The organism is Pseudarthrobacter sp. NCCP-2145, from assembly GCF_023708005.1.
Lineage (GTDB): Bacteria > Actinomycetota > Actinomycetes > Actinomycetales > Micrococcaceae > Arthrobacter > Arthrobacter oxydans.
On record NZ_BRCG01000001.1, the window covers coordinates 115,344 to 170,815 of the forward strand.

Below are 55,472 nucleotides of genomic sequence, written 5' to 3' on the forward strand. Positions count from 1 at the left end.
AAGAACGCCCCCAGCTGACCACCTTGCGGAAAAGGTAGCGGGCCACTTCCTCGGGGGCGAGGGGCCTCGAGTCCGGGCTCGAGTATGAAATCCCGAATTCGGTTTCGATGCCGAAGATTCTCTTGTCCATCGGTCCTGTCCTCCTAGGCCAGCAGTGCAGTGATGTCCGCGTCGTTGAGCCGGCGGAAGGCGCGCCTGGACCCGCGCGTGGCTTCTGACTGCCGGTCCAGGACCGCCACCTCCAGCGCGCCTGCCGGAAGTGCTTTTGCCTGTTCTTCCGCTTCTCCCCGGGGAACGAGGCCGGTGATGGCAAGTCGCACTGCGTCCGCGAAGTCCAGGGAGCTGCGCCAGCCCTGTCCAATGACAGAGGAGACTTTGTCCGCCTGGCCGCCCATGACAACAAAGGAATGTTCGTCGGCGATGGACCCGTCAAAGGTCAGCCGGTAGAGGTGGTCTTCTGCCTGGGTGGCCCCGACCTCGGCCACGGCCAGCTCCACCTCGAAGGGCTTTTGTTCTGCAGTGAACACCGCCCCAAGGCTCTGCGCGTAGACGCTTGCCAGCCCCCTGGCGGTGACGTCCTCCCGGTCGTAGGAGTACCCGCGCACATCGGCGTAGCGGACACCCGCCTGGCGGAGGCTCTCGAACTCGTTGTATTTTCCGACGGCGGCGAAGGCGATTTTGTCGTAGATCTCGCCGATCTTATGCAGGGACGGTGAAGGGTTTTCGGCGACGAGGGCGATTCCGTCCTCGCAGCTGATGACCACGACGGACCTGCCGCGGGCAATGCCTTTGCGGGCAAAATCCGCGCGGTCCTTCATCAGCTGTTCGGGTGAAACATAGAACTGCTGTGTCATCTCAGGCCTCCCGTCCGGCGATGGTCCGCGCCTCGATCACGTTACGCGAGGCTGCAGCCAGTTCGCCCTCGGGCACCCGCCGCGCGCCCGAACTGTCCACGGTGTAGATGACAGGCCATAGCTGCCGCACCGTGTCGGGACCGCCGGTGGCGGAGTCGTCGTCGGCCGCGTCATAGAGGGATTCAACCGCGACGGCGACGGCTTCGGCTGCCGTGAGGTTGGGACGCCAGAGCTTCTTCAGGGCACCGCGGGCAAAAACCGAACCGGATCCCACCGTGTGGTGTTCACGTTCCTCATACCGGCCGCCAGTGACGTCGTAGGAGAAGAGCCTGCCAACACCGGCGCTGGTGTCGAACCCTGCAAAGAGGGGCACAACGGCGAGTCCCTGCATGGCAAGGGGAAGATTGCCGCGGATCATGGCACCCAGCCTGTTGGCCTTGCCTTCGAGGCTGAGGAGCGTGCCCTCGATTTTCTCGTAGTGCTCGAGTTCCACCTGGAACAACCTGGTCAGGTCGATGGCAATTCCGGCAGTCCCGGCGATCCCCAGGACGGAGTAGCGGTCGGCGGGGAAGACTTTTTCGATGTGCCTGCTGGCTATGACGTTGCCCATGGTGGCGCGCCTGTCGCCCGCCATCAGCACACCGCCGTCGTAACTCATGGCAACGATGGTGGTGGCATGCGGAACCTGCAAGGGGGCAGCCGCCGGCGCACCTGCCTGGAGGGACCGGTTATACGGAAGGAGTTCCGGCCGGTCCCGTTGCAGGTGCTCGGTAAATGAAGAGGTGGCGTTGGCGGCTACCTGGTTGGCGGTTGATTCCTGCACTCATGCACTCCTTGAACGTGGTCCTTCAACGTCGGTACAGATTCGGGCCTTCCGCGGCTTCCGCCAGCCTCCGAATCCGGGTTACTGACCGCCCTTTTGGACGAACGCCCGGACGAACTCTTCAGCATTGGATTCGAGGACGCCGTCGATCTCGTCGAGGAGGTCGTCGACGCCCTCCGTCGATGCTGATGCCTGTGCCTCGGGCGGCGCGGGCGGTGCCTCGGGAATGTCCTCTTCGACCTGGCTGTCGCGCGATTGCGGCTGCTGCTGCTCCTGGCCTGCCATTGTTACCCCTCCTTATATCCGTCATCGGATCCGGCGGATCCTCCGATATGCCCATCCTGCCACGGTGCGGGCCTCCGGTGGCGGTTTACGCCGCAGGCGGAGCGTTATGTCCCAGAAGCTCTGCCAGGAACGGTCCCGCCTCCCGGTAGCGTTCGAATAACGCGCCGGTCAGGGCTTTGGTTCCCCGGAGGGGCTCCCTGGTGGGTACGCGCTGGAGCCGCCCGTATCCCGGGACGTCGAAGATGACGGAGTCCCAGCTGGCGCCCACCACATCCTTGCCGAAGCTGCTGATGCACCGGCCCCGGAAGAATGCCCGGGTGTCGGCCGGCGGCTCGGAAACTCCCGCCGCAATGTCCGCGTCCTCGAGGATTCGCTGCATCCTGTTCCTGGCAAGGAACCGGTAATAGAGTCCCTTTTCGGGCCTGATGTCTGCCCACTGTAGGTCGACGAGCCCCAGCCGGGCATCGTTCCATTCCAGCCCGTCACGTTCGCGGTAACCGTCGAGCAGGGAAAGCTTGGCCAGCCATTCCACTGAGGAGGCGGCGGCGGCCCGGTCGTTGTCGAGTTGGGTCAGGACGGCGGCCCAGCGTTCCAGGACATCGTGCGTATGCCCGTCGCCGTCCACTTTGTCTCCGACGCCGGTGTCCTGGGCAAGCTTGGCAGCGGCCTCGTGGTACATCCATTGCAGGTCAAGGGCGGTGACCCTCCTGCCGTCGAGCAGCCTGAGCTTGGCAGTGAGCGTGGTGTCATGGCTCACCCTCTGGAGGGCGGCGACCGGCTCGAAGACTTCGACCTTGGGTGCCAGTCCTGCCTCGATGAGGCTGAGCACCATCGCCGTAGTTCCGAACTTCAAATAGTTGGAGACCTGGCTCAGGTTGGCGTCGCCAATGATGACGTGGAGGCGCCGGTACTTGTCGGCGGTGGCATGCGGCTCATCCCGGGTGTTGATGATGGGCCGGCGGATGGTGGTTTCCAGGCCCACTTCCGCTTCGAAGAAATCAGCGCGCTGGCTGATCTGGAATCCCGGCGTTGAGCTGTCCTGGCCGATGCCCACCCGGCCGGACCCGCACATGATTTGCCGGCTGACGAAGAAAGGCGTCAGCCCGCGCACAATATCGCCGAAGGGTACGGAGCGTGGCATGAGGTAGTTCTCGTGGGAGCCGTAGGACACGGATTTGTTGTCCGTATTGTTCTTGTAGAGGTTGACCGGCGGCAGGTCCGGATCTGCCGCAAGGCGGCGGACGGCGGCCAGGGCCACGAGGTCACCGGCCGCATCCCATTTCACGGCGTCCCGGGGGTTGGTCACCTCCGGGCTGGAGTACTCGGGATGCGCATGGTCCACATACAGCCGTGCACCGTTGCCCAGGACCATGTTCATCAGGAGCGTCCCGGACTCGTCCTGGCCGTCAAGCTCAAGTTCCTCGCGGCCGTAGGCTAGCGCCACCGCTTCCGCATCCAGGACCGGCGGCTGGTCCGTCAGCTGGCTCGGGTGGGCGGAACTGCGGTCCACCGTCCAGCCGCGGGCGTCGTGCAGCGGCTCCTCGTCCGTGTAGTCCCAGCGGGTCTCCGCGCCGCCGGCGGCGCGCTGGCGGGTTACCTGCGCATAGGCCTGGACCACCCTGGCACTCATCATGGTGGCGTTGGCAGAGGGGGCGGACGGGGCGTGGATGCCATATTCGGTTTCCGCGCCCATGACCCGCATGGCCCCGCCGGCCGGTAAGGTTCCCCCGGCGGCGGGCTCCGGTGCAGCGGTCATAGATATTGGCCTGTTGTCGGCATGGTCTCGATGGACTTGCCGGGTTCCTGGCCCGCCTTGCCCTGGACAATAGTGCGGATGTAGGTGATCCGTTCGCCCTTCTTGCCGGAGATCCGCGCCCAGTCATCAGGGTTGGTGGTGTTGGGCATGTCCTCGTGCTCGCGGAACTCGTCGACGACGGCGCGCAGCAGGTGCTCGATCCGCAGCCCCTTCTGGTGGGTGGTCAGCAGATCCTTGATGGCGTACTTCTTGGCCCGGTCCACCACGTTCTGAACCACCGCGCCGGAGTTGAAGTCCTTGAAGTAGAGCATCTCCGTGTCCCCGTTGGCGTAGGTGACCTCCAGGAACTCGTTGGACTTGTCCGTGGAGTACATGGCTTCCACCGTCCGCTGGACCATGGCGTCCACCGTGGACTGCACATCGCCGTCGTGCTCTGCCAGGTCCGATTCATGGAACGGCAGGTCGGGGGTGATGTACTTGTTGAAGATATCGGCGGCGGCCTCGGCATCCGGACGGTGGATCTTGACCTTGACGTCCAGCCGGCCCGGCCGCAGGATGGCCGGATCGATCATGTCCTCACGGTTTGACGCGCCGATGACGATCACGTTGTCCAGCCGCTCAACGCCGTCGATTTCACTGAGCAACTGCGGAACGATGGTCGTTTCGACGTCGGACGAGATTCCGGTGCCGCGGGTGCGGAAGAGGGAATCCATCTCATCGAAAAACACCACCACAGGGCTGCCGTCCGAGGCCTTTTCGCGTGCCCGGGAGAAGATCAGCCGGATGTGCCGCTCGGTTTCGCCGACGTACTTGTCGAGGAGTTCGGGCCCCTTGATGTTCAGGAAGTAGCTCTTGAGGTCCACGTTGCCGGAACGCTCCGCGGCCCGGGCAGCCAGTGAGTTGGCGACGGCCTTGGCAATGAGGGTCTTTCCGCAGCCGGGTGGGCCGTAGAGAAGGATGCCCTTGGGCGCCTTGAGTCCGTGCTCGCGGTACAGGTCCGGGTGGAGGAAGGGCAGTTCGACGGCGTCACGGATCTGCTCAATCTGGGGCCCCAGGCCGCCAATATCCTCATAAGTGATGTCCGGGACTTCCTCCAGGACCAGGTTCTCCACCTCGGAGCGCGGCACTTTTTCGAGGGCGTAGCCGGTCCTTGAATCAATCGAAAGGGCATCGCCCACCCGGAGCTTTTCGGCCAGGAGCGCACCGGAAAGCCGGACGACCCGTTCTTCATCGGCGCGCCCCACCACGAGGGCGCGGTCCGCACCCAGCATCTCCTTGAGCGTGGCCAGCTCGCCCGCGCGCTCGTAGCCGAGTCCGGCGACAATGAGGAGCGCCTCGTTCAGGAGGACCTCCTGCCCCACGGCCAACTGGTTCATGTTCACAAGAGGGCTGATGCCAACGCGCATCTTCCGGCCGGCATTGAAGATGTCCACCGATTCCTCGGTGGCCGCCTGCCCGCTGCTGCCGGGGGACGCCTGCCGCCTTGGATTCAGCTGCAGTATGGTTCCGAAGCTGTAGGGCGGCTGCCCTTCCTGGTCCAGGGCGTTCTTCAGCCGAAGGATTTCAGCCTTTGCCGTTTCAAGCATGCTGACCAGCTTGGTGTTGTTTTGCGTTGCCGCGGCCAGCTGGCGGTCTATGTGCCTGAGCTTGTCCCGGAGGATGTTGACCTGGCGGTCTGCAACCGAGAGGTCGTTGGCGGCAGACTGCTCTGCCGGTGTACGTCCGGAGTCCTGGTTTGGTGTCTCCATGATGTATCAGCCCCTTCCTGCGCTTCTATTAAGACATTAGCCCCAAGAAGGCAGGTAGGGATGGAGACTCCCGAAATGTGGACTAGTTCGTGACCTCGGGATCGTCCTTGACGTTTGTGCCTGCGATGGCGTCCCGGGCTGCGCGCCGGAGCTTTTTGTCGGAGACCTGCCGCTCCCCCACAGCACCGGGCGTCCACGCGTTGACGTCCTCTTCGTTGAAGTCGGTCTTGGAGGGGCGCCGCTTGACGGAGATACCGGTGACGCCGTCGGCCAGCCGGCGGGTGACCAGCAGGAAGCCGGTATGGGCCACCATCCGGTGGTCCGGCCTGACGGCGAGCCCTTCCAGGTGCCAGCCGCGCACCAGCGACTCCCAGGCATCGGGTTCGGTGAAACGGCCGTCCGCCCGGATGGCCTCGGCAGTGCGCGAAAGCTGGGTCACGGTGGCGACGTAGTTGATCCAGACACCGCCTGGGGCAAGCACCGTGGCCACGGCATCCAGGCATTCCCAGGGCGCCAGCATGTCCAGCACCACGCGGTCCACGGAACCCGGCGCCTCGCTCCGGACAACCTCTTCCTGGAAGTCGCCCAGGGAGACCTGCCAGGCGGGGTGCGGGCCGCCAAAGATCGTCTCGACGTTTCCGCGGGCGATGTCAGCGAACTCTTCCCGCCGTTCGAAGGAGTGCAGGTAACCGTTGTCCCCAACGGCCCGGAGCAGCGAGATGGACAGGGCGCCGGAGCCAACACCAGCCTCCACGACGCGCGCGCCGGGGAAGATGTCCGCCATGGTGACGATCTGCCCGGCGTCCTTGGGGTAGACGACGGCGGCGCCGCGCGGCATGGACAGGACAAAGTCGGACAGCAGGGGGCGCAGGGTCTGGTACTGCTGCCCAACGTTGTTCACGACGACTGAGCCGTCCACCTTGCCGATGATGTCGTCGTGGTTCAGGAAGCCGCGGTGGGTGTGGAACGCCCCGCCGCTTTCGAGGGTGATGGTGTTCATGCGGCCGCGTTCGTCCGTCAGTTGGACGCGCTCACCTTCGCGGAAGGGGCCCCGGCGCCGGGCGGCGCCCACCGGCTGCGAGCCGCCGGTTGCAGCCCCGGCCGGGACCGCTGCTCCTGTGGCTTCGTTGACGGCGGTTTCGCTGCTCATGACTTTCCTCGCTCCTGTAAAACTGTGGCGCCTGCATGTTGTGGGGAAACATTCCGGCGTGTGCGGCGGCAATGCACCGGCCGGCAGGTAACTCTACCGGTTCTGGTCCTGGCGGCGCGTATCGGGCCGCCGCGGTTTGCCGGTGATGGCGGCCAGGACAGCGTCCTGGGAAAGCAGCCCGGTCACCTTGCCGTTGTGGTCTACGACGGCGTAGTGCCGTCCTTCCAGCTGGGACAGGAACTGGAACAGTTCCTGTCCCTTGGACCACTCGGGGACGTATGCGCCGGGAGCCAGTGCATAGGAGACTGCGGTGATGGGGGTCGACGCCGCGGCGTGGACAGGAACGGTGGACAGTGCGGCCGGATCCACAACTGCCTCCGGCCGGCCGCCCGGTCCGCAGACCACCAGCGACGTCGCTCCACCGCTACCGTACCGGAGGGCATCCTCCACTGTGGCCGTTGAAGGCAGGCCGGCTGCGGGGGTGGACAGCCCTGCAGCGCTGACCAGGTGGAGCCGGCCCCGGAGGGTTCCCTGCTGGATGGATGCCGAGGCGCCCATCCAGAGGAAACCACCCACCAGCACGGTGATCATCAGCAGGCTGAAATCAGGAGCATCCCCGGCAAGCAGCGGCCTGGCAACGAACCAGTAACCGATGGCGACGACGATGATGCGGCCTCCCCACCCGGCCGCCACCGTGCCCTTGGCCTGGCTGCCCGTGGCCTTCCACACTGCAGATTCGACCAGCCTTCCGCCGTCCAGAGGAAGGCCCGGGAGCACGTTGAAGACGGCGATCAGGAAGTTGGCCCACATAAAGATGTTGGTGAGGATCTCGGCAACACTGCCCATGCTTGCCGTGCTGAGCAGCAGCCAGGCTCCTCCGGCCAGGATGAAGTTCGCAGCCGGCCCGGCGAGGGCCACCAGAACGGAGCGCCCCGGCGAAGCGGTAAAGCTCTCAAACTGGGTGTGCCCGCCCCACAGATTGAGCACGATCTTCTGCGTGGGCCAGCCGTAGATTTTTGCCGTCAGGGCGTGGGCGAGTTCGTGGACCAGGACCGAGACGAGGAGCAGGACGGCGTAGGCGAACGCCACGATGTAGGCACTGACGCCGAGGGCCGGGTTCTGGCGGGCCAGGACGGGTCCATACACAATGACGGTGAAGGCGGCGATGATGAACCAGGAATAGGCCAGCACCACCGGGACGCCGGCAATCCTGCCCAGCGGAATGCCTTCGCGCCTGGCCGGGACAGTGGTTTCGGTCACCTGCGGTCTCCAAGCGGCGTGGCCGGTCCACCCGATCCGCGAACCGGAGCACCGGGGAGAAGCGATTCGAGGTCGGTCACGGTGCGGCCTGCCAGGGAATCCCAGAGGGTGTAGCGCTCATCCTCGGGCAGCGGAACAATGTGGGGAATTGCCACGGTTGCCACGCCGGACGCCACAGCCGCGGAAACCCCGGGCACCGAGTCCTCCAAAGCGACGCAGTGGTGCAGGCCCAGGTCCGGGTCCGCGTCCTGCAGCCATTCGACGGCGGTCAGGTACGCCTCGGGGTGCGGTTTGCCCTGCGTCACGGTGTCCCCTGTTACCAGGACCTCGAAGTATTGCCGTGGAAGGCTGGCCACCACCTCCCTGGCCAGCGGGCCCTCGGACATGGTGACCAGGGCGCACCGGACACCGGCGAGGTGGAGTTCCTCAAGGAGCTCGCGTGCACCCGGCCGCCACGGCACCTGGCGCCGGACGCTGCTGACCACCGCGCCGGTGAGGGTGTCGATGATGTCCCGGATTTCCAGCTCCACGCCGGCATCCTGGAGGAGCCCGGCCGAAAATGTCAGCGACTGCCCAACCAGCTGCATGGCCTGTTCATGGGACCACGTCCCGCCATGGGCCTCCACCAGCGCGTGTTCGGCTGCGATCCAGTAGGGCTCCGTATCGACGATCGTCCCGTCCATGTCCCACAGGACGGCTTTGAGCGGGGAACTGTCGGCTGGCAATCGCATGCCCCCAGTCTACGGGGACTGGCTGGGCGCAGGCTGATGGCTACGCCCTTGGCGAATATGGCGCTCCCCGGCACCGGCGGTAATGCTTTTGCGTGATGTTTCGGCGCTTCATTCACTGCACAGCCAAGGTCCTTGGACGTAGGGTGAAGAAATGAATAGCTTCGAGGGAGACACCACAGAACCGGGTGCCGGGCCCGAACAGGAGCGGTTCCTGCAGCCGGTAGCTGACGGACAGCGCGTGACAGTGATGCTTGCCGCCTTTGAAGGCTGGAATGACGCGGGGGAAGCGGCCAGCGACTCCCTGCGCTACCTGAACAAGTTGTGGGGCGGTAAAAAAGTCGCCTCCATCGACGCCGACGAGTATTACGACTTCCAGTTCACGCGCCCCACCGTGCGCCGGAACGCAGCCGGGGAACGCAAAATCAAATGGCCGTCCACACGGATCTATAAAGCAAGCGCTCCGGACTCCAACGTGGACGTCATCTTTGTCCAGGGCACGGAGCCGTCCTATAAATGGCGCGCCTACACCGCGGAACTCCTGGTCCATGCCGAGGCGCTGAACGTTGACTATGTTGTCCTGGTCGGGGCCCTCCTGGCCGATGTTCCGCACAGCAGGCCTATTCCGGTCAGCACCTCGTCGGACGACGCCCCGCTGCGTGAACGGATGAACCTCGAAGCCTCGCAGTATGAAGGCCCGGTGGGGATCGTCGGCGTGCTGTCGGAGGTGGCGCTGCTGGCAGGCATCCCCACTGTTTCGCTGTGGGCCGCCGTCCCCCACTATGTTGCCCAGGCGCCGTCGCCGAAAGCCCAGCTGGCACTCCTGCACCGCATCGAGGAGCTGCTCCAGGTTCCGTTGGACACGCACGAACTGGCTGAGGAAGCGGACGCGTGGGAACGGGGAGTGGACGAACTGGCTACGGAGGATCCCGAGATCGCGGCGTACGTCCGGCAGCTCGAGGAAGCAAAGGACACGGCCGATCTCCCGGAAGCCACCGGTGAGTCGATAGCGCGCGAATTCGAGCGGTACCTCAAGCGTCGGGGCCAGGACCGGCCGTAACCGGCGGCGCCCTGAAAACCGGGCACCGCCTCACGCTGTGGGCGCCGTTTAGAGAAGCACGCCCAGCAGGGCGTCCACCGCATCCTTGACCAGGGCCTGGTCGGCAGGGCTTGCAGGTCCGCCGTCGGCGTTTGCCTGCTCCGCCCAGCGGGAGACCGCCGCGACGGCGGCAGGAGCGTTGAGGTCGGCGGCAAGCGCTGCGCGCATCTCGGCCACCAGGGGGGCGGCGGATCCTTCGGGGGCATGGCCCAGGGCCCGGCGCCAGGCAGCAAGTGTGGCCTTGGCCTCCTCGAACCCTTCGTTGGTCCAGGCCCAGTCGGAGCGGTAGTGGTGGGCCAGGATGCCAAGACGGATCGCCGCGGGGTCCTCCCCCGCCGCCCGAAGTTTCGACACGAGCACCAGGTTTCCCTTTGACTTGCTCATCTTCTCGCCATCGAGGCCCACCATGCCGGCGTGGGCGTAGTGCTTGGCCAGCGGAACGCCTGCAAGCGAGTATGCGTGCCCGGCGCCCATTTCGTGGTGCGGGAAGATGAGGTCCGAACCGCCGCCCTGGACGGTAAAGGGGGAAGGCAGGTACTTCTGTGCGATGACTGTGCATTCAATATGCCAGCCGGGCCGTCCTGCTCCCAGGCTGCCGCCGGGCCAGCTCGGTTCGCCTTTGCGCGCCACACGCCACAGCAGCGGGTCCAGTGCCTGCCGTTTGCCGGCCCGTCCGGGATCGCCGCCGCGTTCCGCGAACAGCTCAAGCATCTCGCTCTCTGCCAGCCCGGAGATACACCCCAAGGTCCACGCATCAGGTGCGACGGACTGCTTGCCCGCCGCTTCGACGTCGTAATAGACGTCCCCGTCAGGCTCGCCATTGGTGCCTTTGACGGTGTAGGCCAGCCCCAGGCTCACAAGCCGTTCCACCTCCGGGACGATCAGCCCAATGGACTCCACGGCGCCCACATAGTGGTCGGGCGGCAGGACGTTGAGCGCTTCCATGTCTGTCTGGAAAAGCTCGATCTGGCCGGCAGCCAGGTCCCGCCAGTCAACACCCGTCGCCTCGGCACGTTCCAGGAGTGGATCATCCACATCCGTGACATTCTGCACATACGCAACGTCCCGGCCGGAGTCCCGCCAGGCCCGGTTCAGCAGGTCGAAAGCCACGTAGCTGGATGCGTGCCCCATGTGGGTGGCGTCGTACGGCGTAATGCCGCAGACGTACATGGACGGCCGGCCCTCGTCCTCCAGTACCACCTCGCGGCGCACCGCTGTGTCGAACAGCCGGATGGCGGGCATGCTTCCGGGCACGTCAGGAACGGGGCGGGATATCCAAGATTTCACACACCAAGCCTAGTGCTAGGCGCTGATGACATTGAAACCGAGCAGGAGGTACAGGGCGAGTCCCAGGAAGATCCGGTACCAGACGAACAACCGGTAGCTGCGGGTGGACACGAACTTCAGGAACCAGCCGATGATGACGTATCCCACAACGAAGGCGATCATCGTGGCCAGGGCGGTTTCCGGCAATCCGTACGGTCCGGCGATGCCCTCATTGGTGACGGTCTTGTAGAGCTGGTAGAACCCGCTGCCGAACACCGCGGGGATGGCAAGAAGGAACGAATAGCGGGCGGCGGCCTCGCGGGTGTAACCCATCAGGAGGCCGGCGGTGATGGTTCCTCCGGACCTGGAAACACCGGGAATCAGGGCCAGGGCCTGCGCGAAGCCGTAGAGGATGCCGTGCTTGTAGGTCAGCCGGCTGAGGTCCCGTTCCTGCCTGCCGATGGCGTCCGCAACGGCAAGGAAAAGCCCGAAGACGATCAGCATGGTTGCCACGATCCACATGCTGCGGAGCACAGACTCGATCTGGTCCTGGAACAGGAGACCAAGAACGATGATGGGCAGGCTTCCCAGGATGACCAGCCAGCCCATCCGGGCGTCCGGGTCCTGCCGCGATACCTTCCCGGTAAGCGAACCTGTCCAGCCTTTGACGATTCTGACAATGTCCCGCCAGAAATAGACCAGGACCGCGGTCTCCGTGCCCAACTGGGTGATGGCTGTGAACGCTGCCCCCGGGTCAGCCGCATTGGGCAGGAATTGCCCCACAATCCGAAGATGCGCACTTGATGAAATCGGTAGAAATTCGGTCAGTCCCTGCACTAGGCCCAGCAGGGCCGCCTCAAACCAGTTCACGCTAAGACCCTACGTCATAGGCAGTGCCGGTTCTGCCCGTAAGCTTGCTGCTATGCAGCAGCGTTACGTCGGCAACAGTGGATTGCGTGTGTCCGCCCTATCCCTCGGCACCATGGGCTGGGCCGGCGAAACCGACGAACAGGACGCCTCGGAACTCCTGCGCACCTTCCTTAACGCGGGCGGCCGGCACGTTGATACGGCCGCGTCCTACGGCGACGGCAGGTCGGAGGCAATGATTGGCTCCCTGCTGGGCGACGTGGTGGCGCGGACGGAGATTTCCATCTCCAGCAAAGCAGGGTTGACGACGCCGGACGGCCGGCGCGGGGTGGACACCTCGCGCAACGCCATGCTCACCGGGCTCGACGCGAGTTTGGCACGGTTGGGCACCGACTACGTGGATATCTGGTTTGCCCAGGCCTGGGACGCCAACGTTCCGCTGGACGAAACGCTGTCCGCGTTGGAATTCGCGGTCCGTACCGGCCGCGCGCGGTATGCGGGCGTTTCCAACTTCAACGGATGGCAGACAGCCAAGGCGGCTGCGGTTGCCGGGTTCCCGCTGGTTGCGGTCCAGTCCGAGTACTCGTTCCTGCAGCGCCGGCCCGAAGCTGAGCTCATTCCCGCGGTGGAAGATGCAGGCCTGGGGCTTATGGCCTGGGCGCCGCTGGGCCGCGGTGTGCTGACAGGCAAGTACCGCGGCAGCATCCCCTCCGGATCGCGGGCCGCTTCAGCGGCCGAAGCCGGGTATGTAGAGCCTTACCTGGAGGAGAAGCCGTCCCGGACCGTGGAGGCCGTATGCATGGCGGCCAAGGGCCTGGGGCGGACTCCGCAGGACGTCTCCCTCAGCTGGCTACTGTCCCAGCACGGCGTGGCCACCGCCATTGTGGGTCCGCGCACGCCCGCCCAGCTGAAAGAACTGCTGGACGCGCAGCTCACACCGCTGCCGCCCGAAATTGCCCGGGCCCTTGAGGATGTTTCAGCGCCGCTGTAAGCCCGCGGCCCTACTCCTGGACGATCTCCAGGTCCTCGTCGTCATCCACGTCGCTTTCTTCGTCCTCGTCGTCCTCGTCATCAAAGACCTGGAGCGGGGTTACCTCGTTGTAGGCCTCATAGAGCGCATCTTCATAAACTTCGAAGGCGTCTGCGACCGCAAAGAACGCCGCCTCGACGGAGGGGTCACCATCTCCGCGGCGGTTGGATGCTGCTATAAGGTGTTCTTCCATAGCGGTGGTCAAGGACTGAAGCGCGACACGCGGATCGATGCTCATGACTTCACGTTAGCCGGAAAAGGACGAAAATGGAGAGCAATGAAGGAACAATTTCTCACCAGCTCGGTCCAGCGGGAACGGGACTATTTGAGGCAGTACGAGTACCTCGTACTGACGGTCAGTCCTGATGATTCACTCCCTGAGGCACGCCGCCGCCTGGTGGAACATTCCGAGTACGGCAAGTGGGAGCTGGAGCGCAGCAAGCTGTACGTGGGCGGGGGCCGACGCTTCTGGCTGCGCCGGCGGGTGTTGCAGGTCCAACGGACGGTCTAGCCTTCCAGCGGTCCCAGCCAGGCGTTGGCAACGGTGTTGTGGGCGGACTCATCATCGGACGGATGGAACATGCCTGCCAGGACGTCGCGGTAAAGCCGCTCCAGTTCTGAACCCCGGAAATAACTCGATCCCCCGCTGACGCGGATGGCCAGGTCCACAACCCGCCGCGCAGTCTCCGTGGCGTTCACCTTCAGTCCCACCAGCTTTGGGAACCACTGCGGTCCGTGGTCCACCAGGGCGTCCACGTCCGCGGCCACTGAGGCCAGCTGAGGGTACAGGGTGTCCATGGCCATGGCCGCCTCTGCAACCTTCCAGCGGATGTCCGGATCCTGCGCGTAGCTCCGTCCGTTGTTCTTGAAGGAGGTGCGCCGTTTCACGCTCGCCACGCCCACGGCGAGGGCCCGCTCCCCCAGGCCCGTGTAGACGGCTGCGAGCAGCGTCTCGAAACAGGCGAAGACAGCGAAGATCAGCGGGTCCCTTCCGGGACCGACGGGAATCCTGCGGAAGATCCGTTCAGGCGGAACTGTGGCCCCGTCCAGGATGGTGGTGTTGGACTGGCTCGCCCGCATGCCCAAGGTGTCCCAGTCGTCCACGATGCGGTATCCGGGCGTTTCGCGCGTGATGAAGCCGTGGACCAGCTCGCCTTCCCCATCCCGCCCGCCAGGGTCCTTGCCGAAAATTCCCAGCCGGGTCCACGCCGGCGAGAGGCTGGTGAAGATTTTGGTCCCCGTGAAGGAGTATCCGCCGCCGGGCAAGGGCGTGGCCGTGGTCCGCGAATCGAAGAGGACCGCATCGTTGCCGGCCTCGGAGTTGCCGAATGCGAAGATCTCGCCCTCCGCCGCCTCCTTGAGGACGAAGCCAAGGGAGCTGTCGCCGCGGGCTTGGAGGACATGCGCGACGCCGGTCCACACCAGGTGCATGTTCACGGCCAGTGCCGTGGCTGGCGCAGCCGTTGCCAGCCTGCGCTGGCACTGCGCCGCCGCTTCGAGGCCAAAGCCCAGGCCGCCGTCGTCCGTTGGTACGAACAACTTCAGGTAGCCGGCCCCGACAAGTTCCGCAAGGTCCTCATGGAAGAACGCGTTCTCCCGGTCGTAGCCGGGGGCACGGCCCCGGATCCGCTCCAGGAGGGCGTCGGGCAGGACTTCCTCGGGGGTCATGGCGGCCCGCTCAGTAGTTGGTGAGGAGGGTGTTGAGGACCCGTGCACCGAATTTCAGGGAATCAGCGGGAACCCGCTCATCCACCCCGTGGAACATGCCGGTGAAGTCCAGCTCATCCGGCAGCATCAGGGGCGCAAAGCCATAGCCCGTGATGCCGAGCCTGCTCAGGGATTTGTTGTCCGTGCCGCCGGAGAGGGTGTACGGCAGGACCTTGGCGCCGGGGTCCTCGGAGTGCAGGGCGTCGATCATGGAGTCCACCAGGTTGCCTGCGAAAGGCACCTCCAGGGAGACATCCTGGTGCACGTAGCTGACGTCGACGCCGGTGCCGGCCAGGTCGCGGACGATCTCCAGGACGTGCTCCTGCTGGCCGGGCAGGGTGCGGCAGTCGATCAGCGCCTCCGCGGACTCCGGGATGACGTTGTGCTTGTAACCGCCTTTGAGCAGCGTGGGGTTGGTGGTGTTCTGGAGTGTTGCGCCCACGAACCGGGCCACGGTCCCCAGCTGGCTGAGCAGGACGTCCGGGTTGTCGGCGTCGAACTCCACGCCCGTGAGTTCCGTCACGCCGTCCAGGAACTGGCGGGTGGTGGGGGTCAGCTCAATGGGCCACTTGTACTCGCCGATGCGCGTCACGGCTCCGGCCAGGCGCGTCACGGCGTTGTCCGTGTTGATCTGCGAGCCGTGTCCGGCCCTGCCGTGGGCCACGAGCCGCAGCCACGAGATGCCCTTTTCCGCTGTCTGGAGGAGGTACGTCCGCTGGCCACCGATGGTGGCCGAGAATCCGCCCACCTCGGAGATCGCCTCGGTGGCGCCCTCGAACAGCTCCGGGCGCTTGTCCACGGCGTAGCGGGCACCGTAGGCGCCGCCCGCCTCCTCGTCCGCGAAGAAGGCGAAGATGATATCCCGCTTGGGCTTCCGGCCGGTGCGGGCGAAACCCCGCAGCACGGCAAGGATCATGGCATCCATGTCTTTCATGTCGACGGCGCCGCGTCCCCAGATCAGCCCGTCCTTCAGTTCCGCGCCGAACGGGTCCACAGACCACTGGTCCCGAAGCGCCGGCACCACATCCAGGTGGCCGTGCACCACGAGGGCGCTGGCGGATGGGTCCTCACCTGCCATGCGGGTGACTACGTTGGCCCGCCCGGGGGCAGACTCGAAAATTTCGGCTTCCATGCCGACTTCCTCGATAAGCCCGGCGGCATACTCTGCCGCGGCACGCTCCCCCGGCCCCGACCCGTCGCCGAAGTTGGAGGTGTCTATCCGGATGAGTTCCTGGCAGATCCGGACAACTTCATCCTCGGGCAGGACGTCAGGCATGGAGGGCTCCTCACTGGGAAATGACTGGCTGGTGCAGCGCTGATGCACTGCCCTCAGCCTACCCACTTGGCCCGATTCGATGTTTCAGGAAAAGTCGTGTTAGAGTTTTTCTCGCTGCTTCGGAGAAACGCGAAACGCTGAAAAGCGGAAACGGTTTCCGAATCACCACCTGCGCGGGTGGCGGAATGGCAGACGCGCTAGCTTGAGGTGCTAGTCCTCGAAAGGGGGTGGGGGTTCAAGTCCCCCTCCGCGCACAAACGGAAGCCCCGGAAAATCAGTGATTTTCCGGGGCTTCTTTGTCTGTGCCTGAGGTTCCGGTTGCCGGTATACCTGGACGCGTAACGGGTTCTTCCAAAGCAGGTACTAACTACTCGTGTGCCCGCCCCACGCAGATCCTAGTGTTGTTCACGGAGCCGGCGACGAGAGCACACGCCTGAGACCACGTGTGCTCGCCCCCCAGCCGTCGCCGGCTCCACTCACCGCCCGGACTTAGTTCCCGGCCCTGCTCTTTGTGGCGAACCCCGCGTCCGTGGTCACTTCCGGATGCTGAAGGAATCAGAGAAGGTGTAGCCGTCCGCGGGGACAAGTTTCACGTCCATGCGGCTGCTGGTTGCGGTCACATCCAACGTCCCCAGGGTCGAATTGTGGTTGCCGGCTGACCAGGAGGCGAAGTAGTGCGACTCGGGATCGTCGCGATTGATTTCGCGGGGGGTCCGCCCGCCAATGCCCACGGTGATGAAGACCGTTCCCCTGCCTTGGGTCATGGAGTCACCGGTGTCCACCACGCATCTCTTCTCAACGGTTTTGACTGCCATATACTCACACCGGTCGCTGAAGCCGAGCTGGTGCGTCCGCTGGTACAGGTGCTCATGGCCGTTGAGGACAACGTCCACCTTCTTGCTGATCAGCATGTTGGTGAGAGACTCCCCCGCTGCGCAGGCATACCGTCCCATCGTGAAACAGGGAGTATGCATGGCCACCACTGTCCAGGGGATGCTCTCCGCCCGCGCTCCGTCAATCGCCTTTTCCGTCCAGTTCCACCGATCGCTGCCCTTTGAATAGTCGAGCTTGCCGGCCGAAAATTCGATGCCAGGTGAAACCACGATGATCCGCACCAGGGGTTCTTCCTGCGGCACGTCCACGAACCACTGCTCCGCGTAGTCGCCTTGCAGGCCGGGAAGCCTGTTAGGCAGGCAGGCTGCCAACTTCTTGATGTCCCCGTCAGAGCCGTCACTCTCATGGTTTCCGGGAAGCAGCTGGTACGGGAAGTCCGCTCCCAGCTTTCCGGTAACCATGTCGCAGAATTCCTGGTCGGCACCGGGTTCGTACGGGAAATCACCGAGCGCGATGTTGAAGTCCGGTTTCAGTCCGGCCACCGTGTCCAGCACCGCCAGTGCGCCCTCGCCCAGGCCGATGTCCCCGGCAGCGGTGAAATGTACGGACTTTTCCTCGGGGGACCCGCAAGCGGCCAGGACTACCAGGCCCAGGGCTGCCATTCCGGCGGCCAGCAGCTGCCTCACCGACCTCGTGCTCCGAAACATGGATGAACCAACCCCCGGGATGCGTAGTGGGTTTGTAACTTGAGGCGATCCTACCGGTGTGGTCGAGGAGGACAATGGGCGGGGGGTGCCGCCCCACGGCTGCCCTCCGGAGGCCAGGTTCCCGCCAGGTGCCGGGCCGTACCCGTCTCCCTGCTGGTCAGCGCCTGTGTGCACGGCCGTCAGGGCATTCCTGCAGTAGACGGACCAGGCGCACTGAAGGCAGCGCGGCGGATGTCAACGATTTGGTAACGGGGCTGTGTGGGCCGTCGAGGCTCCCCTTGGCCATCTGCTGGTGCCGGGACCTGCCTGTGCCGGCAGGGCCAGGCGCAGCGGGCAGCGTCACTGCGGATGTAGTGGCCGTGGGGGCGTGGTGCCTTCCGCGAGCCGCGAACCCTTGACTGCCGGCCTGTACAGGACGCGGCGCTTACCGGCCCGGCTGGCCCTGCGCTCCCGGCGCCGGGCCTTCCTCTCCGAACGGTCGATGGCGGAGAGTATTGCGAATGTGCCCGTGACCCAAAGGAACGCCGTGGACAATACCAAGGCAATTTCCAGCTCAGTGCCCATAGCTACATTTTAGGCCGTGCAGAAGGGCAAAGAGAGATGAGTCCACGCTCGATTTCGCCGCGTGCAGGGAGCTCTACAGGACGCCCAGTTCTCCCACCGCAGCCAGGACATCCTGCACGGTGACTGCCAGCAGGGCAGGGTCCGGCCGGTAGGCAAACGTGTCACCCCGTCGCAGCTCAGCCCGGGTCAGGACTATGTGCGGACCCGGGGGCGGGCCCCAGATTTCGGGCGGAGCAGGCCCAAACAGTACTACCGAAGGCGTCCCGTAGGCGGACGCCAGGTGCGCGGCCCCGGTATCAGCGGAGATCACCAGCCGGGCTGCTGCGATGGTTGCAGCGAACTCGCCCAAGCCCAGCCGTCCGGCCAGCACGGCGTGTTCGGACTGCCCGGACAGCCGGCATACCTCCAGTGCACGTTCCCTCTCCCCGCTTCCGCCTGTAAAGACGACATTGTGCCCGGCCACGGCGAGCGCGGATGCAACGGCGGCGAACCGCTCGGCAGGCCAGAGGCGGCTGCCATAGGCTGCCCCGACATGCAGAACGGTGGCTGCAGGAACGGGGCTGGGCTGACGGGGAGCATTCAGCCGGATGTCCAGCGGATCAGCTTCGATGCCGTGCCACTCCAGGAGTGCGGCCCAGCGCTCCCTCTCATGCAGCCTGTCGCGCCACGGCGGCCCGTCCCGGTGGCGGCTCCGGTGCCCGATGGTGCGCCGCGCCTGCAGGGCCTCAATCCGTCCCTGGCTCTCGGGACCACTGCCGTGCAGGTTTACTGCAACATCCACCACGCCGGGTTCCACAGCCAGCGGCTCGTCCAGGCCGTGGGTGGGCAGGAGCTCGTAGCCTCCTACCAGTCCCAATGCCTCGGACAGCCATCCCTGCGCCGCATACCGCAGCCGATGCCCGGGATAGGCGCGGCGGAGAGCCTTAAGGGCAGGCACGGCCACCAGCAGGTCCCCCAGCTTCAGTGCCCGAAGCACCAGGAGCTCCGGTCTTCCATCGCCGTGATTCCCCGGTGCGGCCTGAGCGAGGACCTCCCCGCCGCTCATGCGTCCTCCGCCGGCAGCTCGGTGGCGGCCAGGCTCCGCACGTCCTCGTAAACATCACGCACCGCAACATCGGCCACCAGGGAATCGTCGTGCGGGCACCTGGGCGCCGTCCAGCCAACCTGGGTGACGTCTATCCCGCAGGAAGGGCAGGCCGTCACCCAGGATGCATGGATGCGGTGCAGGCTCCTGCCCAGCGCCGCGGCGTTGATGACGTTCCCTGCCCAAAAGATCCCTACAGTGGGGACTCCCAGTGCCTGGGCGAGGTGTCGGGGGCCGCTGTCGTTGGCTACTACTGCGGCCGCACCGGCCAGGATCGCCACAAGCCCGCCCATGTCCAGGGTCCCCGCCAGGGAACGGACGTGCGTGGAGGCTGCCTGCTCCCCGATCTGCGCGGCCAGTTCCTGTTCGCTCCCGTCCCCGACAACAACAACCCTGAACCCGTCCGCGGCGCACGCCGACGCAAGTTCAGCAAACCGCCCAACCGGCCACCGGCGGCGGGGATCCGTAGCGCCCGGATGCATCACCACCAAAGGTGCGGCGCCGTCGTCGTCCATGGCGACGGCAGGACGGGCCAGTCCCGGCGCCGGCGCCAGGCGGGCCTCCAAGTCGACGGGAAAAGCGCCGGCCAGGCCGGCCACTTCCAATGCCCTGAGCGGTTCGTGCTGGTAATAGAGGTAGGGAACCGTACGCTCCAGGCTGGCGGCGTCCGCCGTCCGTGTGCCCACCGTGTGCCGGGCGCCGAGGCGAAGGAGGAACGGGTTTGAATATCGCCCTCCGCCGTGGAGCTGGACGGCCAGGTCGAACTGCCGTCCGCGCATCTCGCGAAAAAATGTTTCCAGCTCCTCCGCGTTCTCCCCTCCGGGGCGGACGCCTTCAGCAAACGGCAGGATGCACACCTCGTCCACGGGACTTATGGTGGCGGCAAGCAGTGCCTGGTGCACGGGCGTGCCCAGCAAGGTGATTGATGCCTCGGGGTAGGCCGCCTTGAGGGCGGATATGGCGGGGATGGCAAAGACGAGGTCGCCCAGGCCTCCCCCACGAAGTACAGCGATCCTCGTCACGTCCTGGAACTTTTCCAGGACAGGGCCGACACCGGTTCCTGCCCGCCGGGAACCACCGAACTCTGCAGTGAGCTGCTCCAACGTATACCCCTTACTTATAGTGCGGAGAACGCCGCGGTACGTTGCGTCCTCCTCCGCCCTGCACCCGTGCTGCTGTGAATAAGCGCGGGCTGCTGTCCGTTCAACCCTTACCCCGCGGACGGTCAACATACTCCGGCTATTGGGGAATAGCCTCTTGATGCTGTACGTTTCATACGCGACAGGCGAACCAAAGAAAAGAGAAGCACCTAAAGTGGCAACCGATTACGATGAACTGCGCTCCGACGTCAAGGAATCGCAGGACAACTCACTCGAGCAGCTCCAGTCAGCAAATGCTCCCGACGCGCGCAGCGTTGTACTTGAGCTGGATGAGGCTGACGGGCTCGACGGCGCAGGCGTGCCCGGAGGCGAGTTCGTGGCCGAAGAGCTCGTGGTACAGGTCATCCCGCAGGCTGAGGATGAATTCACCTGCTACTCCTGCTTCCTGGTCCGTCACCGGTCCCAGATTGCTCGCCAGAAGGATGGCCACAGCTACTGCACCGAGTGCGAAGGCTAGTTAACACAGTCGACGTGGGGCTTCGGGAACGTCCGTGGCCCCACCGATCCTAAGGCACGCCCTCACATTGGCGTGCCTTTCGGTTTTTAAGCCGGCACCCAGGAGGCCCCGGTACTGTGGCGCGTATGGCACACGATGACCCGGCCGGCACCTGGCCCTGATGAACATATCCGGCGACCCCTGGAACAGACTGCTGGACGCCTTCAGCCGCGCAGACGCCCCGAGGGTGACTCTTACCGAGCTCGTACTGGCCCTGGTGGTAGCTGCAGCCCTGTCAGTCCCGCGCCGGTCGTGGAGGTATTTCGGCCTGCTGGCCACGGCAACACACGAGATCGGGCACGCGGTCGCTGCACTAATCAGCGGCCAGCGGCTGTCAGGCATCCGGCTCCGCCTCGACCATTCAGGCACCACCACAACCTATAGCCGCAGCAGGCTCGCCAGTGCATGGTCCTGCTTTTGGGGGTATCCGGTCCCGGCAATCGTGGGTGCTGCCTTCGTCTGGTGCGGGTTCAACGGCTGGGGTCCGGCCGCCATCATGGCCGGCGGCCTGGCCCTGGCTGCCTCGCTGCTGTTCCTGCGCAATCTTGCGGGCATCCTCATAACCGTCACCGCGATGTCAGCGTCGGTGCTCCTGATCCTTCTGGTACCGGAGGCATTCGTAGGGCATGTGGCCGTCATCCTGGGGGTGGCACTGCTGGTGGCCGCCGTGCGCGACCTGATCAAGCTGGCACACCTTCACCTGCGCCGGCGGGAACGGCTGGCCAGCTCTGACGCCTACCTGCTGTGGCGCGCTACCTCAGTCCCCTCAGGCGTCTGGATCATCCTTTTCGCGGCCTTGGTGGCGGGCTCCTGGCTGTGGGCCTGGCAGCCCATCTCCACAGTCCTGTATGCGGGAGCATAGGCTGGTCCCATGAGCCAGGAAACGGACACCACCCAGCAGGCCACCGTGGTGGGCGGCGCAGAGCACAGTACCCGCGGCGCCTATGTCACCGGTGGAGCGGAATTCAACCGTGATACCAACTACATCGAGGACCGCATCACCAAAGATGGCTCCCCGGGCAGCAATGGCGAGCCCGGCTGGCCCGTGGAGGCGGGCCGCTACCGGCTGATCGCCGCACGGGCCTGCCCCTGGGCCAACAGGACTGTCATCGTCCGGCGCCTGCTTGGACTGGAGGACGCCATTTCCCTGGGACAGCCCGGCCCCACCCATGATGCGCGGTCGTGGACCTTTGACCTCGATCCGGGGGGCGTGGACCCGGTCCTGGGTATCGAAAGGCTCCAGGATGCCTACTTCACACGTTTCCCTGGCTACCCGCGGGGCATTACCGTCCCGGCAATCGTGGACGTGGCCAGCGGCGCCGTGGTGACCAACGATTTCCCCCAAATCACCCTGGACTTCGCGACTGAGTGGACGGAGTTCCACCGGCCGGGGGCGCCGGACCTGTACCCGGAGACTCTGCGGGAGGAGATCGACCAGGTCAACAAGCGTGTGTTCACCGAGGTCAACAACGGGGTATACCGCTGCGGCTTTGCTGGCTCCCAGGAAGCCTACGACGCCGCCTACGCCCGGCTGTGGTCGGCACTTGACTGGCTGGAAGACCGGCTCTCGGGGCAGCGCTACCTTGTGGGCGACACCATCACGGAAGCGGATGTCCGGCTGTTCACCACGCTGGCACGCTTCGACGCCGTTTACCACGGCCACTTCAAGTGCAACCGCCAGAAACTCAACGAACTGCCCGCCCTCTGGGGCTACGCCCGGGATCTCTTCCAGACCCCGGGCTTTGGGGACACCATCGACTTCGTGCAGATCAAGCAGCACTATTACATCGTCCATGAGGACATCAACCCCACAGGCATCGTTCCTGCGGGCCCGGACCTGAGTGGCTGGCTGGAAGCCCACGGCCGGGAAGCACTTGGCGGCCGTCCCTTTGGAGACGGCACGCCGCCCGGACCAGTCAGGAAGGGCGAGGATGTGGCGCCCGGCCACGGGGCTGCTCCGGAATCGTAGGGGCAGCATGCGGTAAGCGCTTTCCGGCTAGACTTGCGCCATGCAGACATCACACGGCTTTGTGGCGCCCGGATATGGCGGTGTCCTTGAACTGTTCGACTCATTCCTTCGCGATGACCCGAAGTACAGCGCGCAGCTGGCCGCGTACAGGGACGGTGTCCAGGTGGTTGGGCTGTCCGGGGGGCCGGAGATGGCTCCGGACTCCGTGACAGGGGCGTACTCCTGCTCCAAGGGGGTGGCCGCCATGGTGATCGGACTGCTGGTGCAGGACGGACTGCTGCACCTGGACCAAACCGTGGCCCACTACTGGCCGGAGTTCGGCGTACATGGAAAGGACCGGCTCCTGGTCCGGCAGGCCTTGTCCCACCAGGCCGGGCTTATGGGGGTTGAAGGCGGCTTCCCCCTGGAAGAGTTCACCACTCCGGCCGCCGCCGCCCGGCTCGCCGCAGCGGCCCCGGCCTGGGAGCCCGGCAGGCAGTTCGGCTACCACGCGCTCACCATCGGGATCATCATGGAGGAACTGTGCCGCCGCACTGCCGGAGAAACGCTGCAGGAGGTGTACGAGCGGCGGATCCGGCGTCCGTTCGGCGTCGACTTTTTCCTCGGACTCCCGGCCGAACAGGAATCCCGCTACCGGAACGTCCTCTACTCGGCCGGCCCGGAACAGCCCTGGCTGGATCCGCTCAGCCTTGAAGGCCTGAACAGCAACGCCCCCGTAAGCACCATCATGGAACTCCCCAACATCCGCGCTGTCCGGGCCGCAGGAATGTCCGCGGCCGGAGGGGTGGGAACCGCTGAAGGCCTGGCCCGCCTCTACGCCGCGGCCACCACGGGCACCAACGGAGGGACACCGTTCCTCAACGCAGCGACAGTCGACCTCATGTCCCGGGAACAGGCGTGGGGGCTTGACCGCTCCTCCGGGCTGGACAACGCGTTCGCCGTTGTGTTCATGAAACCGCACCCGTCGCGCAACTTCGGCAGCCACCGTGCGTTCGGGCATGAGGGGGCCAACGCCGCCCTCGGGTTCGCGGACCCGGTCTATGGCCTGGGCTTCGGTTACATCCCGCAGCGGCAGGAGGACGGCCGGACACCTGGCCGTGCACACCGTCTGGCCGCTGAAGTACGCCGATCGGCGGCGGATTTGTCCTGAACCGTCCTGCGCCCGTGCCGCCGCGGACGCCTGACCAGCAGCTTTGTCCACAGCCGTAGGTCGCCCGTAACGTTGTGCGGATGACCAAGCCTAAAATACGCCCGGACGCCCGCTGGGCCAGGGGGACCGTTTTCCTCAAACAGGCGGTATCGGGCTTGTCTGCGGCCTTTGCAACACAGCGGCTCCAGCTGGCGGCAAAAGCGGCAGTTGCCGCCGGTGTGGCGTTCCTGATCGCACCCCTGATGCCGGGCGCGGCTGCCAACTATCCCTACTACGCACCACTCGGCGCGCTGGTGGCCATGTACCACAATGTTGCCGGTTCGGTTAAGCAGGGCATGCAGGCCCTCGCCGGACTCGCCATGGGCATCGGCCTTGCGTTCGTGCTGGTCAACGTGACCGATCCGTCGCCCCTTGCCGTGGCACTGATCATGGGCATTGGCGTGCTGCTGGGCGGCCTTCCGGGAATTGGCAAGGGCAGTGACTGGATTCCGACGGCGGCGCTGCTGGTCCTGCTGGTCGGCGGCAGCAACCCGGACGATTTTTCGTTCGGCTACCTCCTGCAGATGGGTGTGGGAGTGGCGGTGGGAATCGGCGTCAATTTCCTGATCTTTCCACCGCTGCACTTCAATGCCGCGGCAGCCAGCCTGGACGATTTGCGCATCGCCCTCGGCAAACAGCTCACGGACATGGGCAAGGCGCTCCTGGAAGAGTGGCCGCCCAAGCACGAGGACTGGTCGCGCCGTTCGGACGAGCTCTCGGCCGCTGCCCGCTCCGTCCGGCACCTTGTCAAGGAGGCCGACGCCAGCCGCCGGGCAAACCCGCGGCGCAAGCTCCACCCGCGTGACGTTGACCTCGATTACCGCAACCTGCGCGAACTGGAGCGGGTGACCTTCCACATCCAGGACATTACGGACGTCTTGTCGGATGTCATTTACGAGAGCGACGTGCCGTATGGGGTGCCGCTGCAGGACAACGCCCCGCTGGCTGACGCCCTGAAGTCAGCCGGGGATCTTCTGCGCTCGTTCAGCGAAGATGACCCGGCCACACAGGAAGAGAAGCTCAAGGAGGCCAGGACGGCGGTGGAAGCCTGCCTCGCTGCCACCGCCGGGAGGCAGCCGGACCAGGGGATGGTTCCGGCGTCCGAATCGGTCCTCCTGAGCCTCCACCGGATCCTGCGGGCTGTCCGGACAGCTGCCTAGAGGGCGCGCACTGAACCGTGGAAATGGCGCCGGCCTGAACGGGGATTCCAGGCCACGAAGTCGGACCGGCCCCACGCCCCGGCAGAACCCTCCACTGTTGTAATCTCCAACGCGACCCTGCAGGGAAGGAACACCGGGGCGTCAAAGTCCACGTCCCAGGCGAAGGAATCACCACGGGACGGGCCTACGTCAGCGAGCGCCCTCGAGGCAAGGTACATGCCGTGCGCGATGGACCGCCGCATTCCCAGTGCCTTGGCGGAGAGCACGCTCAAGTGAATGGGATTGAAGTCGCCGGATACTGCGGCGTAGGCACGGCCGGTATCAACACCGAGGTGCCAGAGGGCCGTGGGATCCGGCGCCTTGAAGTCGGCCCGGTCGGGAGCCGGGGACGGCTTGTCGATGCCCGGGAGGAAGACTCCCTTGGCAAGGTAGGTGGAGATTCCCAGCCAGCAGACCTCGGCTGTTCCTGCCCGGCGCACCTCGGCGATCACGTCCACCTGTGTGCCTGAACGATGCCCACGAAGGTTCTCCACCCTGGCGGTGATATCCAGGGCGTCCGTGAAAAGTACGGGAATCCGCTGCTCCACACTGTTCCGAAGGTGGATCATACCGAGCAACGGCAAGGGAAAATCGTCCCTGTTCATCACGCTCATGGCCAAAGGAAAGGCGAGGGCGTGGATAAACCCGGCGGGCAGCACGTCGCTGGCTGTTTCCCCGATCAGGTGCTGGTACGCGGTCAGGGTGGCAACGTCGACGGCGACGCCCCGCACTTCATGGCTTTCAGCCGGCAGGGCGGTTCCGTCATGGGCGCCCAAAAGCCTGCGGCGGGCGGCCTGCGCTGCGGCATTGACGTACAGTTTGGACAGCGACGGCATCTCCCCCAGAATGACCGGCTGGGCGGAAGTCATGCCCCCACCATGTTCTGCCCGCATACCCGCAGGACCTCCCCGTTGATTCCCGCGGCGGCGTCGCTTGCCAGGAACGCGATGGTTTCCGCAACGTCCGTTGGCCTGCCGCCCTGCTGCAGCGAATTCAGCCGCCGCCCGATCTCCCTGACGGCGAAGGGGATCCGTGCCGTCATCTCGGTTTCGATGAAGCCTGGGGCCACCGCATTGATGCTTCCCCCGTGCGCTGCCAGGAGCGGAGCACTGGCCCTGACCATTCCCATTACCCCTGCCTTGGACGCCGCGTAGTTGGTCTGCCCCCTGTTGCCGGCGATGCCGCTGGTGGAAGCAACAGACACAATACGTGGTGATTCCCGGAAGTGTTCGGATGCAAGCAGCGCTTCGTTGATCCTGAGCTGCGCGGTGATGTTGATGCCGATCACCGAGCTCCACTTCGAGTGGTCCATGTTGGCGAGCAGCTTGTCCCGGGTGATGCCTGCATTGTGGACCATGATGTCCAGACGACCGTGGCGCTGTGCCGCGTGCCCGATGATCCGCTGCCCGGCGTCGTCCCTGCTGATGTCCAGCTGCAGGGCTGTCCCCCGGACCTCGTTCGCCACGGCTGCCAGCTGGTCACCGGCTGCCGGAACGTCGACAAGGATGAGCGTTGCGCCGTCACGGTGCAGGGTGCGTGCAATGGCTGCGCCGATGCCGCGGGCTGCTCCGGTCACAACGGCAATCTTGCCTGCCAGTGGCTGGTCAACGTCGCGGGCGGGCTCACCGGAGGCGCTGGACACGGTGATGAACTGCCCGTCCACGAAGGCGGAACGGCCCGAAAGGAAGAACCGGAGGGCGGCCAGGGAACTTGCGCTTGTTGCCTGGACTCCTTGCCGGAGAACTATGCCGTTGCCGGTGGCGCCCCCGCGCAGTTCCTTCGCCAGCGAGCGCAGGAACCCGTCGATCCCCTGGCGGGCAGCCGCAGCGGCGGGGGAATCTGCCTCTGACGCCGGCCGGGACACCGTGACCACCCGGCCGCCCGGGGCGAGGTCCCGCAGCGAGGCAGCTGCCGTGAGGATGGGCTTTTCCAGATCGCCGGGGCTGGCCACTTCGTCCAGTGCCAGGATGATGGCACCCAGTTTTTCGCGGGGTACCGCGTGCCGCCTGACATCGAGGTCCCAGGAGAGCAGTTCGGCAGCCAGGTTGTCGGCGTCGGCGCTATTTCCCTGCACCAGGACGGGGCCTGTGATCAAGGGCTGCCCGGGCTGGTACCTGCGGAGAGCCGCGGGCTGGGGCAGTCCGAGCTTTTTGGCAACGTTCCTGCCCACGCCGTGGTGTACCAGTTGTGCGTACTTGTCTGTCATCTGTGTCCCCTACAGCGATTCGAGAATGGCGACGACGCCCTGGCCGCCGGCGGCGCAGACGGAGACCAGGCCCCGTGCGGGCCGTCCGTCCGTCCTGCCTTTGGCGTGGAGCTGCTTGGCCAGCGAAGCCACAATCCGGCCGCCGGTGGCGGCGAAAGGATGGCCGGCGGCCAGGGACGAGCCGTTGACGTTCAGGCGCGAACGGTCGACGCTGCCCAAGGCGCCGTCCAGGCCAAGACGGGTCCGGCCGAATTCCTCGTCCTCCCAGGCCGCCAGAGTGCTGAGGACCGTGGCGGCAAAGGCTTCGTGGATCTCGAAGTAATCGATGTCAGCAAGCGTGAGGCCTTGCCGGGCCAGCAGCTTGGGCACGGCGAACACGGGAGCCATGAGCAGGCCGTCTTTGCCGTGGACAAAGTCGACGGCGGCAGCCTCGGCATCTACCACTGCCGCGAGCTTGGGCAGGTCATGGGCGTCTGCCCAGGACTCGGAAGCCAGCAGGACCGTTGAGGCCCCGTCCGTCAGCGGCGTGGAGTTGCCGGCCGTCATGGTGGCGTCGGCACCGAGGTTCTTGCCGAAGACCGGCTTGAGGGTAGCGAGCTTTTCGAGCGACGTATCGGCGCGGAGGTTGCCGTCGCGCGCCAGGCCCCGGTACGGCGTAATGAGGTCATCGAAGAACCCGGCCTGGTAGGCGGCCGCGAGGTTCCGGTGGCTGTTGTAGGCCAGCTCGTCCTGGGCCTCACGCGAAATCTTCCACTGTGCCGTGGTGAGGGCCTGGTGCTCCCCCATGGACAGGCCGGTTCGGGGCTCGGCCGTCCCGGGAGCCAGCGGGGCCAGGTCCTTGGGCCGCAGCCGGCCGAGGATCTGCAGCCGCTGCGGCAGCGTCTTTGCCCGGCTGAGGTCCAGGATCACTTCGCGAAGGCCCTCGCTGACCACCACGGGAGCATCCGAAGCGGAATCCACGCCGCCGGCCACTGCTGAGTCGATCTGTCCCAGCTTGATCTTGTTCGCCAGGCCCACCACGGTCTCCAGGCCGGTGGCACAGGCCTGCTGCAGGTCGTAGGCCGGGGTCTCGGCGGAGAGCGCGGAGCCCAGCACGGCTTCACGGGTGAGATTGAAGTCCCTGGAGTGCTTGAGGACCGCACCGGCGGCCACTTCCCCGATGCGCTCATCCTGCAGTCCGAACCGGGCGATGAGCCCGTCCAGTGCCGCGGTCAGCATGTCCAGGTTGGAGGACTTTGCGTAGGCACTGCCGGCGCGGGCAAACGGAATCCGGTTTCCTCCGACGATCACTGCCTTGCGGAGGCCAGGGGTTCCTGCAGTCGGGCTGCCTGCTTCTTCGGGTCCAGCGGTGGACTGTCCGTCAATGGACATGGATATCTCCTCGGGTCACGTGCGGTTACCGATACCCAGCGTACCTGATACGCTGGGTATCGTGAACAACCACGACAACGGCCCGGCTGTGCCGCCTGCACCCGGCAGCCCTGACGGGCGCTCTTCGCGCTGGCAGAGCCACCGGGAGGAACGCCGCAGGGAGCTGATCAAGTCTGCACGGCGAGCAGTGCACGTGCTGGGCAGCGACGCCTCCATGGAAGAGATCGCTGCCGCAGCCGGCACCTCGAAGTCCGTTTTCTACCGCTATTTCGGTGACAAGGCCGGGCTTCAGCAGGCCGTAGGCGAAGTTGTCCTGAGCCAGATGCAGCGCCGGATCCAGGAAGCCGCCCAGAACGCGGACACTCCGCGCGAAGGCCTCCTGGCCATGGTCTCCGCCTACCTCCAGATGGCGGACACCAGCCCGAACGTCTACACGTTCGTCACGCGGTACGGCAGCGGCGACCCGGAGGTTTCCTCGGGCGCAGTGTCCGGGGCGCTCGGACATTTCTTTGACGCCGTGGCCGACATGATCGCCACCCCCATGAGATCGCACCTGGGCGACGGCAAGCAGGCAGTGATCGGCTACTGGCCCAAGGCGGCTATCGGAATGGTGCGTAACGCCGGGGAACAATGGCTGAGCACTCCGGACTCCCCTGCCAAGCCCGGCCAGGAGGCGATGGCACGGCAGATCACAGCCTGGCTGTGCGTAGGCATCGCCCCCGAACTCTCAACCTCGGCACGCGGATGACCCCGCACTGCCCGCCAGGCAAGACACGACCCGCAGCCAATGTAAGCAACTACCCGTAACCACAAGCACTGTCAGCACCAACGAAGGACATTGACATGACTGAAGTAGTGGACCGTCCAGCCGGCAAGGGGCAGCGCCCCGTCGCCGCCAAACCGGCGCCTGGCCCGTCCCGGGCCCAGCCCGCCGTCGACGTGGAAGCACTGGGCCGGCAACTGCTGGGCAAATGGGCCGATGTCCGGCTCCAGGCCCGGGAGCTTGCAGCCCGCCCCGAGCTCCACAAGATCGAGGGCCTGACGCACACCGAGCACCGGAAACGGGTGTTCGGACAGTTGCGGTACCTGGTGGAGAATGAAGCCGTCCACCGCGCCTTCCCGGAAGCGCTGGGCGGTTCCGACGACCACGGCGGCAACATCGCCGGCTTCGAGGAGCTGGTGGTGGCCGATCCCTCACTCCAGATCAAGGCCGGGGTACAGTGGGGACTTTTCGGCTCTGCCGTCATGCACCTCGGTACTGCCGGACACCACGCCAGGTGGCTTCCGGGCATCATGAACCTGGACATTCCCGGCTGCTTCGCCATGACCGAAACGGGACACGGCTCGGACGTGGCCAGCATTGCGACCACCGCCACCTATGACCCGTCCACGGAGGAATTCGTGGTGCACACCCCCTTCCGCGCCGCCTGGAAGGATTACATCGGCAATGCAGCCACCGACGGACTGGGCGCCGTGGTGTTCGCACAGCTGGTCACCCGCGGAGTAAACCATGGCGTCCATGCCTTCTACGTGGACCTCAGGGATCCGCAGACCAAGAAGTTCCTGCCGGGAATCGGAGGCGAGGACGACGGCATCAAGGGCGGGCTCAACGGCATTGACAACGGCCGGCTGCACTTCACCAACGTCCGGATCCCCCGGACAAACCTCCTCAACCGCTACGGCGACGTTGCTCCTGACGGAACCTATTCGTCGCCCATTGCCAGCCCCGGCCGCCGGTTCTTCACCATGCTCGGCACCCTGGTCCAGGGACGGGTATCGCTGGACGGCGCTGCGGTGGCGGCATCCAAAGTGGCTCTGAAGGCGGCCATCGGCTACGCCACGGAACGCCGCCAGTTCAATGCCTCCTCCCACACCGACGAGGAAGTCCTTCTCGACTACCAGCGGCACCAGCGGCGCCTGTTCACGCGGCTTGCAACCACCTATGCCGCCGGGTTCGCCCACGAACAGCTGCTGGAGAAATTCGACGACGTCTTCTCCGGCGCCCACGACACGGACGAGGACCGCCAGGACCTGGAAACCCTGGCTGCCGCCCTGAAGGCCCTGAGCACCTGGCACGCGCTGGACACGCTGCAGGAATGCCGGGAAGCCTGCGGCGGCGCCGGCTTCCTGATCGAAAACCGCTTCGCGTCATTGCGGGCAGACCTGGACGTCTACGCCACGTTCGAGGGTGACAACACGGTACTGCTGCAGCTGGTGGCCAAGCGCCTCCTGGCTGATTACGCCAAGGAGTTCCGGAACGTGGACTTCGGAGTCCTGGCCCGCTACGTGGTGGGCCAGGCCACGGGCGCCGCGATCCACCGGACGGGCCTGCGCCAGGTTGCCCAGTTCATGGCCGACACCGGTTCGGTGCAGCGGGCTGCCATCGCCCTCCGCGACGAGGAGGGCCAGCGTGCGCTGCTCACTGACCGGGTGCAGACCATGGTGGCGGAGGCGGCGGGCTCGCTCCGGGGCAGCAACCGGCTCTCCCAGGAGAAGGGCGCCGCGCTCTTCAACCGGCACCAGAACGAGCTCATCGACGCCGCGCAGGCGCACGCCGAGCTCCTGCAGTGGGAGGCCTTCACGGACGCGCTCCGCGAGGTTGAGGATCCCGGGACCAGGCTGGTCCTGACCTGGCTGCGGGACCTTTTCGGCCTGTCGCTGATCGAGAAGAACCTGTCCTGGTACCTCATGAACGGGCGTCTCTCCATGCAGCGGGGCCGCACGGTGGGCGAGTACATCAACAGGCTGCTGGTGAAGATCCGGCCGCACGCCCTGGACCTCGTGGAAGCGTTCGGTTACGGCGATGACCATGTGCGCGCAGCCGTGGCCACGGGCGCCGAGAAGGAACGGCAGGACGAGGCGCGGGCCTACTTCCGCAGCCAGCGGGCCAGCGGCCAGGCACCGGTGGACGAGAAGGTGCTGCTCACCAGGACCGCCGCGGCCAAGCGGAACTGACCGTCCCCTGGCGCCATGAACGACGACGGCGCCGCTCCCCTCGAGGGGGAAGCGGCGCCGTCGTCGTCATGAAGCGTCCTTCACATAGCTTCGCTAGCTCCGGGCCGGAAGCACGGAGCGGTACACCTCGAGCGTTGTTTCCGTGATGGATTCCCAGGAGAAGTGCTTCTCGGCACGCAGCCGGCCCGCCTTGCCCATGGCGCGGGCGCGCTCCGGGTCGGAGACCACCTCGGTGAGGGCTGCCGCGAACTCGATCACGAATTTTTCAGGATCGAGGGGCGTTCCGGTGCCGTCGGTGACCTGCTCGAGGTCAACCAGGAGGCCGGTCTGGCCGTGCTCCACAACCTCCGGAATTCCGCCGGTGGCGCTGGCAACCACCGCTGCGCCGCAGGCCATGGCCTCCAGGTTGACGATGCCGAGCGGCTCGTAGATGGAGGGGCAGGCGAAGGCAGTCGCGTGGCTGAGCACCTGGATGAGCTCGTGGCGCGGCAGCATCCTCTCGATGAGCACCACGCCGGTCCGCTGGCTTTGCAGTTCCTCGATAAGCCGTGCCGTTTCGGCAGCAAGTTCGGGAGTGTCAGCGGCGCCCAGGCACAGGACCAGCTGAACATCGGCCGGCAGCTTGGCCGCTGCGCGGAGGAGGTAGGGGACGCCCTTCTGGCGCGTGTTCCTGCCCACAAAGACCACGCTGGGCTTCGCGGGGTCAATGCCCAGGGCGCGGACGGCGTCGTCATTTTCGTCACGTTGCCACATGTCGACATCGATGCCGTTGTGGACCACCCGGACCTTTGCGGGATCGACGTCCGGGTAGCTGCGCAGGATGTCCTGGCGCATGCCCTCCGACACCGCGATGATGGCTGCCGCCGCCTCGTACGCCGTCTTCTCCACCCAGGACGAGAGCGCGTACCCGCCACCGAGCTGCTCCGCCTTCCAGGGCCGCAGCGGCTCCAGGCTGTGGGCGCTCAGGACATGCGGGATACCGTGCAGCAGGGATGCCAGGTGCCCTGCCATGTTGGCGTACCAGGTGTGCGAATGGACCAGGTCCGCGCCTTCCACGTCCGGCACAATCCGCAGGTCCACACCGAGGGTCTGGACCGCGGCGTTGGCTCCGCCAAGGTCCTCCGGCACCTGGTAGGACGTTACGGTGGCGCCATGATAGTCGGTATCGCGGGGAGCCCCAAAAGCACGAACCTGCAGGTCAACATGCTTACTAAGCACCCTGCTCAATTCGGCCACGTGGACTCCGGCGCCACCGTAGATCTCCGGCGGGAACTCTTTGGTCACAATGTCTATTCGCACAAGACCCAAGGTAGTCCTTCCCGCTTAACTGTTCTAGTGTGAAGGGGTCCGGGCGTACCGGACTGTCTTGGGGAGTTACGAAGGCGTACAGGAGCGACCATCATGCCGTTGAACAAAAAAGTCCTGGCCATTGTCCTCGCGGGTGGCGAGGGAAACAGACTGATGCCACTGACGGCAGACCGGGCCAAACCTGCTGTACCCTTCGCCGGGAGCTACCGCCTGATCGACTTTGCGCTGTCCAACCTGGTGAATTCCCGCTACCTGCAGATTGTTGTACTGACGCAGTACAAGTCGCACAGCCTTGACCGCCACATCTCGGAGACCTGGCGCATGTCCACCCAGCTGGGCAACTACGTCGCCTCGGTGCCGGCGCAGCAGCGTGTGGGCAAGAGCTGGTTCCTGGGCAGCGCCAACGCCATCTACCAGTCCCTGAACCTCATTCATGACGCCAACCCGGACATCGTGGTGGTGGTCGGAGCCGACCACGTCTACCGCATGGACTTCGCCCAGATGGTGGAGCAGCACGTCAACAGCGGCGCCAAGGCAACGGTCGCCGCCGTCCGGCAGCCGCTGCACATGGCGGACCAGTTCGGCGTGATCGAGGTGGACCAGGACAACCCGCAGAAGATTTCAGCGTTCGTGGAGAAGCCCTCCAGCACTCCGGGCCTCGCCGCCGATCCCTCGCAGTTCCTGGCCTCCATGGGCAACTACGTCTTTGACGCCGACGCTTTGGTGGCCGCGCTCCACGTCGACGCCGAGCGGCTGGACACCAAGCACGACATGGGCGGGGACATCATCCCCTACTTCGTCAACCAGGGCGAGGCCGACGTGTACGACTTCACCCTCAACGACATCCCCGGCTCCACCGAGCGTGACCGCACCTACTGGCGGGATGTGGGCACCATCGACTCCTTCTACGACGCGCACATGGACCTCATTTCCCCGCTGCCGGTGTTCAACCTCTACAACTCCGAGTGGCCCATCTACACGAGGCAGAGCATCTCCCCGCCGGCAAAGTTCGTGCGCGGCCAGAACAACACGGTGGGCACCGCGCTGGATTCGATCGTTTCCAGCGGCGTGGTGATTTCCGGCGGCATCGTGGAGGGCTCTGTCCTGTCCAACGACGTCTACGTGGCCACCAGCAGCCGGGTTATCGACTCCGTCCTGATGGACAAGGTTCAGATCGGCGAGGGCGCCGTTGTTAACCGGGCCATCATCGACAAGAACGTCAAGGTGCCCGCGGGAGCGGCGATCGGACTGGACGCCGACCTGGACCGTGCCCGCGGCTTCAAGGTCACCGAGTCCGGCATCACGGTCCTCGCCAAGGGGCAGACCGTTCCCGAACCCACTGACGACGAGCGGCAGCTTGCCGCGCGGAACCTCCACCTTGTCCCGAATGCGGTCAAGGCGGCCGCAGGCCACCACCCCGACCTGCAGGAATCGGTGGACAGGGTTGCCGAGACGCACGCTGCGGCTGCTGCCGACGCTGCACCGGGCGCCAGGATCTAGCACCTGACCCCAGGGCCGGCCCGCCTCCAAAGGTGCGGCCGGCAGTGTCCCAGGCTGTAAAATCGGTACAATGAGCTCCCCCGATCTGACCCCTGAGGAAATCCAGGCCTGCCTCAAGGTCCTGAACACCATCCACGCCTATGACGAGGAGCACCCGGACTACATCTCGGTGCGGCGCGCCACCGGGAAAATGTTCAAGGCCGTCAAGCGGCACCGGCGCGTGACCAAGCGTGACCTGATTTCCGAGGCAGACCGGGCAGTGCTCGCCCAGACCGCCACCGCCGCTCCCGACCGGATCGACGACGAGACCCGCGGCAACAAGCTGGCCACCTCGGCCACGGGCGCAGTTGCAGGACACCTTATCCGGTCGCGTCCGTGCTACATCTGCAAGCAGCGCTACACGCAGGTGGATGCCTTCTACCACCAGCTGTGCCCGGAGTGTGCCGCGTTCAGCCACAGCAAGCGGGACGCACGGACCGACCTGACCGGGCGCCGCGCCCTGCTGACCGGCGGACGGGCCAAGATCGGCATGTACATCGCCCTTCGGCTGCTGCGCGACGGTGCCCACACCACCATCACCACGCGCTTCCCCAAGGATGCCGCCCGCCGCTTTGCCGCGATGGAGGACAGTGGCGAGTGGCTGCACCGGCTCCGTATCGTGGGCATAGACCTGCGGGATCCTGCCCAGGTCATGGCCCTGACGGACTCTCTTTCCGAGGCCGGGCCGCTGGACATCATCATCAACAATGCCGCCCAGACCGTCCGCCGTTCCGGCAATGCCTACAAGCCGTTGGTGGACGCCGAGGATGAGCCCCTGCCGGCAGCCCTGGAGCAGGCGAACGGCGGCCCGGAACTGGTGACGTTCGGCCACGCGCATGACAAGCACCCCCTGGCGCTGGCCAGCAGCGTCACCGAGCACCCTGTGCTGGCCGGAGACGCGATCACGTCCCTGGCGCTGTCCACCGGTTCCGCATCACTGGAGCGGATCGCGTCCGGGACGGCCATCGACGCCGGCGGCCTGGTTCCGGACCTGGCTACGATCAACAGCTGGACCCAGGTGGTGGACGAGGTTGACCCGCTGGAAATGCTGGAGGTGCAGCTCTGCAACGTCACGGCACCCTTCCTGCTGGTCAGCCGTCTGCGCGCCGCCATGAAGCGCTCCACTGCCCGGCGCAAGTACATCGTGAACGTCTCCGCGATGGAAGGCCAGTTCTCCCGCGCCTACAAGGGCCCCGGCCACCCGCACACCAATATGGCCAAGGCGGCGCTCAACATGATGACGCGCACCAGCGCCCAGGAGATGCTGGACACCGACGGCATCCTGATGACTGCCGTGGACACGGGCTGGATTACCGACGAGCGTCCGCACTTCACCAAGGTCAGGCTCATGGAGGAAGGCTTCCACGCACCCCTGGACCTTGTGGACGGCGCCGCCCGCGTCTACGATCCCATCGTCATGGGCGAGAACGGCGAGGACCAGTACGGTGTGTTCCTCAAGGACTACAAACCCAGCCCCTGGTGAGGGTAAGCTCGCGGCATGAGCGGCGAACCGATATCTGAAGTGCAGAATCTTGAACACCACGAGTGCTGGGCCATGCTCCGGAACGTGTCCGTCGGCAGGCTGGCCGTCCTGGTCTCGGGCCGGCCGGATATCTTCCCCATCAATTACACGGTGGACGGCGGCACCCTGGTGTTCCGCACGAGCGAAGGAACCAAGCTCTCCGGAGCCTCGGAAGACGCTGCGGTGGCCGTGGAAGCCGACGGAGTGGATCCTGACACCGGGCTGGCCTGGAGTGTGGTGGTGAAGGGGACGGCCGCCGTCGTCACCGGCACGGAGCAGGTCCTGGAGACCACTCAGCTCTTCCTCTTCCCGTGGCAGGCGGGCAAGAAGGACGTGTTCGTCCGCATCACCCCGGACACCATCACGGGCCGCCGCTTCAGGGTGACGGAACCCATGACCTGGTGGACCCAGCTCAGCGGCGCCATCAAGACTGCCCAGGAGTAAAACCCCGCACCGCCACGGCCGGAGTGCACACCTGCCGCGGCCTCACCTGCCGGTGGCTGAGCCCTGCCTGGTACTGGCGCGAACTTTGGTGCCGGACGCGGCTGCGGGCAGTCAGCCCACGAGGGCGGAGGCAACAGCAAGGTAGATCGTCACAGTCAGGATGTCCTGTACCACCGTGGCGAGGGGCCCGGAACCGAAGGCCGGGTCCTGGCCCAGCCTGCTGATTACCCAGGGCAGAACCAGGGCGATGACTGTAGCGATTGAAGCGGCAGCCAGCAGCGAGAGAGCGACCGCCAGGGCCACGGCCCAGTCCTGCCAGATCAATCCCACAACGAGCAGTGACACCCCTCCAAGGAGCAGACCCAGAATCACACCAGTGGCGATCTCGCGGCCAATGATTCGCCGCACGCCTACACCAAGCGAAAGGCCTCGAATGACAAGCGCTTCCGTCTGTGTTCCGATCGCGTCGGCGAGATAAACCACGCCGGGGACAAAGAAAGCGATGAGGACGTGCTCAGCCAGATCGGCCTCAAAGTTGCCCACCACCCCGGCCGCGAGCAACGCACCGATGAGCCCAACACCCAGCCATGGAAGTCGATGCCATAGGCGACGCAGCAGCGGCTCCACCGTCGTCAGCTGAGCGGGCGATGCAGAGCGCAGGAATCCGCCTAGCCGCACCATGTCCTCGTCATGCTCAGTCAGCAGCACCTCAAGCATCGCGTTGGCGGGTATGAGACCGCCGAACCGGCCATCGTCAATGACGGCGAGGGTCGGCTCATTGTGGTGGACGGCTTTCCAGGCCGCATGCTCCTGCACGGTTGAGGACGCGACAACCGGAGGGTTGGCGTCCATCAGCAGGCTCATCGGAGTGGCAGGCGGGGCGGCGAACAGCTTCTCGATGGTGACCAGGCCGAGCAGTTGGTCACCATCAAGGACTGCGACCGCTGCGGCACTGTCGTAGTGTTGGCCGCGCATGGCGTCCAGAACGTGGGTGGCCAATTCGTCGCGGCGCGCCGTGGGCACGTGGAATGAAGCATGCTGCGCCGCTGTGCGGAACTGGTCGGACCTGGCAGGATCGAGAATCGTCATCGGACATCCTTCGACAGCTTTAGGCGCGATACCTGCGCCACCTCAGACGAGCCTGGAGCTACGCCTTGCCGCCGCCGCGGGCATCGGACAGTGCTACCATCCCATGCTATCGCCCCACTCATGATCCTGGCGTAAATGAGGCCTGGGACGACCCGGTCGCAGCCCTTCGTCTGCGCAGCCTCGTGCCCAAAGTGACCCCTACGCAGACAACAATCAATGACTTAATGATCCAGGGGAACCGGTGCTTCAGCTGCGCCATCAGGTACGCCGTCGCTCGACCCGGCGGGGAAGGCCATTCTTGGCCGCGGCGGGTGCCTGGGCCGGTTAGGCTGGGACAGCGCGGACGATTTCTGAAATGGGGACCAGATATGAACCGAACCGCTATGGGCACTGCCGCAGTCATTCTCGCCTTCTCCTTGGCATCATGCTCAGGTTCCGAACCCACGCGGCCGCCGGAGGATGGCGGAACTTATGAGTCGATAGACGACTTGCGGGAGGCTGTGGAATCCGCTGGCCTGCTATGCCAGGAACTGGTTCTGGACACCCCTCCTTCCAAATTCTCCGCCACCTCCGCAAGCTGCAGCGAGTTTACCTACCTTGCGATCTACACCGACGACGTTTATCTGGCGGCGCAGCTGGATTTCTGGAGGCCGGTTGGGCAACGCGCGATCAACGTGGGCAAGAACTGGACAGTGGTCAGCGAGGACCCGAAGCTCATCCAAAAGAACCTTGGCGGCTCGGTCCTCCATACAGGGCCCTAAAGACGGTCCTGTGGCAACAGCCCAGACGGGGTGTGTGCGGTAGCGGCCCGGCCGCCGTCACCACGAGGATCATCGGCGGGCGGCCGGGCGGCCCCGTATTGGAAAGTTAGGAACTCCCCCAGAAGCCGTAAGCAAGCGCGCGGCTCCACACGGCTGCCGGTCAGGCGAGCTGGGTGATCTCCACGCTGACGCTCAGCGCGGAACCGCCACCGCCGGACAGGATGCCCTTCAGCGGCGGCACGTCACGGTAGTCCCGCCCCCGGGCCACGGTGACGTGGAAGTCGCCGGCGGGCTTGTGGTTGGTGGGGTCCCAGCTGCGCCAGTCGCCGTCCCAGAACTCCAGCCAGGCATGCGACTGCCCCGCCACTGTCTCGCCGATGCCGGCACTGGACCGCGGGTGCAGGTAGCCGGACACGTAGCGTGCCGGGATACCGCAGCTGCGCAGCGCACCGATCGCCAGGTGTGCCAGGTCCTGGCAGACACCCTGGCGCTGGCCCCATGCCTCCTCCGCGTTGGTGGTCACCGCGGTTGAACCGGACATGTAGGTCATCTCGCCGCGCATCCACTCAAACACGGCCATGGCGGCCTCGTGCGGGTTCTTCCCTGCCACGACTCCGGGAATGATGCCCAGGACTTCGTCCCCCGGGCCGCTGAGCCTGGACTGCGGGAGCCAGTCGCTGAACGTGTTGAGGGTTTCCGGTGAGGCCAGGACGTCCCAGCCGGCAATGTCCGCCTCGGCCGGGATCTTCTCGGCACGGTGGACTTCCACCGTGATGTTGGAAACGACCTCGAGGTGGTCGTGCGGCATCTGCATGTCGAACGCCGTGACCCGGGTGCCCCAATAGTCGCGGTAGGTGCTGACGGCGGCCTGCGACGGCGAAACCTTGACCACCGATTCCAGCACCACCTGCTGGGAATCGGTGAGCGGGGTCATCCGGGCCTCGTTGTAGGACAGGGTGACCCGCTTGTTGTACTTGTAGGCCGTCTTGTGGACGATGCTCAGCCGGGTCATGAAACTTCTCCCACCCAGGCCAGTTCATCCGCCTGATTGAAGTACTTACGGGAAATGGCGTCCGACGCCTGCGCCACGGCTTTCTGCACGCGCTCCATGTGCTCAGGGAGCTCGGACATCAGGTCATCCGTCCGGTGGAACTCAAGGAAGGTCCGCGCCTGGCCTACGATCCGCCGCGCGTCGTTGATGAACCCCACCCGCTGGGCGGAGGGATCCAGCTTGGCCAGGCACTCGTCTGCGTCCCTCAGGGCGTAGACGATGGACCTCGGGAAGAGCCGGTCCAGGAGCAGGAACTCGGCGGCGTGCTGGTCGCCGAAGGCGGCACGGCGGGTGCGCAGGAAGGACTCGTACGCACCGGCGCAGCGGAGCATGTTGACCCAGGACATCCCGGCAGAGAGCACGTCCCGGGTGGAGAGCATGCGGGCGGTCATGTCCGCGCGTTCCAGGGACCGGCCCAGCACCAGGAAGAGCCAGCTTTCGTCATGGCTGACGGTGGTGTCCGCCAGGCCGCTGACCATGGCGGTCCGTTCCAGCGTCCAGTTGCAGAACCGGTAGGTGCCCACCACGTCCTTGCGGTGCTGGCTGAGCCCGTAGTAGGTGGTGTTCAGGCTCTCCCACAGGCCCGAGGAGACAGTTTCCCGGGCGCGCCGGGCGTTCTCCCGCGCGGCCCCCAGGGACCCTGCAATGGAGGTGGCGCTGGTCTTGTCATAGGCAAGGGCGTGGAGAAGCTCGGGCAGGCCGAAGTCCTCGCTCTGCGGGCGTGCGCCCATGACGGCCAGGAGTTCCTGGGCCACGCTCTTGCGCTCGTCCATGGGCAGGTGGTTGAGCCGCTCGAGGTGGACGTCGAGGATGCGGGCTGTGCCGTCCGCCCGTTCCACATAACGCCCGATCCAGAATAGGGACTCGGCAATACGGCTAAGCATTCGCGGCTACCTCCTGCGTGCCCGAAACTGGAAAAGAATACTGCCAGGTCACGGCCCGGCTCACTGCTGCTGCTCCGACTGGCGGTCCCGCCAGTTGCTCTCCACCGGCCATACCGAGACGCGTTCCCGGACGGAGATGGAGGGCCGGGGCACGGTTTCCACCGGCACCTGGGGCGAATCGGCCAGGACCCAGGTGTCCTTCGATCCGCCGCCCTGGCTGGAATTCACGATCAGTGACCCCTCCTTGAGCGCCACGCGCGTCAGCCCGCCCGGGAGCACCCAGACGTTGTCGCCGTCGTTTACTGCGAAGGGCCGCAGGTCCACGTGGCGGGGGCCGAATTTGTCCCCGCTCAGCGTGGGGACCGTGGAGAGTTGCAGCACCGGCTGGGCAATCCAGCCGCGGGGATCGGCGATGATCCGCTGGCGGAGTGCATCGAGTTCGTCCCTGGACGCGTCCGGTCCGATGACCAGGCCCTTGCCGCCGGAGCCGTCCACCGGCTTGACCACCAGCTCGGCCAGGTTGTCCAGGGTGTATTCGCGGGCTTCCTTCTCCTCCAGGCGGTACGTGTCCACGTTGGCGATGATGGGTTCCTCGCTGAGGTAGTAGCGGATGAGGTCAGGGACGTAACTGTAGACCAGTTTGTCGTCCGCGACGCCGTTGCCCACGGCGTTGGCGATGGTCACGCCGCCTGCCCGGGCGGCGTTGACCAGGCCCGGGCAACCGAGCATGGAATCTGAACGGAACTGCAGCGGGTCCAGGAAATCGTCATCGATCCGCTTGTAGATGACGTCCACGCGCTGTTCGCCGGCCGTGGTGCGCATGTAGACACGGTTACCGCGGCAGATGAGGTCGCGGCCTTCCACGAGTTCCACGCCCATGAGGCCCGCGAGGAGGGTGTGCTCGAAGTAGGCGCTGTTGAACACGCCGGGGGTGAGGACCACCACGGTGGGATCGTCGACGCCGGAGGGTGCGGTCTTGCGCAGGGCGGAGAGCAGGCGGCGGGGGTATTCCTCGACCGGCCGGATGAGCTGCTGGCCGAACGCCTCAGGCAGGCCCTTGGCCATGGCCCGGCGGTTCTCCAGGACGTAGCTCACGCCGGAGGGAACGCGGACATTGTCCTCAAGCACGCGGAAGGTCCCGGCAGCGTCGCGGACAACGTCAATGCCGGAGATGTGGACACGGACGCCGCCCGCCGGTTCGAACCCGTGGACCTGCCGGTGGAAGTGCGCGCTGGTGGTGACCAGCTGCCGGGGGATCACGCCATCGGCAACGACGGTCATCTTGTCGTACACATCGTTGAGGAAGGCCTCCAGCGCGCGGACGCGCTGGGCCACGCCGCGTTCCAGCACGTCCCACTCCCCCGCCGGAATGACCCGGGGAACGATGTCCAGCGGGAAGGGGCGCTCCTCCCCCGCAAAGTCGAAGGTCACACCGCGGTCCAGGAAGGTACGCGCCATGGAATCTGCGCGGGCGCTCACGTCAGCAAGGGAGAGCTTGCGGAGGGCGTCCGCCACCTGCCCGTACGAGTCCCGGGCCTGTTGCCCGGGAGCGAACATCTCGTCGTAGGCTCCGGACCGGCCGGCGGCCACGGAGTAATCCTGGAATAGGTCTGACATGTCCAATAGCCAACCATCTTTTTGTTTCGAATTCATTACTGCCGTCCATTCTGGCGTGTTGGCGGGGATGCCCTGGTTCGTGCATTGCGCCTCTTTTCCGGCACAGTAGGTGAGTGCCAGTCCCCAGATCCTTCCGCGAGCCCGGTCCGGACTTGCCCGGACGGCCCGGGAGGCTCCTCCCTGGGCTGGCCACAGCGGCCGTTGCCCTGGCGGCTGCGTTCCTGGTTCACCGGCTGGTTCCCGCGCTTCCCGCAATGACGCTGGCAGTGGTGCTGGGCGTCCTGGCCGCCAACCTTCCCGCGTCCGGGGTATGGACCGCCGGCAGGGCGCGGCCGGGATTGGACTTCGCGGGGAAGCACCTCATGCGCGGCGGCATCGTTCTGCTTGGCCTGAAAGTCAGCATCATGGACGTGCTGGGACTGGGCTGGCTGGCGCTGGTCCTGATCGTCGCCGTGGTGGCGGCCAGCTTTGGCGGCACCTACCTGATCTCCCGGCTGTTCCGGCTGCCGCCGGTCACCTCGCTGCTGGTGGCCACCGGCTTCTCGATCTGCGGTGCCTCCGCCATCGGCGCCATGGCCGCCGTCCGCCGGATCCGGCACGTGGACACGGTCCTGCCGGTGGCGCTCGTAACGCTTTGCGGGACCCTTGCCATCGGCGTCCTGCCCCTGCTGGTCCATCCCCTCCAACTCAGCGCGCCCGTGTTCGGCGCCTGGACGGGTGCCTCAGTGCACGATGTGGGCCAGGTGGTGGCCACGGCGCAAACCGCAGGGACGGCGGCACTGGGCATCGCCGTCGTGGTTAAGCTCACCCGGGTACTCCTGCTGGCGCCGGTGGCGGCACTGGCCGGTGCGCACCACCGGTTCGCGCCGCGGGCAGGGAACGCCGCGGACCGCGACAACGCGAAACTCCCGCCGGTGGTGCCGCTGTTCGTCCTGGGCTTCGTGGCGATGGTGGGCCTCCGCTCAACCGGCTGGCTGGCTGAAGGCTGGCTTGAGGCGGGGGCGGCACTGCAGGACATCCTGCTGGGCGCCGCGCTCTTCGGCCTGGGGTCCGCCGTCAGGATCCGGACGCTCCTGCATACAGGCGGGCGGGCACTGCTGGCGGCACTGGCGTCGTGGTTCCTGATCGCCGTCCTGGGGCTGGCGGCGGCCCTGCTGATCGCCGGATAACCACGTGATTAGATAGCTGGGTGTCACATGAGAATCTGCAGCGCGACGAAGCCGCCCACCGTTCAGCCCTGATCAGCACCACCGGTTACGACGTCTCCCTGGACGTGCGGGAGGCGGCCGATCCGGAAGTGGCGGGCTATCCGACATGCAGCATTATCACCTTCACGGCCTCGCAGCCGGGGGCATCAACATTTCTGGACTTCATCGGCGAGGTCCACAGTGTTGTCCTCAACGGGAAGGAACTGCGCGTGGAGGACGTGGCGGACGGCGCCAGGATCAGGCTGGACAACCTGCAGTCCGAAAACCAGGTGGCCGTCACCGGCACTGCCCTGTACAGCCGCTCCGGCGAAGGCATGCACCGCTTCTTCGATCCGGCAGACGGCCAGTGCTACCTCTACACGCAGTACGAGCCCGCCGACGCCCGCCGGGTCTTCGCCAACTTCGAACAGCCTGACCTCAAGGCCTCCTTCACCTTTCACGTGACCGCACCGGCCGGCTGGCAGGTGGCCTCCAACGGCGGGGAGGCTGCCCGCACCCTCCTCAGCGGCGACCCCTCTGCCGCCCGGTGGGACTTCGCCACCACCGGCCGGATGTCCACCTACATCACCACCGTGCTGGCCGGCCCGTACTTCAGGGCCGAGGACCGCTGGCAGGCAACGCTCGACGACGGCACCTCCCTGGACGTGCCGCTCGCCCTCTACTGCCGGGCGTCGATGGCAGAGTCTTTCGACACAGACCAGCTTTTCCAGCTGACGAAGAACGGCCTGGACTTCTTCAACCGGCTGTTCGACTACCCCTATCCCTGGGGCAAGTACGACCAGGCTTTCGTCCCCGAATACAACCTTGGTGCCATGGAGAACCCCGGTCTGGTGACGTTCACCGAGAGCTACGTGTTCACCTCGCGCGCCACGGACGCCCAGTACCAGGGGCGCGCCAATACCCTGATGCACGAGATGGCGCACATGTGGTTCGGCGACCTGGTCACCATGCAGTGGTGGGACGACTTGTGGCTCAAGGAATCCTTCGCCGACTACATGGGCACCCTGGGCGTGGACCGCGCCACGGACTGGGACACCGCGTGGGTGAACTTCGCCAACAAGCGCAAGGCCTGGGCCTATGTCCAGGACCAGCTGCCCACCACCCACCCGATCGTTGCGGACATCCCGGACCTTGAAGCCGCCAAACAGAACTTCGACGGCATCACCTACGCCAAGGGCGCCTCTGTGCTGAAGCAGCTGGTGGCCTACGTCGGGTTCGAGGCCTTTATCAGCGGCTCCCGCGACTACTTCCGCAAGCACGCGTACGGCAACACGACGCTTGACGACCTGCTGGCCGCATTGAGTGCCTCCTCAGGGCGGGACCTGGCCGGCTGGGCGCAGCAGTGGCTGCAGACCTCGGGCATCTCCACGCTGTCCCTGGAGATTGTGCCGGGAAGGATTGTGCCCGGCGAAGCTGTACCGGGCGCGGACGACGACGGCGTGCTGGGCAGGGCGGCCATCGTCCAGGCAGCCACGGACCCGGTCACAGGACGGGAGGAGCTTCGGCCGCACCGGCTGCGCGTTGGGTCCTATAATTTCGACGGCGGCGGGGCCCTGGTGCGCACCGCCAGTTTCGAAACGGATGTGGCCGGGGCCCGGACGGAACTCCCCCAGCTCGCCGGCAAGCCCCGGCCCGCGCTCCTGCTGGTCAACGATGACGACCTCACCTACGCCAAGGTGCGGCTGGACCCGGCGTCCGAGGCAACTGTCCGTTCGTCCCTGGACCGGATCGGGGACCCCATGGCCCGTGCGCTCTGCTGGACGGCGCTCTGGAACTCGGCCCGGGACGGGGAAAGCCCGGCGGCGCGGTACGTCGAAGCCGTGGTTGCGTTTGGTCCGGCCGAAACAGGAATCGGCGTCCTGCTGAACATCCTCGACAACGCAGGCACCGCCGTCGAACGCTACACGCCGACCGGCGAACGTGCTGCGCTGCGGTCCACGTTCCTGGCAGCGGCAGCGGCGGAACTGGACAGGGCCGCACCCGGCTCCGACCAGCAGCTGGCCTGGGCCCGGACCCTCGCCAGCACCAGCCGGCACGATGATGCCATGCTGCCCCGGCTGCGCGGGCTCCTTGACGGCACGGCACCAGTGGACGGCCTGGCCGTGGATGCAGAGCTGCGCTGGCACCTCTGGCATGCCCTGGCAGCCAACGGCCAAGCGGCAGTGGAGGAACTGGACACCGAACTCGCCCGTGACACCACGGCGTCCGGACGCGCCGGCCATGCCACAGCCCTCGCCGCCCGTCCGGACCCGGAGGCCAAGGCAGCAGCGTGGAAAGCGGCAGTGGACGGGAACGGGCTCTCCAACCAACTGCTCAGCGCCACCATCAGCGGGTTCATGACGGCGCCTGCGGATCTGCTGGAGCCGTTCGTGGAGCCCTATTTCAGGTGCCTGCGCAGCGTATGGGAGGAACGCAGCATCGAGATCGCCAGCCGGATTGTCCGGGGCCTCTACCCGCTGGCCCAGGACCTGGCCGAGGGCACCGACCCGGCAGCGCACCCCACCATCCGGCGCACGGACGAATGGTTGGCCGCCAATGCGGACGCGCCCCGCGCCCTGCAGCGCATCATTGTGGAACAGCGCAGCCACCTGCTGCGGGCACTGACGGCGCAGGCCGCCGTCGTGAATTCACCATCGATTGCTCCCTAAGTGCCGTTTCGAACCCCCAAAACGACAGTAGCTGGGCCCATGCCGGCAGGGTTCCCTGGCCGAACTTGTGAGGTTAGGGGCCGGCAGGGACAATGGATGGGCTCAGGGGACGCGGTGGAGCCACTCGGCGGTGCCGAACTTGGTGCCGACGCGCTCCCGGGCGGTGGCGAGCTCGCCCTCCGTCAGCTCTGATGGCGTGGCGCCGTACCGGTCGGTGAAAACATCCGCCATCGCGGCGATGATGGCTGCGCGGGCCAGTCCGGTCTGGCGCCGGAGCGGGTCCACCCGTTTCTTGGCGCTGCGGGTCCCCTTGTCCGAGAGCTTTTCCTTGCCGATCCGCAGCACGTCCACCATTTTGTCGGCGTCGATGTCGTAACTCATGGTGACGTGGTGCAGCATGCCGCCGTTGGCGAGCCGCTTCTGCGCGGCCCCGCCGATCTTGCCCTGGTCCGTGGCGATGTCGTTCAGGGGCACGTAGAAGGCGTTGATGCCAAGCTTTTCCAGTGCGGCCATGACCCACGCGTCCAGGAAGGGATAGGAGTCCGCGAAGCTGAGTCCGTCCACGAGGGTCTGCGGCAGGTACAGCGAGTACGTGATGCAGTTGCCGGCCTCCATGAACATCGCTCCCCCGCCGCTGATGCGCCGGACAACCTTGATGCCGTGCTTCGCCACGCCGCCGGGGTCCACCTCGTTGCGGTAGGACTGGAAGCTGCCAATCACCGTTGACGGCTCCTGCCAGTCCCAAAACCGCAGGGTGGGGTGGCGGCGTCCCGCGCCGACCTCCTCGGTGAGGACCTCGTCCAGGGCCACGTTGATTTCTGTGGGCAGGACGGTGGGTGCGATGAGGTTCCAGTGGTGGTCCGCCCAGGAGGTTGCCTTGGCCAGGGCACGGCGGACGGCGATGGCGACGGCCTCCGCGGAGAAGCCGAACAGGGCAGCGCCGGCCGGCAGCGAAGAGGACACGACGGCGGCAAGCTCGGCCGCCGTCGTGGTGTCCGGCAGCCCCGTGAGCCCCCGGTTGATGTCCAGGAGGGCCTCGTCCGGTTCCAGGAAGAAGTCGCCGCTGAGGTTGACGTTGGCGAGGCGGCCGTCAACAACGTCCAGGTCCACCACCACAAGCTTGCCGCCGGGCACTTTGTATTCACCGTGGCGGCGGGAGATGGAGTGGCCTGCTGAAGAGGGTGTGGTGCTCATGCCATCCATCCTCCCCCAGAAGTGCCGGATGCCTGTAACAGCGGGCCGGGACGCAGAAAGCCCGCACCGTTTGCCGGTGCGGGCTTTCCCAAAAGAACCTTGCGGAAGTGCGTTACTTCTTGCCGCCGAAGCCCTTGAAGCGAGCGTTGAAGCGCTCGACGCGGCCTGCGGAGTCCATGATGCGCTGCTTGCCCGTGTAGAACGGGTGCGACTCGGAGGAGATTTCGACATCGATGACCGGGTAGGTGTTGCCGTCTTCCCATTCGATGGTCTTCGAGGAGGAAACGGTGGACTTGGTCAGGAACTTCGTGCCGGAAGCCAGGTCGTTGAAAACAACAGCTTCGTACTTCGGGTGGATATCAGACTTCATAATTGGACCTTTGTTCGCACAACTGGATTTTGCCAGCTGCCAGGTATGAATGGGATGGTCAGCAGCGTCGCCCGGGGGCGCACTACAGCCAGCTGTCAATAATAGCGTAAGAACGCGGATGCCCGCGAACCAACCTCCTGGCTGGCTACACCCCTAGTTCCGGGGCCGCAGCTCCCAGAAGGCCACAGCTGATGCGGCTGCGACATTCAGGGAATCCACGCCGTTGCGCATGGGTATTTTCACGGCGATATCGACGGCGGCGAGTGTCCCGGCGCTCATCCCGGCACCCTCGGTGCCGAGCACCAGGGCAAGCTTCCCGGGGTTCCGGGCGGCGACGGCATCCACGTCCTGGGCGTCGTCGGTGAGCTCCAGCGCCGCTACGGTGAAGCCGTGGTCCTTGAGCAGGTGCAGGTCCTCCGGCCAGCTGGTGAGCCGGGCCCACGGCACCTGGAACACCGTGCCCATGCTCACCCGGACGCTCCGCCGGTAGAGTGGGTCCCCGCAGCGGGGAGAGACCAGGACGGCATCGATGTCCAGCGCGGCGGCCGACCGGAAGATGGCGCCCACATTGGTGTGGTCCACGATGTCCTCCAGGACAGCCACCCTGCGTGCCCCGGCCAGCAGTTCCGGCAGCGGCACGGGCGCCGGGCGCTGCATGGCGGCCATGGCGCCCCGGTGGAGGTGGAAGCCGGTAATGTCCTCCAGCAGGTCCGCGCTGCCGATGAAGGCAGGGACCTGGGGATAGGCATCCAGGACGTCCCGGAGGTCCTCGAGCCACTTCTCCGCCAGGAAGAACGAGCGCGGCTGGTGTCCTGCTGCCAGGGCACGCCGCAGCACCCGGGAGGACTCGGCGATGTACATGCCCTCGGCAGGTTCACGCAGCTTGCGCAGGTGCACGTCCGTGAGCTGCGTGTAGTCGGCGACTCTGGGGTCCGCGGCCGATTCAAGATAGTGGATTGTCACCGGGTGATTATTTCAGCAGATTTGCGATCATGAAGCCCAGCGCCACCAGGCCCAGGAGCAGGATCACTGCGCGCAGCACCGTGGGTGAGAGCCGGCGGCCCACCTTGGCCCCGAGAAGTCCGCCGATGCTCGAGCTGACGGCGATTAGCAGCACCACAAGCCAGTTGATCCGGTCGAAGGCGAAGATTACGTAGGAGACGGCGGCCACGAGGTTCACTCCGAGCACCAGGATGTTCTTCATGGCGTTGGCGTTCTGGATGGTGCCGGTGAGGAAGATGCCCAGGATGCCCACCAGCAGGATCCCCTGCGCGGCCACGAAGTAGCCGCCGTAGACACCGGCCAGATAGACGAGCACCACAAGCAGCACCCCGTGCCGCTTGTCGCGCACAGCGTGCTCCGGGTTCTCCTCACGGGACCGGACCCAAGCCTGCAGCCTGGGCTGGAACACCACCATCAGGAGGGCCAGGACGATCAGGACGGGGGCAACGTAGTGGAAGACCTCCTCCGGCAGGTGCAGGAGCAGCCAGGCGCCGGAGATGCCGCCGAGAAGGGAGGCCGGCAGGAGACGCATCAGCTGGCGTCCGCGTCCCTTCAGTTCACGGCGGTAGCCGAAGGCGCCGGCCGCCGTGCCGAACACCAGCCCCATGGCGTTGCTCATGGAGGCCACCACCGGGGCGACCCCCAGGGCGATCAGGACGGGGAATGTCACCAGGGTGCCGGAACCCACCACGGCGTTGATGGTGCCGGCCCAGAGGCCGGCGATGGCCACAAAGATGCTGCTGAGAAGATCCAAGGTGCTGCGCTGCCGCTGTTAGCGGCGGGCGACGGCGGTGTACCGGCCGGCGTTGACGCTCATGTCCAGGTCCAGCCCGAAGGTCTTGCTGAGGTTCTCAGCGGTCAGGACGTCCGTGATGGGGCCTGCGGCGACCACTCCGCCGTCGCGCAGCAGCATGGCGTGGGTGAATCCCGGCGGGACTTCCTCAAGGTGGTGGGTGACCAGGACCATGGCCGGTGCGTCCTCATCCTGCGCCAGCTCTCCCAGCTTGTGGACGAGTTCCTCGCGGCCCCCAAGGTCCAGGCCTGCCGCCGGTTCGTCGAGGAGCAACAGCTCGGGGTCGGTCATCAGGGCGCGGGCAATCTGTACACGCTTGCGCTCACCTTCGGACAGGGTGGCAAAAGTCCTGTTGAGGAGCGGGCCCATTCCCCAGTCGTTGAGCAGGCGGAAAGCCCGCCGCTCGTCGTCGCGCTCGTACCCCTCACGCCAGCGGCCGGTGACCCCGTAGGCGGCGGTGACCACCACGTTGAGGACGTTTTCCTGTTCCGGGATCTGAGTGGCCAGCGCGGCGGAGGACAGGCCGATGCGCGGGCGGAGCTCGAAGACGTCGGTGCGGCCCAGGGTCTCGTCGAGGATGCCGGCCTTGCCGCTGCTGGGGTGCAGGCGCGCGGCCGCGATCTGCAGGAGCGTGGTCTTGCCGGCACCGTTGGGCCCAAGGATTACCCAGCGCTCGCCTTCATTGACTTCCCAGTCGATCTTGTCCAGCAGGGTTTTCTTACCGCGGACAACGCTGACGGAAGCCAATTCCAGAACATCACTCATAGGAGTAGACACTAGGACAAAAAAGAGGCCGACTGATAACCGGGGCAAGGTAACAGCGAAACCCTGGTTGGGCAGCCTCGCCAGGCGCCCGTCAGGCCGGCTGCGTGAGGATCACGGGTCCGGATTCGGTGACAGCGATGGTGTGTTCGGAATGGGCGGTCCGGCGGCCGTTGGAACTGCACAGGGTCCAGCCGTCAGGAGCCGTCATAAGTTTGCTGGTGCCGTCCATGACCCACGGTTCTATTGCCAGGAGCAGGCCGGGGCGGAGCTCGTACCCGCGGCCTGGCCTGCCGGTGTTCGGAATGTGCGGGTCCTGGTGCATGGTGCTTCCAACGCCGTGCCCGCCGAACTGCGTGTTGACCCGGTACTTGGCAGACTCCAGCACCGAGCCGATTGCGTGGGAGATGTCCCCGATGCGCGCCCCGGGCTGTGCCGCACCGATGCCCGCCGCCAACGCCCTCTCGGTTGTTTCGATCATGCGGGTGTCCTCGGGGGCAGCGGAATCCCCAACGACAAAGCTGATGGCGGAGTCCGTGACCCACCCATTGACGCTGGCTGCGAAGTCCAGGGTCAGCAGGTCCCCGTCCTGGAGGACATAGTCATGAGGGAGTCCGTGCAGCACGGCATCGTTGACGGACGTGCAGATGACCTTCCCGAAGGGCCCGCGCCCGAACGAGGGAGCATAGTCGACATAGCAGGAGCGGGCTCCCGCCGCACGGATCATGGCCGCAGCCCAGTCGTTGATCTCCAGGAGATTCGTACCGGGTCCGGTTCGCTCCCTCAGATCCCGCAGCGTATTCGCCACGAAGCGGCCCGAGGGGCGGGCCTGGTCGATCTCCCGAGGCGTGAGCAGTTCAATCAATGATTCCTCCAGGTGTGAGCGATAATATTACCTGCCTGCCAGCGCCCAGCAGCAGTGCAACGAATTCAAGGGACCCCTCCCCCGCTGGCTAAGATGGCAGGCATGACTTCGAACGTGACTGCGGTCAGCTATGGCCTGAATGTGTCTCCAACAGGGCTGCAGCAGCTCCGTTCCATCCTCACCGCACAAGGCGCCGCTGTGCTGTCCGAGGCCTCCTCCGGCGATAGCCGCTACCAGGTCCATGTGGCCGAGCTCCAGCTGCCGGACGCCACCGCGGCCGGGCTGGCCGCCCTGCGCCACGCCGTTGCCGAAGCCTCCATCGCCGGCCTGGACACGGCGCTCGTCCCGGCCGGCATCAGGTCGGCAGAACGCAAGCTGCTGATCATGGACGTGGACTCCACCCTGATCCAGCAGGAGGTCATCGAGCTTCTGGCCGCCTATGCCGGCAAGCGGGAAGAAGTGGCGGCCGTTACCGAGGCCGCCATGCGCGGCGAGCTGGACTTCACCCAGAGCCTCCACGCCCGCGTGGCCGTGCTCGCCGGGCTGCCGGCCGCCGTCGTCCATTCCGTCCGCAACGAGGTGAGGCTGAGCCTGGGAGCCGCCGAACTCGTGGCCGCCTTCAAGGCGGCAGGGCACGTGGTAGCCGTGGTGTCCGGCGGGTTCAACCAGATCCTTGAGCCGATTGCCGGTGAACTGGGCCTGGACTACTGGCAGGCCAACGAACTGGAGATCGTCGACGGCGAGCTGACGGGCAGGGTGCTGGGCGCAGTGGTGGACAGGGCGGCCAAGGAAAAGTACCTGCGTGAGTGGGCAGCCGCCGAGGGCATCGCCCTGGAACACACGGTGGCAGTGGGCGACGGAGCCAACGACCTGGACATGCTCGGGGCGGCCGGCATCGGCGTCGCGTTCAACGCCAAACCTGCCGTGCGGGCCGTGGCGGACGTCGCCGTCAACATGCCGTACCTCGACGCGGTCCGGCACGTCGCCGGCGTCTGAACCCAACAGCAAGACCCGCCCTTTAAATGCCGGATGGCACGTCGCGGCGCGACGTGCCATCCGGCATTTGGCATTGGCCTAGTTCGTGCCCTTACCGAAGTAGTCTGCGCCGCCGGCGTATTCGGTGTGGCCGGACTCGACGTCGGCGGTGACCATGCCGGCCACAACCTCCGCGAACTCCTCCACCGAGTACAGCTTGCCGGCTTCGGCCCGGCGGGCCTCGATGGCGCCCGGCGTGGAACGGTCAAGCAGCGTGGCCGTGACGGTGCCCTCGATCATGTCGCCGGAGACAACCACCAGGGTGATGCCCTTCTCGGCCAGGTTGGGGATGAGTTCGCGCAGGGCGTCCTCGCCGGCGCGCTTGCTGCGCGCCACCGGCTCGTAGGCTTCCATGGTGGGCACCGTGTTGATGAAGTGGGCCTGGTGGCTGGTGACGAAGACCACCCGCGAGCCTTCCTTCATCAGCGGCACGGCAGCGTTGAGCATGTTGATCTGGGCGTCGCGGTTCAGCTTGAGTGCGTAGTCCTCTCCCATCCCCGTTTCCATGCCGCCGGAGGCGTTCAGCACCAGGATGTCCAGGGAACCGAAGTTCTCCATGGCGGCTGAGGCCAGCGCCTGCACGCCTTCCTGGGTGGTGAGGTCCGCGCCGACGGCCACTGCACGTCCGCCGTCGGCTTCGATGCCCTGTACAACCTTGTTGGCGCGCGGTGCCTTCTGGCGGTAGTTCACCACGACGGCGGCGCCCTCGTGGGCAAGGTTCTTGGCTACCTCCGCGCCGATTCCGCGCGAGGATCCGGTCACGATGGCAGTCTTGTTATCCAGCAGTCCCATGCGGGCTCCTTTTGTCTGAAACGTCTAAATTGCTGATGGCCTGCAGTCCATCATGCCAGCGGCCCTGGCCAATTCCCTTGTGTGACCTGCACAAAGAAGCGCCCGGCTGCTAGTTTGCCGGCGCCGGTCAGTGCCCCATGCCCAGGCCGCCATCAACGGGGATGACGGCTCCGGAGATGTAGGCGGCCTCGTCGCTGGAGATCCAGCGGACCACGTTGGCTACCTCGGAGGCCTCGGCAAAACGGCCTGCCGGGATGCTGGACAGGTAGTCCTTCTGGGTGGCTTCGGGAAGTTCGGCAGTCATGTCCGTGTTGATGAAGCCGGGCGCCACAACGTTGGCGGTGATGCCCCGCGAACCGAGTTCTCGGGTCAGGGAGCGTGCGATGCCCACCAGGCCCGCTTTTGAGGCCGAGTAGTTGATCTGTCCGGGCGCACCGTACAGGCCCGATACGGAGGAGATGAGGACAACGCGGCCCTTGCGGAGCCGGATCATGCCCTTCGATGCGCGCTTGATGACCCGGAAGGCTCCAGTGAGGTTGGTGTCGATGACGGACGTGAAGTCGTCTTCGCTCATGCGCAGCAGCAGGGTGTCCTTGGTGATGCCGGCGTTGGCCACCAGGACTTCCACCGGGCCGTGGGCAGCTTCCACTTCCTTGAAGGCCGCGTCCACGGAAGCCTCGTCCGTGACGTCCGCCTTGACGCCGAGGATCCCCTCCGGCAGCTTGGTTTCGCTGCGGTAGGTCACGGCAACCTTGTCGCCGTTGGCCAGGAAGGCCTCGGCGATGGCCAGGCCGATGCCGCGGTTGCCGCCGGTGATCAGGACGCTGCGGGGTGCGGTGGCTGCTTCAGTCATGTAGGGGCTCCGGAATCTGCGGCGCGCGGGGGCCGCTGTAGGTGGGGGTGATTTGGCTGACTTCGATCTTAGCGCCCGCCCCGGCCCGGGTTTGGGCGCCACTGCCGATGGTGAGAGAATTGAGGCAAGCCTTTGGAGCGTGATAAACCACCGTGACCCTTGAAAACCATGCGGGACAATCCGCGCCTGGAGAACCCGGCCGGTTCTCCGGCGATTCGGAAGTCCACAGCATCACGGATGCCGCTGGAGCCCATTCGGAGGACATGCGCCAGCGCATGATCAAGTACGCGTTGGCCATGGGAATCCGTATGGTGTGCCTTGTCCTGATTTTCGTGGTGGACGGCTGGTTCAAGATCATTCCGGTGGCCGGGGCGGTGTTCCTGCCCTGGATCGCCGTGATCATCGCGAACGGGAACGACAAAGCCGAAGGCCACAGCGACCTCCTGCTGGATTCGGCCCCGCTGGCTGAGCTGGAAAGCCCACCGGCGCGGCCCGCCGGGGAGGATCCCGGCAGTGAGCTCCTGCAGGGCGAGCTGGTTATTGACGACGACGAATCCCCGTCCGGGCAGGAAAGGAAGGCCTCGTGAGCATCTTCGACTTCGCCGCCGGCACCGATCCCGCAGCGGCCGAAGCCGGTGCCATCTGTTCCCGCAAGGCGTGCCGGGCGCAGGCTTCCTGGCAGCTCCTCTGGAACAACCCCAAGATCCATTCCCCGGAACGCCGCAAGACCTGGCTTGCTTGCGCGGACCACAGGGAATGGCTCGAGGACTACCTTCAGACACGGGGCCTCTGGAAGGAAACCCTGCCGCTCGATGACTCCCGGGCATCCGGCGGCCCTGGGCAGGACAGCTGAATGTACCGTTTCCTCTTCTCCAGCAAGTGGCTGGGTTATTTGCTGCTGGCTGCCATCTTCGCCTCCGCCTGTGTGTTCCTGGGCCGCTGGCAGATGGACCGGCGCGCCGAGACCCTGGCCGAAATCGACCGGGTGGTGACCAACTACTCGGCCACGCCCATCCCGTTCGCAGACGCCAGGGAACAATTCAACGAGCTGGACCCCGGCATGGAGTGGACGCAGGTGGAGCTGAGGGGCACGTACCTCAGCGACGGCCAGCGCGTGGTCCGGAACCGTCCGCTCAATGGTCAGCCGGGTTACGAAGTGGTGGTCCCGTTCCGTCTCGACTCCGGTGAGACAGTGGTCATCGACCGGGGCTGGCTGCCCATCGGCAACGATAATCCGGGCGCGCCGGACTCGGTGCCGGAACCCCCTGCGGGTGACGTGACCGTCGTCGTGCGTTTGAAGCATCCCGAGCCCGAACTCCAGCGTGGTGCCCCCGAAGGCCAGCTGGCTTCCATCGACCTTGCCGCCTACGCCGGACAGCTCGGGTATCCACTGTTAACCGGGGCGTACGGCCAGCTCGCATCGGAGACGCCGCCTGCAGCGGAGATGCCGTTCCCGTTCCCGAAGCCTTCCACCGAGGAAGGCACACACCTCTCGTACTCGCTGCAGTGGTTCGCGTTCGGCGTGCTGATGTTCGTTGGTTTTGGCTACGCTGCGCGCCAGCAGGCACGCAACGCGGCCATTGACGCCGAGGACGACGACGGGACAGCAGAGGGCGGGCCCCGCCCGGCAGGCGGCGAGCACCGCCGTCGTCCGTTACCTCCCAGGAAGCGGAAGAAGGCGACCTCCGAAGAAGAGGAAGACGCCCTCCTGGATGCTCAGGGGTACTGAAGGATGACGGAGCACGACGACGGACCGGTTGCCATAGTGCGCGCAGCCTTGGTGGCTGCCGGGGTTGGAGACACTGTGCGGACTTTCCCCGCGGGCGTGCCGACGGCCTCCGCGGCTGCTGAGGCGCTCGGCTGCGATCTCGCGGCGATCACGAACAGCCTGATTTTCGACCTCGGCGGAGAGCCCCTGCTGATCCTCGCAAGCGGGGCGGCCCGCGTGGATACCAAACTGGTTGCTGAAAAGTTGGGGGCGGGCAGGATCCGCCGGGCCTCCCCCGACTTCGTCCTGCAGCACACCGGCCAGGCGGTAGGCGGAGTGGCCCCGGTGGGCCACCCGGAAAAAGTCAGGACGCTCCTCGACACGAGCCTTCAGGAGCACCAGCGCCTCTGGGCAGGCGCAGGCGACCACCACTCCATGTTCAGC

General features: G+C 65.9%; 55 protein-coding genes and 1 tRNA gene (2 of these 56 cut by a window edge). 22 read left to right on the plus strand and 34 right to left on the minus strand.

The window, feature by feature from the left end:
* The 9 genes from pafA to NFU08_RS00570 form a co-directional block, all read right to left on the minus strand.
* A protein-coding gene (pafA, locus tag NFU08_RS00530) for a Pup--protein ligase (protein ID WP_104187131.1) crosses the window boundary here: on the minus strand, positions 1 to 130 show its start. The gene continues 1,235 nt to the left of window position 1, outside the view; 130 of the gene's 1,365 nt are visible here — the first part of the coding sequence; the start codon lies at positions 128 to 130; its stop codon lies off the left edge, out of view.
* A 13-nt stretch (positions 131 to 143) separates the two neighbouring features.
* The gene (gene prcA / locus NFU08_RS00535; protein WP_174174452.1) at positions 144 to 854 is read right to left on the minus strand and encodes a proteasome subunit alpha; all 711 of its coding nucleotides are present in this window, start codon (positions 852 to 854) and stop codon (positions 144 to 146) included.
* 1 nt (position 855) lies between these two features.
* Positions 856 to 1,677: a proteasome subunit beta gene (gene prcB, locus NFU08_RS00540; protein ID WP_174174454.1), complete on the minus strand. Its 822-nt coding sequence runs from the start codon at positions 1,675 to 1,677 to the stop codon at positions 856 to 858.
* Between the two features lie 81 nt (positions 1,678 to 1,758).
* Positions 1,759 to 1,962 carry a ubiquitin-like protein Pup gene (locus NFU08_RS00545; protein ID WP_104187137.1) on the minus strand — a complete coding sequence of 68 codons (204 nt, stop codon included), beginning with the start codon at positions 1,960 to 1,962 and terminating at the stop codon, positions 1,759 to 1,761.
* A gap of 85 nt (positions 1,963 to 2,047) precedes the next feature.
* Complete coding sequence (dop, locus tag NFU08_RS00550; RefSeq protein ID WP_174174456.1) at positions 2,048 to 3,718, minus strand: depupylase/deamidase Dop; 1,671 nt, start codon at positions 3,716 to 3,718, stop codon at positions 2,048 to 2,050.
* Entirely contained in the window at positions 3,715 to 5,466 is a 1,752-nt protein-coding gene (gene arc / locus NFU08_RS00555) for a proteasome ATPase (RefSeq protein WP_251420110.1), read from the minus strand. Before arc ends, dop begins: the two co-directional genes overlap by 4 nt.
* An 82-nt stretch (positions 5,467 to 5,548) precedes the next feature.
* Positions 5,549 to 6,616 (minus strand): tRNA (adenine-N1)-methyltransferase, encoded by a 1,068-nt coding sequence (locus NFU08_RS00560; RefSeq protein WP_174174460.1) that lies wholly within the window; start codon positions 6,614 to 6,616, stop codon positions 5,549 to 5,551.
* Between the two features lie 93 nt (positions 6,617 to 6,709).
* Positions 6,710 to 7,876 carry a site-2 protease family protein gene (locus NFU08_RS00565; RefSeq protein ID WP_251420111.1) on the minus strand — a complete coding sequence of 389 codons (1,167 nt, stop codon included), beginning with the start codon at positions 7,874 to 7,876 and terminating at the stop codon, positions 6,710 to 6,712.
* Positions 7,873 to 8,607, minus strand: a complete 735-nt coding sequence (locus NFU08_RS00570; RefSeq protein ID WP_174174464.1) for an HAD family phosphatase — start codon at positions 8,605 to 8,607, stop codon at positions 7,873 to 7,875. The genes NFU08_RS00565 and NFU08_RS00570 overlap by 4 nt, the downstream gene beginning before the upstream one ends.
* A gap of 151 nt (positions 8,608 to 8,758) precedes the next feature.
* On the opposite strand from NFU08_RS00570, the gene NFU08_RS00575 reads away from it, so the two are divergent.
* A complete protein-coding gene (locus tag NFU08_RS00575; RefSeq protein WP_104187148.1) occupies positions 8,759 to 9,664 on the plus strand; it encodes a PAC2 family protein in 906 nt (301 codons plus the stop codon).
* Between the two features lie 48 nt (positions 9,665 to 9,712).
* On the opposite strand, the gene mshC is transcribed toward NFU08_RS00575, so the two are convergent.
* The gene (mshC, locus tag NFU08_RS00580) at positions 9,713 to 10,990 is read right to left on the minus strand and encodes a cysteine--1-D-myo-inosityl 2-amino-2-deoxy-alpha-D-glucopyranoside ligase (RefSeq protein ID WP_174174466.1); all 1,278 of its coding nucleotides are present in this window, start codon (positions 10,988 to 10,990) and stop codon (positions 9,713 to 9,715) included.
* A gap of 15 nt (positions 10,991 to 11,005) precedes the next feature.
* On the minus strand, positions 11,006 to 11,839 hold the full coding sequence (locus NFU08_RS00585) for an undecaprenyl-diphosphate phosphatase (RefSeq protein WP_174174468.1): 834 nt from the start codon (positions 11,837 to 11,839) through the stop codon (positions 11,006 to 11,008).
* Between the two features lie 52 nt (positions 11,840 to 11,891).
* On the opposite strand from NFU08_RS00585, the gene NFU08_RS00590 reads away from it, so the two are divergent.
* Entirely contained in the window at positions 11,892 to 12,827 is a 936-nt protein-coding gene (locus NFU08_RS00590; RefSeq protein WP_174174471.1) for an aldo/keto reductase, read from the plus strand.
* Positions 12,828 to 12,837: 10 nt separating this feature from the next.
* Here NFU08_RS00590 and NFU08_RS00595 read toward each other — a convergent pair whose 3' ends face one another.
* On the minus strand, positions 12,838 to 13,104 hold the full coding sequence (locus tag NFU08_RS00595; protein ID WP_104187157.1) for a hypothetical protein: 267 nt from the start codon (positions 13,102 to 13,104) through the stop codon (positions 12,838 to 12,840).
* Positions 13,105 to 13,143: 39 nt separating this feature from the next.
* On the opposite strand from NFU08_RS00595, the gene NFU08_RS00600 reads away from it, so the two are divergent.
* Positions 13,144 to 13,377, plus strand: coding sequence for a DUF5703 family protein (locus tag NFU08_RS00600; protein ID WP_174174473.1), 234 nt, complete (start codon positions 13,144 to 13,146; stop codon positions 13,375 to 13,377).
* Here NFU08_RS00600 and NFU08_RS00605 read toward each other — a convergent pair.
* On the minus strand, positions 13,374 to 14,534 hold the full coding sequence (locus NFU08_RS00605) for an acyl-CoA dehydrogenase family protein (protein WP_174174475.1): 1,161 nt from the start codon (positions 14,532 to 14,534) through the stop codon (positions 13,374 to 13,376). The two genes, NFU08_RS00600 and NFU08_RS00605, sit on opposite strands and share 4 nt — an antisense overlap.
* Before the next feature lie 10 nt (positions 14,535 to 14,544).
* Positions 14,545 to 15,849, minus strand: a complete 1,305-nt coding sequence (locus NFU08_RS00610; protein WP_251420112.1) for a M20/M25/M40 family metallo-hydrolase — start codon at positions 15,847 to 15,849, stop codon at positions 14,545 to 14,547.
* 171 nt (positions 15,850 to 16,020) lie between these two features.
* Here NFU08_RS00610 and NFU08_RS00615 point away from each other — a divergent pair.
* Positions 16,021 to 16,103, plus strand: a tRNA-Leu gene (locus tag NFU08_RS00615).
* A gap of 279 nt (positions 16,104 to 16,382) precedes the next feature.
* On the opposite strand, the gene NFU08_RS00620 is transcribed toward NFU08_RS00615, so the two are convergent.
* From NFU08_RS00620 to NFU08_RS00635, 4 genes are all read right to left on the minus strand, one after another.
* The gene (locus NFU08_RS00620) at positions 16,383 to 17,369 is read right to left on the minus strand and encodes a metallophosphoesterase (protein WP_251420113.1); all 987 of its coding nucleotides are present in this window, start codon (positions 17,367 to 17,369) and stop codon (positions 16,383 to 16,385) included.
* A 360-nt stretch (positions 17,370 to 17,729) separates the two neighbouring features.
* On the minus strand, positions 17,730 to 17,954 hold the full coding sequence (locus NFU08_RS00625; protein ID WP_174174479.1) for a hypothetical protein: 225 nt from the start codon (positions 17,952 to 17,954) through the stop codon (positions 17,730 to 17,732).
* 73 nt (positions 17,955 to 18,027) lie between these two features.
* Entirely contained in the window at positions 18,028 to 18,999 is a 972-nt protein-coding gene (locus NFU08_RS00630) for a glycosyltransferase family 9 protein (RefSeq protein ID WP_251420114.1), read from the minus strand.
* Positions 18,996 to 20,141 carry a glycosyltransferase family 9 protein gene (locus tag NFU08_RS00635; protein WP_251420115.1) on the minus strand — a complete coding sequence of 382 codons (1,146 nt, stop codon included), beginning with the start codon at positions 20,139 to 20,141 and terminating at the stop codon, positions 18,996 to 18,998. The genes NFU08_RS00630 and NFU08_RS00635 overlap by 4 nt, the downstream gene beginning before the upstream one ends.
* 211 nt (positions 20,142 to 20,352) lie before the next feature.
* Here NFU08_RS00635 and NFU08_RS00640 point away from each other — a divergent pair, with 211 nt between their 5' ends.
* The 5 genes from NFU08_RS00640 (at position 20,353) to NFU08_RS00660 (ending at position 25,012) form a co-directional block, all read left to right on the plus strand.
* On the plus strand, positions 20,353 to 20,655 hold the full coding sequence (locus NFU08_RS00640) for a DUF4193 domain-containing protein (protein ID WP_066275770.1): 303 nt from the start codon (positions 20,353 to 20,355) through the stop codon (positions 20,653 to 20,655).
* Positions 20,656 to 20,815: 160 nt separating this feature from the next.
* Entirely contained in the window at positions 20,816 to 21,556 is a 741-nt protein-coding gene (locus NFU08_RS00645; RefSeq protein ID WP_251420116.1) for a M50 family metallopeptidase, read from the plus strand.
* Positions 21,557 to 21,565: 9 nt separating this feature from the next.
* The gene (locus tag NFU08_RS00650) at positions 21,566 to 22,663 is read left to right on the plus strand and encodes a glutathione S-transferase family protein (protein ID WP_251420117.1); all 1,098 of its coding nucleotides are present in this window, start codon (positions 21,566 to 21,568) and stop codon (positions 22,661 to 22,663) included.
* Positions 22,664 to 22,703: 40 nt separating this feature from the next.
* Complete coding sequence (locus tag NFU08_RS00655) at positions 22,704 to 23,813, plus strand: serine hydrolase domain-containing protein (RefSeq protein ID WP_251420118.1); 1,110 nt, start codon at positions 22,704 to 22,706, stop codon at positions 23,811 to 23,813.
* An 80-nt stretch (positions 23,814 to 23,893) separates the two neighbouring features.
* Positions 23,894 to 25,012: an aromatic acid exporter family protein gene (locus NFU08_RS00660; protein WP_246255866.1), complete on the plus strand. Its 1,119-nt coding sequence runs from the start codon at positions 23,894 to 23,896 to the stop codon at positions 25,010 to 25,012.
* On the opposite strand, the gene NFU08_RS00665 is transcribed toward NFU08_RS00660, so the two are convergent.
* Genes NFU08_RS00665 through NFU08_RS00675 form a run of 3 tightly spaced genes read right to left on the minus strand, consistent with a single transcriptional unit; the run spans position 25,009 to position 28,628 of the window.
* The gene (locus NFU08_RS00665; RefSeq protein WP_251420119.1) at positions 25,009 to 25,920 is read right to left on the minus strand and encodes a MaoC/PaaZ C-terminal domain-containing protein; all 912 of its coding nucleotides are present in this window, start codon (positions 25,918 to 25,920) and stop codon (positions 25,009 to 25,011) included. The two genes, NFU08_RS00660 and NFU08_RS00665, sit on opposite strands and share 4 nt — an antisense overlap.
* Positions 25,917 to 27,257 carry a 3-oxoacyl-ACP reductase gene (locus NFU08_RS00670; protein WP_174174494.1) on the minus strand — a complete coding sequence of 447 codons (1,341 nt, stop codon included), beginning with the start codon at positions 27,255 to 27,257 and terminating at the stop codon, positions 25,917 to 25,919. Before NFU08_RS00670 ends, NFU08_RS00665 begins: the two co-directional genes overlap by 4 nt.
* A gap of 9 nt (positions 27,258 to 27,266) precedes the next feature.
* Complete coding sequence (locus NFU08_RS00675) at positions 27,267 to 28,628, minus strand: acetyl-CoA C-acetyltransferase (protein WP_251420120.1); 1,362 nt, start codon at positions 28,626 to 28,628, stop codon at positions 27,267 to 27,269.
* Between NFU08_RS00675 and NFU08_RS00680 the strand changes: the two genes are divergently transcribed.
* Together NFU08_RS00680 and NFU08_RS00685 are read left to right on the plus strand one after the other, a co-directional pair.
* A complete protein-coding gene (locus NFU08_RS00680; protein WP_246255886.1) occupies positions 28,627 to 29,376 on the plus strand; it encodes a TetR/AcrR family transcriptional regulator in 750 nt (249 codons plus the stop codon). The two genes, NFU08_RS00675 and NFU08_RS00680, sit on opposite strands and share 2 nt — an antisense overlap.
* A 95-nt stretch (positions 29,377 to 29,471) precedes the next feature.
* Positions 29,472 to 31,583: an acyl-CoA dehydrogenase gene (locus NFU08_RS00685; protein WP_251420121.1), complete on the plus strand. Its 2,112-nt coding sequence runs from the start codon at positions 29,472 to 29,474 to the stop codon at positions 31,581 to 31,583.
* A 93-nt stretch (positions 31,584 to 31,676) separates the two neighbouring features.
* On the opposite strand, the gene glgA is transcribed toward NFU08_RS00685, so the two are convergent.
* Positions 31,677 to 32,882: a glycogen synthase gene (glgA, locus tag NFU08_RS00690; RefSeq protein ID WP_251420122.1), complete on the minus strand. Its 1,206-nt coding sequence runs from the start codon at positions 32,880 to 32,882 to the stop codon at positions 31,677 to 31,679.
* A gap of 102 nt (positions 32,883 to 32,984) precedes the next feature.
* Here glgA and glgC point away from each other — a divergent pair, with 102 nt between their 5' ends.
* The 3 genes from glgC (at position 32,985) to NFU08_RS00705 (ending at position 36,396) form a co-directional block, all read left to right on the plus strand.
* Positions 32,985 to 34,391: a glucose-1-phosphate adenylyltransferase gene (glgC, locus tag NFU08_RS00695; protein WP_174174500.1), complete on the plus strand. Its 1,407-nt coding sequence runs from the start codon at positions 32,985 to 32,987 to the stop codon at positions 34,389 to 34,391.
* Positions 34,392 to 34,461: 70 nt separating this feature from the next.
* Positions 34,462 to 35,913, plus strand: a complete 1,452-nt coding sequence (locus NFU08_RS00700) for an SDR family NAD(P)-dependent oxidoreductase (protein ID WP_251420123.1) — start codon at positions 34,462 to 34,464, stop codon at positions 35,911 to 35,913.
* Positions 35,914 to 35,928: 15 nt separating this feature from the next.
* Positions 35,929 to 36,396 carry a pyridoxamine 5'-phosphate oxidase family protein gene (locus tag NFU08_RS00705; protein WP_104187199.1) on the plus strand — a complete coding sequence of 156 codons (468 nt, stop codon included), beginning with the start codon at positions 35,929 to 35,931 and terminating at the stop codon, positions 36,394 to 36,396.
* Between the two features lie 111 nt (positions 36,397 to 36,507).
* On the opposite strand, the gene NFU08_RS00710 is transcribed toward NFU08_RS00705, so the two are convergent.
* Positions 36,508 to 37,485 (minus strand): magnesium transporter, encoded by a 978-nt coding sequence (locus NFU08_RS00710; RefSeq protein WP_174174505.1) that lies wholly within the window; start codon positions 37,483 to 37,485, stop codon positions 36,508 to 36,510.
* A gap of 368 nt (positions 37,486 to 37,853) precedes the next feature.
* Here NFU08_RS00710 and NFU08_RS00715 point away from each other — a divergent pair, with 368 nt between their 5' ends.
* Positions 37,854 to 38,246, plus strand: a complete 393-nt coding sequence (locus NFU08_RS00715; protein ID WP_251420124.1) for a hypothetical protein — start codon at positions 37,854 to 37,856, stop codon at positions 38,244 to 38,246.
* Between the two features lie 160 nt (positions 38,247 to 38,406).
* On the opposite strand, the gene NFU08_RS00720 is transcribed toward NFU08_RS00715, so the two are convergent.
* Genes NFU08_RS00720 through NFU08_RS00730 form a run of 3 tightly spaced genes read right to left on the minus strand, consistent with a single transcriptional unit; the run spans position 38,407 to position 41,798 of the window.
* A complete protein-coding gene (locus tag NFU08_RS00720) occupies positions 38,407 to 39,258 on the minus strand; it encodes a transglutaminase family protein (RefSeq protein ID WP_174174509.1) in 852 nt (283 codons plus the stop codon).
* Positions 39,255 to 40,181, minus strand: a complete 927-nt coding sequence (locus NFU08_RS00725) for an alpha-E domain-containing protein (protein ID WP_066275749.1) — start codon at positions 40,179 to 40,181, stop codon at positions 39,255 to 39,257. Before NFU08_RS00725 ends, NFU08_RS00720 begins: the two co-directional genes overlap by 4 nt.
* Positions 40,182 to 40,241: 60 nt before the next feature.
* Complete coding sequence (locus tag NFU08_RS00730) at positions 40,242 to 41,798, minus strand: circularly permuted type 2 ATP-grasp protein (protein ID WP_174174511.1); 1,557 nt, start codon at positions 41,796 to 41,798, stop codon at positions 40,242 to 40,244.
* A gap of 113 nt (positions 41,799 to 41,911) precedes the next feature.
* Between NFU08_RS00730 and NFU08_RS00735 the strand changes: the two genes are divergently transcribed.
* Positions 41,912 to 42,967: a YeiH family protein gene (locus NFU08_RS00735; protein WP_374724843.1), complete on the plus strand. Its 1,056-nt coding sequence runs from the start codon at positions 41,912 to 41,914 to the stop codon at positions 42,965 to 42,967.
* A 20-nt stretch (positions 42,968 to 42,987) separates the two neighbouring features.
* Positions 42,988 to 45,654, plus strand: a complete 2,667-nt coding sequence (gene pepN / locus NFU08_RS00740; protein ID WP_251420125.1) for an aminopeptidase N — start codon at positions 42,988 to 42,990, stop codon at positions 45,652 to 45,654.
* A gap of 102 nt (positions 45,655 to 45,756) precedes the next feature.
* Here pepN and NFU08_RS00745 read toward each other — a convergent pair whose 3' ends face one another.
* The 6 genes from NFU08_RS00745 to map form a co-directional block, all read right to left on the minus strand.
* Positions 45,757 to 46,848, minus strand: a complete 1,092-nt coding sequence (locus NFU08_RS00745; RefSeq protein ID WP_174174516.1) for a biotin/lipoate A/B protein ligase family protein — start codon at positions 46,846 to 46,848, stop codon at positions 45,757 to 45,759.
* A 112-nt stretch (positions 46,849 to 46,960) separates the two neighbouring features.
* A complete protein-coding gene (locus NFU08_RS00750) occupies positions 46,961 to 47,218 on the minus strand; it encodes a type B 50S ribosomal protein L31 (RefSeq protein WP_066275740.1) in 258 nt (85 codons plus the stop codon).
* A 153-nt stretch (positions 47,219 to 47,371) separates the two neighbouring features.
* Positions 47,372 to 48,181 carry an RNA methyltransferase gene (locus tag NFU08_RS00755; protein ID WP_251420126.1) on the minus strand — a complete coding sequence of 270 codons (810 nt, stop codon included), beginning with the start codon at positions 48,179 to 48,181 and terminating at the stop codon, positions 47,372 to 47,374.
* A 7-nt stretch (positions 48,182 to 48,188) separates the two neighbouring features.
* Positions 48,189 to 48,974 carry a sulfite exporter TauE/SafE family protein gene (locus NFU08_RS00760; RefSeq protein WP_174174520.1) on the minus strand — a complete coding sequence of 262 codons (786 nt, stop codon included), beginning with the start codon at positions 48,972 to 48,974 and terminating at the stop codon, positions 48,189 to 48,191.
* A gap of 18 nt (positions 48,975 to 48,992) precedes the next feature.
* Entirely contained in the window at positions 48,993 to 49,778 is a 786-nt protein-coding gene (locus tag NFU08_RS00765) for an ABC transporter ATP-binding protein (RefSeq protein ID WP_066275729.1), read from the minus strand.
* Between the two features lie 91 nt (positions 49,779 to 49,869).
* On the minus strand, positions 49,870 to 50,640 hold the full coding sequence (gene map, locus NFU08_RS00770; protein ID WP_251420127.1) for a type I methionyl aminopeptidase: 771 nt from the start codon (positions 50,638 to 50,640) through the stop codon (positions 49,870 to 49,872).
* A 102-nt stretch (positions 50,641 to 50,742) separates the two neighbouring features.
* On the opposite strand from map, the gene serB reads away from it, so the two are divergent.
* On the plus strand, positions 50,743 to 51,636 hold the full coding sequence (gene serB / locus NFU08_RS00775) for a phosphoserine phosphatase SerB (protein WP_251420128.1): 894 nt from the start codon (positions 50,743 to 50,745) through the stop codon (positions 51,634 to 51,636).
* Positions 51,637 to 51,714: 78 nt separating this feature from the next.
* Here the strand turns inward: serB and NFU08_RS00780 are convergent, their stop codons facing one another.
* Positions 51,715 to 52,467 carry an SDR family oxidoreductase gene (locus tag NFU08_RS00780; RefSeq protein WP_251420129.1) on the minus strand — a complete coding sequence of 251 codons (753 nt, stop codon included), beginning with the start codon at positions 52,465 to 52,467 and terminating at the stop codon, positions 51,715 to 51,717.
* Between the two features lie 127 nt (positions 52,468 to 52,594).
* Entirely contained in the window at positions 52,595 to 53,320 is a 726-nt protein-coding gene (locus NFU08_RS00785; RefSeq protein ID WP_066275721.1) for a beta-ketoacyl-ACP reductase, read from the minus strand.
* Positions 53,321 to 53,472: 152 nt separating this feature from the next.
* On the opposite strand from NFU08_RS00785, the gene NFU08_RS00790 reads away from it, so the two are divergent.
* The 4 genes in view from NFU08_RS00790 to NFU08_RS00805 are tightly spaced (at most 3 nt apart) and all read left to right on the plus strand, a layout consistent with a single transcriptional unit that may run on beyond the window.
* On the plus strand, positions 53,473 to 53,907 hold the full coding sequence (locus tag NFU08_RS00790) for a DUF3099 domain-containing protein (protein WP_174174530.1): 435 nt from the start codon (positions 53,473 to 53,475) through the stop codon (positions 53,905 to 53,907).
* Positions 53,904 to 54,173 (plus strand): hypothetical protein, encoded by a 270-nt coding sequence (locus NFU08_RS00795; RefSeq protein WP_174174532.1) that lies wholly within the window; start codon positions 53,904 to 53,906, stop codon positions 54,171 to 54,173. The genes NFU08_RS00790 and NFU08_RS00795 overlap by 4 nt, the downstream gene beginning before the upstream one ends.
* On the plus strand, positions 54,174 to 55,049 hold the full coding sequence (locus tag NFU08_RS00800) for an SURF1 family protein (RefSeq protein ID WP_251420130.1): 876 nt from the start codon (positions 54,174 to 54,176) through the stop codon (positions 55,047 to 55,049). It abuts the gene before it with no gap.
* 3 nt (positions 55,050 to 55,052) lie between these two features.
* On the plus strand, positions 55,053 to 55,472 hold the 5' portion of the coding sequence (locus NFU08_RS00805; protein WP_251420131.1) for a YbaK/EbsC family protein. Its footprint extends 57 nt past the window's final position; 420 of the gene's 477 nt are visible here — the first part of the coding sequence; the start codon lies at positions 55,053 to 55,055; its stop codon lies beyond the right edge, outside the window.

Coding starts and splice junctions, on each gene's coding strand:
- prcA (WP_174174452.1), bottom strand. CDS start 854: ATGACACAGCAGTTCTATGTTTCACCCGAACAGCTGATGAAGGACCGC.
- NFU08_RS00545 (WP_104187137.1), bottom strand. CDS start 1,962: ATGGCAGGCCAGGAGCAGCAGCAGCCGCAATCGCGCGACAGCCAGGTC.
- dop (WP_174174456.1), bottom strand. CDS start 3,718: ATGACCGCTGCACCGGAGCCCGCCGCCGGGGGAACCTTACCGGCCGGC.
- arc (WP_251420110.1), bottom strand. CDS start 5,466: ATGGAGACACCAAACCAGGACTCCGGACGTACACCGGCAGAGCAGTCT.
- NFU08_RS00560 (WP_174174460.1), bottom strand. CDS start 6,616: ATGAGCAGCGAAACCGCCGTCAACGAAGCCACAGGAGCAGCGGTCCCG.
- NFU08_RS00570 (WP_174174464.1), bottom strand. CDS start 8,607: ATGCGATTGCCAGCCGACAGTTCCCCGCTCAAAGCCGTCCTGTGGGAC.
- NFU08_RS00575 (WP_104187148.1), top strand. CDS start 8,759: ATGAATAGCTTCGAGGGAGACACCACAGAACCGGGTGCCGGGCCCGAA.
- NFU08_RS00590 (WP_174174471.1), top strand. CDS start 11,892: ATGCAGCAGCGTTACGTCGGCAACAGTGGATTGCGTGTGTCCGCCCTA.
- NFU08_RS00595 (WP_104187157.1), bottom strand. CDS start 13,104: ATGAGCATCGATCCGCGTGTCGCGCTTCAGTCCTTGACCACCGCTATG.
- NFU08_RS00600 (WP_174174473.1), top strand. CDS start 13,144: ATGAAGGAACAATTTCTCACCAGCTCGGTCCAGCGGGAACGGGACTAT.
- NFU08_RS00605 (WP_174174475.1), bottom strand. CDS start 14,534: ATGACCCCCGAGGAAGTCCTGCCCGACGCCCTCCTGGAGCGGATCCGG.
- NFU08_RS00610 (WP_251420112.1), bottom strand. CDS start 15,849: ATGCCTGACGTCCTGCCCGAGGATGAAGTTGTCCGGATCTGCCAGGAA.
- NFU08_RS00625 (WP_174174479.1), bottom strand. CDS start 17,954: ATGGGCACTGAGCTGGAAATTGCCTTGGTATTGTCCACGGCGTTCCTT.
- NFU08_RS00630 (WP_251420114.1), bottom strand. CDS start 18,999: ATGAGCGGCGGGGAGGTCCTCGCTCAGGCCGCACCGGGGAATCACGGC.
- NFU08_RS00645 (WP_251420116.1), top strand. CDS start 20,816: ATGAACATATCCGGCGACCCCTGGAACAGACTGCTGGACGCCTTCAGC.
- NFU08_RS00650 (WP_251420117.1), top strand. CDS start 21,566: ATGAGCCAGGAAACGGACACCACCCAGCAGGCCACCGTGGTGGGCGGC.
- NFU08_RS00655 (WP_251420118.1), top strand. CDS start 22,704: ATGCAGACATCACACGGCTTTGTGGCGCCCGGATATGGCGGTGTCCTT.
- NFU08_RS00660 (WP_246255866.1), top strand. CDS start 23,894: ATGACCAAGCCTAAAATACGCCCGGACGCCCGCTGGGCCAGGGGGACC.
- NFU08_RS00665 (WP_251420119.1), bottom strand. CDS start 25,920: ATGACTTCCGCCCAGCCGGTCATTCTGGGGGAGATGCCGTCGCTGTCC.
- NFU08_RS00670 (WP_174174494.1), bottom strand. CDS start 27,257: ATGACAGACAAGTACGCACAACTGGTACACCACGGCGTGGGCAGGAAC.
- NFU08_RS00680 (WP_246255886.1), top strand. CDS start 28,627: ATGGATATCTCCTCGGGTCACGTGCGGTTACCGATACCCAGCGTACCT.
- NFU08_RS00675 (WP_251420120.1), bottom strand. CDS start 28,628: ATGTCCATTGACGGACAGTCCACCGCTGGACCCGAAGAAGCAGGCAGC.
- NFU08_RS00685 (WP_251420121.1), top strand. CDS start 29,472: ATGACTGAAGTAGTGGACCGTCCAGCCGGCAAGGGGCAGCGCCCCGTC.
- glgC (WP_174174500.1), top strand. CDS start 32,985: ATGCCGTTGAACAAAAAAGTCCTGGCCATTGTCCTCGCGGGTGGCGAG.
- NFU08_RS00700 (WP_251420123.1), top strand. CDS start 34,462: ATGAGCTCCCCCGATCTGACCCCTGAGGAAATCCAGGCCTGCCTCAAG.
- NFU08_RS00705 (WP_104187199.1), top strand. CDS start 35,929: ATGAGCGGCGAACCGATATCTGAAGTGCAGAATCTTGAACACCACGAG.
- NFU08_RS00710 (WP_174174505.1), bottom strand. CDS start 37,485: ATGACGATTCTCGATCCTGCCAGGTCCGACCAGTTCCGCACAGCGGCG.
- NFU08_RS00715 (WP_251420124.1), top strand. CDS start 37,854: ATGAACCGAACCGCTATGGGCACTGCCGCAGTCATTCTCGCCTTCTCC.
- NFU08_RS00720 (WP_174174509.1), bottom strand. CDS start 39,258: ATGACCCGGCTGAGCATCGTCCACAAGACGGCCTACAAGTACAACAAG.
- NFU08_RS00725 (WP_066275749.1), bottom strand. CDS start 40,181: ATGCTTAGCCGTATTGCCGAGTCCCTATTCTGGATCGGGCGTTATGTG.
- NFU08_RS00730 (WP_174174511.1), bottom strand. CDS start 41,798: ATGTCAGACCTATTCCAGGATTACTCCGTGGCCGCCGGCCGGTCCGGA.
- NFU08_RS00745 (WP_174174516.1), bottom strand. CDS start 46,848: ATGAGCACCACACCCTCTTCAGCAGGCCACTCCATCTCCCGCCGCCAC.
- NFU08_RS00750 (WP_066275740.1), bottom strand. CDS start 47,218: ATGAAGTCTGATATCCACCCGAAGTACGAAGCTGTTGTTTTCAACGAC.
- NFU08_RS00765 (WP_066275729.1), bottom strand. CDS start 49,778: ATGAGTGATGTTCTGGAATTGGCTTCCGTCAGCGTTGTCCGCGGTAAG.
- serB (WP_251420128.1), top strand. CDS start 50,743: ATGACTTCGAACGTGACTGCGGTCAGCTATGGCCTGAATGTGTCTCCA.
- NFU08_RS00780 (WP_251420129.1), bottom strand. CDS start 52,467: ATGGGACTGCTGGATAACAAGACTGCCATCGTGACCGGATCCTCGCGC.
- NFU08_RS00785 (WP_066275721.1), bottom strand. CDS start 53,320: ATGACTGAAGCAGCCACCGCACCCCGCAGCGTCCTGATCACCGGCGGC.
- NFU08_RS00800 (WP_251420130.1), top strand. CDS start 54,174: ATGTACCGTTTCCTCTTCTCCAGCAAGTGGCTGGGTTATTTGCTGCTG.